Genomic DNA, 57,516 nt, shown 5'->3' with positions numbered 1-57,516 from the left:
AGTTGAAAATCCAGCCCAGCCATAAAACGAAATATATATTTGGTGTTTCAACACATTATCGGCATAAAACTTATGTTTTTGTTGACGATACTTTCTTTTGTTCGTAAATTAGCCGGGCAATCGTAATAAAAAAGAAAGAATATTCATTAATATCTTTCGATTTATGACAATCACATAAGGAGATGCAATGGAACGCAGGATCAAGTGTTTGAATGCTGCCGCCTTCGCCGCCGCCGTCGCCCTGGCGCCTTTGCCGGCAGCGGCCAACGACGCCGTGGTCGCCCTCGCCGGCAACGCCTTCGTCACCAGCGCGGCGCCGAACGCCGCCGAAGTCATCACCAGCAATGGACTCGGCAACTGGACCAGCGCCGGCACCGTCACCAGCACCTACTTCCGCGTGGCCGCATCGCCCAACTGTTCGCGCAGCTGCCCGGCGGCGGTGACGGTGTCGCTCAATGCGCGCCTGGCCGGCAGCACGCGCAGCACCGTCCGCGTCAGCATCAACGGCACGCCCTTCGACGTCACCTTGACGGGCAACGTTACCCGCAACTACCCGGTCGGCACCGTGATCGTCCCGGCCGGCTATGTGAAGGTGGACCTGCAGGGCGTGAGCAAGGATGGCGGCTATTTCGGCGACGTGTCCTCGATCGGCGTGTCGACCGAGGCGACGCTGAACTACGCGAACGATCCGGCCAACTACTACTGGTCGCGGCGCGGTCCTTCGGTGCACCTCGGCTTCACGGTGCCGGCCAGGACCGAGTACTTCTACAACGAGGTCACGGTGCCGCAGGGCCAGGACAAGATCGGCTCCTACTTCATGGCCAACGGCTTCACCGGCGGCTACTTCGGTATGCAGGTGAAGTCGCCGAGCGAGCGCTGGATGCTGTTCTCGGTCTGGGATGCCGACAACGGCGCCAGGACCACCCTGGTGAGCAAGGGCGGCGGCGTGGTCGACAACGGCTTCGGCGGCGAAGGCACGGGCGGCCAGTCCTACCTGCGCTTCAACTGGATCGCCGGGAATACCTACCGCTTCATCACCCGCGCCCAGCCCGACGGCGCCGGCGGCACCGATTACTCGGCCTGGTTCTTCGCGCCCGAAACCGGCGCCTGGAAGTACATCGCCACCTGGAAGCGGCCGGGAACCTCCGGCTACCTGACCGGCGTCTACTCCTTCCTCGAGAACTTCATCGACACCAACGGCTACATGGAGCGCTCGGCCGACTACGGCAACCAGTGGGCGCGCTCGAACACCGGCAGCTGGACCGAGATCACCACCGCCCGCTTCACCGGCGACGCCACCGCGGCCAACGCCCAGCGCATGGACTATGCCGGCGGCCGGCGCGGCAGCGGTTTCTACCTGCGTAACGGCGGCTTCTTCAGCAACTACGTGCCGATCAACCAGAGCTTCACCCGCCCGGCCACCGGCACCCCGCCCGCCGTCGACCTCAACGCCCTGCCGCTGCAGTGAGCGCAAACCACCAGGAGACCATCATGTTCAAACGATCGCCGCGTGCAGTCTTCCTCGCCGCCCTTCTCGTCCTTTCAGGCGCCGCCCAGGCCAACATCATCGAAGGCTTCGACGACATCGCCAGCCTGGCCGCCAGAGGCTTCATCCTGCGCAATGCCGGCGCGCCGGCCGGCAGCAACGGCTTCTTCCAGGGGAACAGCCGGGTGTTCGGCGCCCAGAGTGGTGCGCCCGGCGCCTACCTCGGCGCCAACTACCAGAGCGCCGCCGCCGGCGGCAGCATCGACGACTGGCTGATCAGCCCCGAGTTCTCGACCAGCGCCGGCGGCACCATCTCCTTCTATGTGCGGGCGGCGGCGGACCAGGGCTACGCGGACCTGTTCCAGTACGGCCTGAGCACGGGCGGCACCGGCGCCGCCGATTTCGTCCTCGGCAGCCTGGGCACCGCGCCGACCGGCGACTGGACCCGCGTCAGCCTGGACTTCGCCGGCACCGGCACGCCGGGCAGCGTCGGCCGCTTCGCGATCCGCTACACCGGCCCGGCGGACACGGCCAACTACATCGGCTTCGACACGCTCTCGCTGCCGCTGCCGGAACCGGCCAGCCTGGCGCTGCTGGGACTCGGGCTGGCCGGCCTCGGCGCCAGCCGCCACGGGATCAGGCGCTCGGCCCGCTGACGGCAGCGTCGCCGATGAAACGGCTGGGCGCCACGCCCAGCGCCCGCCGGAACATCGCCGAGAACGCGCTCTGGCTCTCGTAGCCCATGCGCGCCGCGACCTCGCCCAGCGGCAGGCCGCGGACCATCAGTTCGATCGCGCGTTCCAGTCGCAGCTGCTGGCGCCAGGCGCCGAAGCCCAGATTCATCTCGTCGCGGAACAGGCGCGCCAGCGTGCGGGCGCTGGCGCCCACCTGGCCGGCCCAGTCTTCCAGGGTCCGGTGCGAGGCCGGATCGGCGGCCAGCGCCTGGCACAAGGCCTGCAGGCGGCGGTCGCGCGGCATGCGCAGGCCGAGCGACAATGCCGGCGCCCTCCCCACTTCCACCAGCAGCAGCTCCGTCAGCAGGCGCCGCCGCCCGTCTCGCTGTTCGTCATCGCTGGGATCCGCCGCCAGCAGGGCTTCGAACAGCGCCCGCGTGAGCTCGGATATCTCGATCACCGCGCAGGAGTCTACGGCGCGCGGCGCCGCCTCCGGCGCCACGTAGATGGTGCGCAGCTCGACCTCGCCCAGCATGGTCACCTCGTGCTCGACGTCCGGCGGAATCCACACCGCGCGCAGCGGCGGCACGATCCACATCATCTCCTGCGCCTCCACCTGGATGCTGCCCCGGAAGGGATAGGCGATCTGCGCCCAGGCGTGGCGGTGCTTCGGTACCCGCAGCTTGGGCGCGGGCCGGCGCAGGTTGACCGTCACCGGCTCCGCGATGGAGGGGATGCGGCGCGGGTCGGGGTCGAAATCGAGGAATGTCAGCATGTCGACAATTCTTGTCAGTTTGCCGAAATCCTGTCAAGGCGCCGCTGCCTAGAATGGCGGCTTGTTCCAACAGGAGACCGTTCGATGAGCACTCACACTACCGTCCGCCGCATCACCGTGCCGCAGATCCGCGCCATGAAGGGACCGGGACGCATCGTGTCCCTGACCGCCTATACGTGCTTGATGGCGAAGCTGATGGACGACTGCGTCGACCTGATCGTGGTCGGCGATTCGACCGGGATGGTGGCCTACGGGATGGAATCGACCCTGCAGGTCGGTCTCGACATGATGATCGCCCACGGCAAGGCGGTGGTGCGCGGCGCCGCGCGCGCCTGCGTGGTGGTCGACCTGCCCTTCGCCACCTACCAGGAATCGCCGCGCCAGGCCTACCGGAATGCGGCCAGGGTGCTGGCCGAAACCGGCGCCCAGGCGGTCAAGATGGAGGGTGGGGAAGAGCTGCTGGAGACGGTGGATTTCCTGGTGCGGCGCGGGATCCCGGTAATGCCGCACATCGGCCTGCTGCCCCAGCACGTGCAGGCGATGGGTGGCTTTCGCTACCAGGCCCGCACGCCGGAGGAGATCGCCGCGCTGGTGCGGCTGGCGCGCGGCCTCGAACAGCGAGGCGCCTTCTGCCTGCTAATCGAAGGCACCAGCGAGGCGGCGGCGCGCGCCGTCACCGAGGCCGTGGCGATCCCGACCCTGGGCATCGGCGCCTCACCCAGCTGCGACGGCCAGGTGCTGGTCACCGAAGACATGCTGGGCCTGTTTTCCGACTACCGGCCGCGCTTCGTCAAGCAGTATGCCGCGCTGGCCGACAACATGCGCGAGGCCTTCGGAAGGTACCGCGACGAAGTCCGCGACGGTACTTTCCCGAGCCTCGATCACTGCTTCGCGGCGGCCGGCGCCGCGGGTCAGAAGAACTTGTAGGCGACCGACACCGAGAACTGGCGGCCGAACAGGTTCTGGCTGTGGTTATAGCCTTCCCAGCCGTTCGGATCGTAGTACGGGCGCTTGTCCAGCAGGTTCTTGACGTTCAGCCCCAGCTCCAGGTTCTTCACCGGCTTCCAGTTGAAGCCCAGGTTGACCGTGGTGTACGACGGCGCGCCGTCGCAGGAGCTCTCCGGCAGCGACACGCCGGCCGCGGTGCAGTTCTCCGGCGCGTTGTCGGTGTCGTAGGGACCGTAGGCCCATTTGGTGCGGCCGGTGAAGTTCACGAACAGGCTGGTCACGAAATTACGGTAGCTCCAGTCGGCGTTGACGGTCGCACGCAGGCGCGGCGAATCGTAGTAGCCGACGTAGTTGCCCGAGAAGCCGCTGCCGTCGTCGTAGTTATAGGTCTCGCGGCGGCGGATGGTTGCCGCCACGCCCGTGTTCAGCTTGCCCCAGGCGCCCAGCGAGAAGCGGGTGCGCGCATCGATGTCGAAGCCGTCCACCAGCGTGCGCCCGCGGTTCAGGTAGGAGTTGATCAGGCCGCCCAGGTTGCCGACCGAGTAGCTCGGCACGCCGCCGGCGCAGGCCGCGGCATTCGCCGCATTGGCGCACATGCTGCGCACCGCCGCCATGTTGGCGCGGTCGGCGTCGGTGAGATCGTTGCGGATCGCCTGGCTGGTGCCTTGCAGCGCCGGGCCGTACTGGTCGACCAGGTCGGTGAACAGCTGGTTGAAGTCCTGGCGCACGATCTCGTTGCGGCGGTTGACGATCCAGTAGTCGATCGAGATGCTGACGTCGCGGGCCGGCTGCAGCACCACACCCAAGGTGCCGATCTTGGCCTTCTCCGGCTGCAGGTTCGGATTCGGCGGGGTCAGGCCGCCCACCGTGGTCGAGCAGTTCGAGTTCAGCAGGGTCTTGCCGAGATCGACGTCGGTCGGCGTCACCGATTTCATCAGCAGGCGCGCCATCGCATTGGTCTCGTCGCAGCGCACGGTGTCGCGGATGCCGCCGACCTGGGCGAACACGCCGCCCTCGCCCGATTCCGCCAGGTTGGGCGCGCGGAAGCCTTCCGAATAAGTGCCGCGCACCAGCAGCTCGGGACGGGCGCGCCACTGCACGCCGATCTTCGGCGCCAGGTTGGCGGCAAAGTGCGGGTACTTGTCCAGGCGCGCCGCCGCGTTCAGTTCCAGCTTGTCGGTCAGCGGCACCACCACTTCGCCGAACACGGCGCCGATGGTACGCTTGCCGTCGAACCAGGAACCGCCCTGCTGGGTGATCAGGCCGTTGGCGGCATCCGGATTGCCCGGGGTCTCGAAGCTCTCGCGCATCAGGCTGGTGCCGACGGCGGCGCGCACCTCGCGCTCGCCGATCTTCGCGATCGTGCCCTCGATCTTGGCGTCCCAGGTAATCAAACGGGTCCAGGACTGGATGTCGAAGGTCGGGAAGGCTTCGCGCAGCAGGGCCGCATTGGCTTCGCTGATCTCGCCGAACTTGTAGGCCGGATTGTCGGCGATGTAGGGACGCTTGGTGACCGGATCGATGGTGGTCGGGCCGAACGCCTTCTCGAAGCCCTTGGTGTTGATGTTGGTGGTCTGGTACAGGGTCGAATGGCTGCCGGCGACGGCCAGCGCGGTCTCGAAGTCCCAGTCGCCGAACACGGTGCCGCGCAGGCCGGCCAGCGCGCGGTAGCTGTCGTCGATATTCGTCTGGCCGAAGTGGCCGGGCGCATCCTGCAGGATGTAGTTCAGGCCGGCGGCGCCGCCCATCTTGGCGGCCATGTCCGGATCCAGCCTGCCCTTCAGGTAGACGTTGTTCGGTCCCAGGTAGGGATTGACGAAGGTGTTCAGCGTGGTCCCGGTATTGCGCGCGAACCAGTTGCTGGTGCTGCCGCTGTTGAAGGTGCGCGGGCCGTTCTCGCCGCGCATGCGGATATGGGTGTAGGCGCCTTCGGCGAAGCCTTCGAGGCTGTCGCTGATGCGCAGGCGGCCGGCCAGGTAGCCGGTGGCGCGCTTGGAGGACGGGCCGGTGTCCAGCGCATACGGCAGGTTGTTCCAGATGCAGCGGGTGCCCGATGCTTCGACGATCGAGGACGGGCAGCCGTTCACCGCGCGCTGGGTGCGGGCATTGTTCTTCAAAGGGTCGAACACGAAGAAGGTACCGGGGTTCATCGTGCCCGGCTCGCTGCCGGTACCGATGCGGAAGTTCGGGATGAAGTTCGGGTTGTTGACGTAGAAGTACTCGGGGCGCTTGTCGTAGGTGTCGGCCAGGGCGATGCGGTCGCGCTGGTAGAGGTTCAGCGAGCCGTAGACGTTGTAGCCGTCGTTGCCCAGGTCGCCCCTGCCGAACAGGATGCTGCCCTGGCGCTCGCCATAGGACGAGACCCGCGACGAGGAATCGTTGCTGCCGCGGACTTCGAGGCCCTGGTAGTTCTTCTTGGTGATCACGTTGATCACGCCGGCCACCGCATCCGAACCGTACACCGCCGAAGCGCCGTCGGTCAGCACTTCCATGCGTTCGATCGCCGCGGCGGGAATCGCGTCGATGTTCACGAACATGGTCTGGAAGCCGGCCGGCGCACCGTAGAAGGACAGGCGGCGGCCGTTCAGCAGCACCAGCGTGCCCTGGGCGCCGAGGCCGCGCAGGTTGGCCTGCGAGCCGCCGTCGGAGCCGGTGAACATCGAGCGGAAGTCTTGCTGGGCCGGACGCGCGGCCGGCAGGTTGTCGAGCACCTGCAGCAGCGTGCGGGCGCCCATGTTCTCGATCTCCTTGGCGTCGATCACCTGCACCGGCGAGGCGGTTTCGGCGTTGATGCGCTTCAGGCTCGAACCGGTCACTTCGACCCGCGCCATCTTCGCTTCCTGGCGCGCGTCGTCGGACTTCGCCGGCTTGTCCGCCTTGACCGCCTGGTCTTCCGCCTGGCCGGCAGCGACGGCGCTCGACGCCAGTCCAGCGGCCGCCAGGGCGGCCAATAATGTCTTCAGTTTCATGTCTCTCCTCCTGTGTTGTTGATCTTGTGTGTCAGCTTGTGTGAAGCAGCAGCGCCGATCCGGCCGGCAGCGCGAGTTGGAGCCCGCCGTCGCGCGCCACCGGCGGCATGTTCCGGTAGCGCAGGGTCCAGCCAGCGCCCGGCGCCAGGGCGCCCTCGCCTTCGCCGAAGGCCAGCGCGTAGCGCGCCTCCAGGCCTGGCGCCCGCAGCGGCGCGGCGCGTACGCGGGCGCCCTTCGGCAATCCCGTGAGGCTGAGCAGCCGCGATTCGGTGGCACTCGTATTGATGGCGACGATGCGCACGCCATCTCCGTGCGCGGTCGCGTACACGCGCAGGCCCGGCAGCGGGTCGGCGCGTTCGAGTTCATAGAAGCGGCCGCCGGCCAGCAGCCGGGCGCACAGCAGGCCGTAGTACAGCGGGCGCGGCGCGAAGCCGGTCTCGAGGTCGCCGCCGATCGGCGAGTAGTTCGATGCCGCCGCCTCGATGCGCGCCAGGACGTCCTCGCCGCGCTTGTCGATCCCGCGGCCGCGGGTGTCGTGGCCTTCGAGCGAGCTCTCGATGCTGCGCCGCGGGCCGCCCTGGAAGCAGATCCCGGTGGCGCCGTTGAACGCCGCCGACAGCGTGAAGTCCAGTCCCCACAACGCCGAGGCGAAGGCGTTGCTGACGCCGTCGCGCCCGCCGCGGTAATAGGAATTGGTCTCGGTCAGCCAGAAACCCTGCGGGTGGCTGCGCGCCGCCTGGGCCAGCGCGGCGATCTCGCGGTCGACATCGCTGTCGTGCAGCAGGATGTCGGCCAGCGATCCGCGCTCGGCCGCCTCGCGGTAGTAATGGCGGCTGAGCAGCACGGACGCCGGCACCTCGTTCCCGAAGCGCTGCACCCAGTCGGTGTTGGCGCCGCTGTCCGGTCCCGCGATGCCTTCACGGCCGAGCGGCGCGGCCAAGCGGTCCCAGGCCGCCTTGTAATCCTCGTAGCGCTTGAAGTAGTTGTTCGCCTCATTGCCGACCTGGAGCGCCAGCAGGCGCGGGCCCAGCCGGCTGCGCACCATGCGGGCATGGCGCTCGACCAGGTCCACGCTGCCGGCCCGCATGTTCAGGCCGAACACGACTTTCCAGCCGGTAGCGTCGAGGAAGCCGGCCAACGCATCGATCGCGTCCGGGTTCACGTCGTAATAGGGCTGCACCCGTTCGCGGTCGCGGTACAGCGGGTGCAGCACCGGCAGCGGGCCGTCGAAGCCCGCCGGTTTCGCCAGGTCGCTGGTGTTCCCGCCCAGGCGCAGCACGCCGTGCGGATTCAGGCGCCGGAAGGCGTCGACCAGACCGGTGTTGGCGGCCGCGAAGAAGCGCGGGTCGCGCAGGTTGTCGGTCTCGTAGCTGAGCCCGACGATGGTCTGCGCAACCGTGTTGCCGGTGGCGCGCGCCGGGATGGCGATGCGCGCACCGGCCGCCGTGCCGGCGGCAGAAGCGGCGCTGGAAGCCAGCGGCAGCGCCATGGCGGCCATGCCCTGGATGAAGCTGCGTCGGTCGAGCATGGGATCAGTAGCGGTCGTCGAATGCGAAGATCGGCTTGCGGTCGCGCCAGGCGCCGCGCGTGAAGTCGGGGAAGTCCAGGGTCTGGAAACCCTGCGCCACCGACTGCTCGGACAGCGGCGTGATCGCGCTCCAGGTGACGGCGTCGTAGATATCGATCGGCATCGGCGCATCCGCCTTCAGCGCTTCGACGAAGGCGTGGATCACGAAGAAGTCCATGCCGCCATGGCCGGCGCCGGCCGCGCGTTCGCCATAGCGGCGCCACAGCGGATGGTCGTACTTGTCCTGCCAGGCCTGGAAGGCATCCCAGCTGTGCGGCTTGCTCACGCCTTCCACGTGCACGCCCTGGTTCAGGTCCATCCACAGGCCTTTGCTGCCCTGCACGCGGAAGCCCAGCGAATACGGGCGCGGCAGCGAGGTGTCGTGCTGCAGCAGGATCGTTTCGCCGTTCTCGGTGGAGAGCGTGGTGGTCACCACGTCGCCCAGGCTGAACTTGAGCTTCGTGTTCGGATGGCCGGGCGACTGGCGCTCGATGTAGTCATGCAGGCCGCGCGCCTTGGTGGCGAAGCTGTTGATGCGGGTGAAGCGGTTGCCGCGGTTGATGTTGGTGTACATCGCGCAGGGGCCGATCCCGTGGCTCGGATACAGGTCGCCGTTGCGGCGCACCGAGTGCAGGGTGCGCCAGCGCGCCTCGGACCAGCCCTTGTCGCCGAACTCGACCCCGCCGCCATAGACGTGGGCCGCATCGCCGCCGTTCAGCTTCACGGCGCGCAGGTCGTGCTGGTAGCCGCCCTGCAGGTGTTCGAGCTCGCCGAACACGCCGGCGCGCACCATCTGCAGCACCGCCATCACGTCGCGCCGGAAGCACACGTTCTCCAGCAGCATATAGGGGGTGCCGGTCTTGAGCTGGGTGTCCAGCACGTCCCAGTGGTCGCGCAGGGTGACGCCGGCCACCACTTCGCAGCCCACCGGCACCTTGGCGCGCATGGCGTCGATCGCCATCGGCGCATGCCATTCCCAGGGCGTGGCGATGATCACGCCGTCGATCTGCTTCGAATCCAGCAGGCGGCGGTAGGCGAACAGGTCGCCGTCTTCGCCATAGGTGCGCGGACGCGGCTTGCCGGCCTTCTCCACCTGGGCCAGGGCCTGGCCCAGCATCACGGGCTCGATGTCGCACAGGGCGGCGACCTCGACGTCGTCGCGGCGCAGCAGTTCGTGCAGCAGTACCTGGCCGCGCATGCCGGTACCGATCATGCCGAGGCGCAGGCGTTCGCGGGTGGCGCCGAAGACCGGGCCGGCCAGGCCGGCGGCCAGGGCGGCACCGCCGGCCTGGGCGGTCTTCAGCAGGAAATCGCGTCGATTCATCATTTTGTCTGTCTCCATTCTCAAAAGTTGTATTCGGCACTCACGCGGACCGAGCGCGGCGCGGTGCGGCTGGCCACCTGCAGGTAGCTGCGCGAGATGTCGCCACTGCCGTCCTCGCGGGTCTCGTTGTAGCGGGTGACGGTCTGGCGGTTGAGGACGTTGAACACGTCCAGCTTCAGGCTCAGGCCCCTGGCGAAGACCGGGTTCCAGGCCGCGTTCAGGTCGAGCTGCATCTGCCACGGCGTGCGTCCGCGGCTGCCGCGCGGCGACGGCTTGCCTTCGCAGAAGAAATAGGCGGCGCCGTAGTCGTCCTCGAAGTGCAGATCGGCCGGCAGTTCGCCGATGCAGTTGCGGGGCGAGCCCGAGATCAGGGCCAGGTTGCCGCCCAGGGTCACCTGCGGGGTCACCTGCACGAAGCCGTAGGCCTTGATCTGGTGGCGGTGGTCGCCCGGCAGGTAGCCGTAGGCGTTGTACATCAGCTCCTTGTGGTCGTCGCTGACGGTCAGGGCCACGTCGCCGCCGCCGATGGTGTCGGTCTGGCCTTCCATATTGCCCTTCAGGCTTGAGAGCGTATAAGTCAGCTTGCCGTACCAGCCGTCGGCGAACGGGTGCTCGACGAACATGGTCAGCGCCTTGTAGGTGCGCTTCGGCAGCGGGTTGCCCCACTCCGCCGCGCTGATGTCGACCCGGCGCAGGCCCTTGCCGTCGGCGAAGTCGATGTACAGGTCGTTGTCGCGGCCCGGGTTCATGATCGCGCACTGGAAGCCGCCCCAGTTGCTGGTATCGACGCCGTTGCGCGCGGCCCAGGCATCGATCGGACGCTGGTCGCAGGTGTCGTCGTTGGTGTCGTTCAGGCGGCGGTACAGGACGCTGGCGCCGGCCACCAGGCGGCGGCCGAAGGCGCGCTCGAAGCCCAGCGAGACCTCGTCCTGGGACAGCGGCTTGAGGCCGATCGCCGTCACCTCGCGCGCATCACGGCCCTTGCCGTAGGCATTGTTGGCCGAATACGGATCGCTGATCGCGTGCAGGCCGGTCGGCGCGCCGGTGACCGGGTCGACGCCGGTATAGGTGTAGTACTGGCTGGTGCGCAGCAGCGGCGCGGCCATGTTGCTGGACAGGTTGGACGGCACCGGCAGGTGGTAGCGGCCGGCGTTGGCGAACAAGCGCAGCGAGCTGTCGCCCATCACGTCCCAGGTGGCGCCGAAGCGCGGCGCGATCATGTTGCGCTGGGAGATGAAGGCTTCGCCGCTGGTCGTGTAGTTGGTGAACTGCTCGCGCCGCAGGCCGAGGTCGAGCAGCACGCGCTCGCTCACCTGCCAGTGGTCCTGCAGGTACTGGGCCGACTGCACGCTGGTCGGGCGCGCCAGGTTGGTGTCGAGGTCCTTGCTGACGTAATAGCCCTGCGGGCCGTAGCCGCCGCCCTGGTCGGTGGTCTCGAAGGCGCCGTTCAGCAGGCGGGTCGGGTTGGTGGTCTTGCGGTAGGTCCAGCGGTAGCCGCCGGCCAGCACCGTGCCGACCAGCGAATCGACCTTGATGCGGTCGATACCGCCGCGCAGCGCGTGGGCGCCGAGCTTGTACTCGAGGTCCAGGCGCAGGCCCTTCTGGCTGTCTTCCGAAGCCGGATCGGGCAGGCTGCCGGTCACCTTCTGCGGGTTGTTGTAGACCAGGCCCGGCACCTGGGTCGTGATGCTCGACGAGGTCTGGGCCAGGGTCGGATCGTAGCCGACCGGGATCCGCTGGTGGATCGAGCGGGTGTCGCCGTACAGCGCGGTCGCGGTCAGGTTGTCGCTCAGGTAGCCGGTGTACTTGAGGATGGCGGCATCGGCGCCCGGGGCGGAACCGCCGCCGCAGCAGTTGATGGTCTCCGGGTTGACCACGGTGACGGTGTTGCCGCGCCTGAAGCCGTTGTAGTCGAAACCGGAATATTGGCTGTTGCCGGTGGTGCGGTCAAACAGGCGGGTGAATTCGATGCGGTGATCGTCGCTGATGTTCCAGTCCAGCTTGGCCAGGTAGCGGTCGGTGACGGTGTGCGCGCTGCTCCAGCCGTTGGTCGCCTTGGCGGCGGCGCTGGAATCGGTGGAAGCGGCCACCGCCTCGCTGTTGCTGACGGTGCGCTCCAGGGCGACGAAGGCGAACAGCTTGTTGCGCAGGATCGGACCGCTGCCGTACACGCCGGTCACGCGGCTGCTGGTCGTGTTGTCGCGGTTCCAGTACAGCAGCTTGCCGTCGGTGTCCGGATGGGCGCCGGTGTTCGGCCAATAGATGTTTTCCGGCGCGCCGCGCAGGCGGCCCGGCAGGAATTGCAGCTTGCCGCCGAACTCGAACTTGTTGCCGCCGCTGCGGGTCGTCACGTTGATTACGCCGCCGGTCGAGCGTCCGAACTCGGCGCCGTAGCCGCCCGACAGCACCTGCATGTTGGCGATCGCGCCGAAGGGCAGCTCGGAGGCGCCCACCTGGGTCAGGATGTTCGTCACCGGGAAGCCGTTGACGTAGAAGGCGTTCTCGGACTGGCCGGAACCCGAGATCGAAGGCGCGTTGCCGTACTGGCTGTTGGTGCCGCGGTTCGCGCCCGGGGTCAGCTGCACCACCGAGGCGATGTCGTTCGCCACCGGCAGCGAGCGCAGTTCGCGCGCCGTGAACACCACACCGTTATTCGTATTCGAGACGTCGATCACCTGGCGCGCCGCGCTCACCACCACGGTCTGGGTGGCGCCGCCGCCGGCGCCGAAGCTCGCCTCCACGCCGGAGCCGACCAGCGCCTCGACCTCGCGGGTGGCTTCCACCGCGCCGCCGCGCAGCACCTTGACCGCATAGCGGCCCGGCGGCATCGAGGTCGCCACGTAGCGGCCGGACGCGTCCGGGGTCAGGCTGCGCTGGGCGCCGGTAGCCAGGTTCTCGATGACCACCGTGGCGCCGGCGGGCGTACGCACCTCGCCGAAGATGGTGGTGGTGGCGTTCGACTGGGCCCATGCCTGGCCGCTGCCGCCGGCGGCGAGCGCGATCAGGATGGCGGCGGCATGCCGGATGGCGTCGTTGCGCAGGGTAAGGCGCTTGGTTTTCATGCACATCTCCTTGGTGAAGGATGCAGGCTCCCCTCCCTGTTCGGGACAGGGGCCTGCGTTTCGTGTTGTGGAGTGAATCAGCGTGGAGTGACGGTGGCGCCTTCGCTGCCCGTCAGCTGGGCGTTGGCCCAGTTGGCGCACACCTGGGCCGGACTCTGGCCCTGCGCGCCGAGGGTCCGCAGGCTCAGCTCACGCAGGCCGCGGATGTCGATTTCGGGCTTGACCACGCCCGGGGCCTTGACCAGGCCGCTGTCGTAGAGCAGCTTGCTGCCGCTCCAGACCTGGAACTGCAGCCCGCCGGCGCTGCGGCAGCTGTCGTCGATGCCGAGGTCGGCGCGCAGTAGGTTCCAGTCGCCGCCCAGGGCGAGGTCGATGCGGCTGCTCGGGCCGACGCCCAGGCCCTTGCGGAAGCGCAGGCCGTTCATGCGCATCTCAGGCGCCTTGCTTGCCGGCCGGTCGCGCGCCACCGTTTTCGGCAGCGGCAGCTCGGACAGGTAGCGCTGAATTTCCGGACGCTCGGCCACGCGGTGTTCGAGCACGTGGAACTCGGACAGCGTGATCGGCGGCACGTCGGCCGGCAGCGCGGCGTCGTAGGCGCGGGCCGGAACCGCACCGCTGGCGGCGGTCACCATCGGATCCAGCGCGCTGGCGCCGTCGCCCTCCGGGTTCTGCACGCTCAGCACGCGGAAGCGCAGCAGGCGGCCGGCGCTGGCCGGGAAGGAAATCGTCTGCATGCCTTCGGCCAGCTTGAGGCGGCCGCGCGCCACCGGGCTGCCCCAGTCGCCGTTGGTGTCGCCGACATAGACTTCGTAGTCGCGCACCTGGCCGCTCTTCCAGTGCTTGTCGTTGCGCGGGGCGAGTTCGATGCCGTCGATCAGGCGCCGTTCGCCGAAGCCCAGCACCCATTCGTGCGGACCGCTGCGCACCGCCTGGCTGCGCACCGTGCGGAACCAGGTATCGGGCTTGCCGTCGAAGGCGCGCTCGATGTTCTGGCCCGGTTCCTCGGCCGGACGGTTGATCACCGTGATCGCATCGGCCGGAATCGCGCGGCCGGTGTCCGGCGCCGCCGGGAAGGCATCGTCGGTGCGGGCAGCCAGCACGCCGCGCACGTCCAGCACCAGCGGCTGGCGGATGTCCTGGGCGGCGGTTTTCACGTGCAGGGTGCCGTGGCGGTCGGCGGCGTCGAAATACCAGCCTTCGGCGCTGCTCTCCAGCACCGCCGCGCTCTGCAGGGCCGGCAGCGCGCGGCCGCCCGCCAGTACCGCGGCGGGAGCGTGTGCCGCCAGCATCCGCAGGCCATAGCCGCGGCGCGCTTCCTGGCCGGCATAGCTGCCGTCCACCGCGCCGGCTTCGAGCTGCAGGTCGGCGCCATTGGCATACATGCGGATGCGCTGGCGGCTGGATTCGCCGTCGCGGTAGCGGCGGGTGTTGCCGTCGTCTTCGTACAACACGAACTCCGATTCGCCCTGCGCCGCCGGGTAGACGTCGAAGGTGACGCGGTCCTTCGGCTTCTGGCCGTCGTACAGCGTTTCCGGATACATCGGCAGGATGGCGCCGGCGCGCACGAACACCGGCAGCTTGTCGAGGGTGACCTGGATGTCGAGGTCGCGTCCGGCGGCGCCGGCGGTGGCCTGGCGGCCGTCCCAGTAGTCGTACCAGGTGCCCTGCGGCAGGTGGATGCCCTTGCGCCAGCCGCCGCTGGCGGCCTGGCTGCGGTAGACCGGCGCCACCAGCATGTCGCGGCCCAGCAGGAACTGGTATTTATAGCGTTCGCTCAGGGCCGCCGGATCCTGCGGATAGTCCCACATCAGGCCGCGCACCAGCGGCGCGCCGCTGTCCTCGGCTTCGCGCGCCAGGGTGTACATGTAAGGGGTCAGGCGCAGCTTGAGCTTCAGGTAGCGGCGGTTGATGTCGCGGTAGGGTTCGTCGAACCACCATGGATGCTTGCGCTCGGCGGCCGACCAGCCGGACATGCCCATCAGCACCGGGGTAAAACTCTTCCACTGCAGGTCGCGGGTATAGGTTTCCGGGCTGCCGCCGAAGATCGCGTCGACGTCGCCGCTGGCATAGGCCTGGCCGGACAGGCCGGAACCGATCAGGGTCGGCACGTGCCAGCGGATGTAGTCCCAGCTCGCGCTCTGGTCGCCGGTCCAGGCGACGGCATAGCGCTGGGTGCCGGCCCAGCCCATCACGGTCCAGATGAAGGGGCGGCTGTCCGAGTTGTTCATGATGCCGTCGTAGGCGGCCTTGTTGGCGTCCAGCGAGAACTGGTAGCCCTTGCCGGTCCAGGCCACGTCCAGCTTCTGCACGCGGGTGCCGGCCTGGCCGACTTCCCAGGCGATCTTGTCGACGCCGTTCTCGGTCCACAGGCCGGTGCGGAAACCGTAGCCGGCCAGGCCGCGCACGGTCTCGGGCAAGGAGGTGTAGCCGCAGCCATAGCCGTCGTTCGGCAGGATCCAGCCGCCCGGCATGTCGTGCTCGCGGTAGCGCTTGGCCACGCTGCCGATCACGTCCGGGGTCTTGCCGGTCGGGCCGTCGCTCCAGCCCTGGGGCACGGTGCCCGGCTTCTTGACGTTGTCGCCGTCGTTGTAGCAGTCGGCATCGCCGTATTCCAGCGCCCAGCGCGGCAGCAGGCGCGCGCGACCGGTCCATTCCGTGTACAGGCCGAGCGCGCCGCGCAGGTCCTTGCCGACGAAGTAATAGGCGTCGAAGCGGCCCTCGGCGTGCTGCAGCACCGCCTGCTCCGGGTTGCGCAGGTCATAGCTGCCGTCGCTCCAGGTATTGCGCAGCATGCCCCAGCCTTTTGAGCTGAGCAGGAAGGGCGCGGGATTCGGGCGGTCGCCCTCTTCCCAGCCGCCCGAGTAGGACACCGCCAGTTCGCGGCCCTTGAATTCATAACGTCCGTTCTGCTGGCCGCCGCCGAAGAAGTGTTCGCCGGCGTCGCTGGACAGCACCTGCACCGCCTGCTTGGCGCCGATGTCGAGCGGCTGCAGTTCGCGCCACAGCGGCGTCTCGTCGCCGGCGCGGTAGAGCGTGAAGCGCAGCGGCTTGCGGTCGATCCGCAGCGCCAGCGCGGCGGTGCGGATCGTCATGTAAGAAGGCGTTTCCTCGACCGTGTGCGCGACCTCGGCGGCCGGGGTGCCGACCACGATCGGCGCGGCCTTGTCGCCGGGGCCGGCCAGGGCATCGCCCGGCCCCGCCCAGATACGCACGACGTCGGCGCGCGCCAGGCTCACTTGTATATGGGCGCCGGTATCGGTACGCAGGTCCCAGGAGCGGCCGTCGACGCCGGCCTTGACGCTGCGCAGCTGGCCCAGGGGGGCCGCCTGCGCCGGCACGGCAAGGGTGGCGCAGGCGGCGAGGACGCAGCCGGCGAGGAAACGAAAACGGAAGGGTGTCTTGTTCATCTGTGTCTCAAAATTACGTTTTGTTTCGCATAATGTAGAAACAAAAATAAATAAGGTCAACAAAAACCGCGAAAAACACGGAAAAACGCGGCAAAACCGCAGGAAAATGGCGCGCAAACCTTTCGTTTTGCCAAAATATCGTAATGTTGTTTTCGTTTAGTTGGTAATTTGCCACATTATTCGCTTCCGATTGGGGCTGGATGATGACTATTCCCCCGCATATTGACGCGGAACCGTGAATTATCTTTCGATATATCTTTCGTGTTTGACTTTTCGAAAATAACTATTTATGATTTTTCCACCGAATACTTTCGCATATACCCAATGACCACTCTTCTCGAACGCGATGCGACCACCTGGCAGGACATCGGCGGCTTATATACTGCCGAGGAAATCGCCCAGCAGCCGGCGGTCTGGCGCGCGCTGTCGGCCAGCCTGCGCGCCCACCGGGATCGCGTCGCCGCCTTCCTCGGCCAGCGCCTGGACGATCCGCGCCAGCGCGTCATCCTGACCGGGGCCGGCAGCTCGGCCTATGCGGGCCAGATCGTCGCCGACGAGTTGAATGCGCGCTGCGCCGCCCAGGTCCGCGCGATCGCCACCACCAGCCTGCTCACCCATCCGGAGCTCTACCTCGATCCGGGCGCACCGACCCTGCTGGTGTCCTTCGCCCGCAGCGGCGACAGCCCGGAAAGCCTGGCGGCGGTCGAGCTGGTGCGCGCCACCGTGGCCGATGCCCGCTTCCTGCATATCACCTGCAACGCCTCCGGCGCGCTGGCGGCGCGCGGCGCCAACGATGCCGCCGCCTGCGTGCTGCTGATGCCGGCCGCCAGCTGCGACCGCGGCTTCGCGATGACCAGCAGCTTCACCTCCATGCTGCTGGCCGCGCTGTGCGTGCTGAGCCGCGATGCCGATAGCGCGGCACGTCCGGAACAGCTGGCCGATGCCGCGGAACGCGCCCTGGCGCAATGGGCGCCGGCCGTCGCCGCGCTGGCCACGCATCCGGTCGAGCGTGTCGCCTACCTCGGCAGCGGCCCGCTCGAAGCGCTGGCGCGCGAGGCCGCCCTCAAGCTGCTGGAACTGACCGGCGGCCGCGTGCTGGGCATGGCCGATACCCCGCTGGGCTTCCGCCACGGCCCGAAGTCGGCGCTGAACGCGGCCTCGCTGGTGGTGCTGTTCTATAGCGGCAAGCCGCTGGCGCGCCGCTACGAAACCGACCTGCTGGACGAACTGCGCCGCGACGGCGTGGCGGCCCGCGTGCTGACGGTGGGCGTGGGCGGCGATTTCGGCGCCGGTGCGCCCGACTGGAGCGACGCCTGGCTGGCCCCGCTGTGGCTGCTGATGGCCCAGCAGTACGCCCTGCACCAGTCGGCCGCCCTCGGCCTGCGCCCCGACAATCCTTTCGCCAGCGGCACCGTCAACCGCGTCGTCCAGGGCGTCACCATCTATCCACATGAGCGGGAAAATGAGCATGACTGATCCCGCCGGCTTCCACGGCATCGACATCGGCGGCACCAAGATCGAGCTGGCGAGCTACGACGCCGGCCTGCGCGAAGTGCACCGCGAGCGCATCGCCACCCCGGGCGAAGACATCGCCGCCTTCACCGAGGCCGTGTGCGCCCTGGTGCGGCGCGCCGATGCCGCGCTCGGCGCCAATGCGCCGGTCGGCATCGGCCTGCCCGGCGTCACCGACGGCATCAGCGGCCGCCAGCTCAGCTCCAACGTGCCGGCCCTGAACGGCCGCGAAGTGCGGACCATGCTGCAGGGTGCGCTGGCGCGGCCTGTCGTCACCGGCAACGATTGCCAGTGCTTCGCCCTGTCCGAAGCCGACGGCGGCGCCGCCGACGGCCTGCCGAGCATGTTCGGCGTGATCCTCGGCACCGGCGCCGGCGCCGGCTATTGCGTGGGCGGGAGCTTGCTGCGCGGCCGCAACGGCATCGCCGGCGAATGGGGCCACTGGCCGCTGCCGGCCACCCTGGCCGCGCGCTACGGCCTCGACCTCATCCCCTGCCCCTGCGGCCGCACCGCCTGCCTGGAACGCTATGTGTCCGGCCCCGGCATGCAGCGCCTGCACCGCCACCTGGGCGGCGACGGCGCCGAGCCCTTCGCCATCGCCGCGCGCGCCAATGCCGGCGACGAGATCGCCCGGCGCACGCTCGACGTCCACCTCGACCTGCTGGCCCACGGCCTGGCCTGCGTCGTGCTCGGCCTCGACCCGCACGCGATCGTGCTGGGCGGCGGCCTGTCCAAGCTGCCGCACCTCTACCGCGACCTGCCGGAAGCGCTGCGCCGCCACCTGTTCGCCGGCGCCCACCCGCCGCCGGTCCTGCCGCCGCACTTCGGCGACGCCGGCGGCGTGCGCGGCGCCGCGCTCCTGATCCGCCAACAATTGAAGGACTTCGCGACACCATGAACCAGACCTCCCCCGTCCAGGACATCGTCAAGGCGCACCGGCGCGGCGACGCCGTCGGCCTGTACAGCGTCTGCTGCAGCCACCCGACGGTGCTGGGCGCCGCCATGCGCGTGGCCGCCGACTACGACACCCCGCTGCTGGTCGAAGCGACTTCGAACCAGGTCGACCAGTTCGGCGGCTACACCGGCATGACGCCGGCGATGTTCCGCGAGCACGTGCTGGCGCTGGCGCGCGAGCGCGACTTCCCGGCCGAGCGGCTGGTGCTGGGCGGCGACCACCTCGGCCCGAACGCCTGGCAGGAACTGGATGCCGCCACCGCGATGGCGCATGCCGACACCCTGGTGGCCGACTACGCCGCCGCCGGCTTCCACAAGATCCACCTCGACTGCAGCATGCGCTGCGCCGACGATCCCGAACGCCTGCCCGACGAGATCGTGGCGGAGCGCTCGGCGCGCCTGGCCCGCATCGCCGATGCCGCCGCGGCGGCGGCCGGCCATCCGCCGCCGGTGTACGTGATCGGCACCGAAGTGCCGATCCCCGGCGGCGAGGCCAGCCTGGTCGACGCCGGCGCCCCGACCACCCCCGAGGCGGCGCGCCGCACCCTGTCCGTGCATTGCCACGCCTTCCTCGACGCCGGCCTGCACAGCGCCTGGCGCCGCGTGATCGCGATGGTGGTGCAGCCGGGCGTCGACTTCGACCACAGCCAGGTGCAGCACTACGCGCCGGCGCCGGCGGCGGCGCTCTCCGGCTTCATCGCCGACCAGCCCGGCCTGGTGTTCGAAGCCCACTCGACCGACTACCAGCGCGAGATCGCGCTGCACCAGATGGTGCGCGACCACTTCGCGATCCTGAAGGTCGGCCCGGCCGCCACCTTCGCCATGCGCGAAGGCCTGCTGGCCCTGTGCAGCATCGAGGACGAACTGGTGCCGGCCACCGACAGTTCGCGCCTGATGCAGGTGCTGGACGAGGTCATGCTGGCCAAGCCCGCCCACTGGCGCAAGCACTATCACGGCAGCAGCGAGGAACAGCGCCTGCTGCGCCGCTATGCGCTCAGCGACCGCTGCCGCTACTACTGGGGCGAGCCGCCGGTCGCCGCCGCCGTCGAGCGCCTGTTCGCCAACCTGCGTGGGCGCGGGATTCCGCTGCCCCTGCTCAGCCAGTACCTGCCGGACCAGTACCTGGAGGTGCTGCAGGGCCGCCTGTCGACCGATCCGCTGGCGCTGGTGGAGCACCGGATCGGCCTCGTACTGGCCCAGTATGCGCGTGCCTGCAGCCGCAATATGGCGGCAGTCGGCAAGCCCGTCGCTATCTGTTAAGCTCGGCATTTTTCCAACGCCGACCAGCCGAGACCGACACCATGCGAAATACCAGCCAGCGCCGCGAAACGATCCTGCAAATGCTCTCCCGCCAGGGCTCGGTCCAGGTGACCGAACTGGTGGACCAGCTCGGGGTCTCGGCGGTGACCATCCGCCACGACCTGTCCGCCCTGGGCAGCCAGGGCCTGGTCACGCGCAGCCACGGCGGCGCCGTGCTGACGCGGGTGCCGCCGCCGGAGCAGACCATGCGCCAGAAGGACGCCCTGTACCACGAGCAGAAGGAGCGCATCGGCGCCTTCGCGGCCTCGCTGGTGCAGGCCGGCGACAACATCGTGATCGACTCCGGCAGCACCACCATCTTCCTGGCGCGTAACCTGCTCGACGCCAGCGGCGTCACGGTCGCCACCAATGGCCTGAACATCGCCTGGGAACTGGCCGACGCCCCCGGCGTCGACCTGATCCTGACCGGCGGCCTGCTGCGCAAGCAGTCGCTGTCCTTCCAGGGCAGCCAGGCCGAGGCCTGCCTGCAGGTCTACAACTTCGACAAGCTGTTCCTGGGCGTGGACGGCCTCGACCTGCAGTTCGGCGTCACCACCCATCATGAGGCCGAGGCGAGCCTGAACCGCATGATGGTCGAGCGCGCCAAGCGCATCATCGTCCTGACCGACAGTTCCAAGTTCGGCCGGGTCAGCCTGCACCGCATCGCGCAGCTGGACCGGGTCCATACCATCATCACCGATGCCGGCATCAGCCCCGAGTACCGCGAGGGGCTGCTCAAGCTGGGCATCGAATTACATATCGCGGAATAGAGAGTGCTCGACGGCAGAATCCTCACCCCCGACGGCTGGATCGCAGGCAGTATCCGATTCGGTGAACGTATAACCAGCATCAGCGAGGATTCGGCCGCCGCCGGCGGACCGTGGATCCTGCCCGGCTTCGTCGACCTGCACGTGCACGGCGCCGGCGGCGTCGACATCATGCAGGGCGGCGATGCCGGCGCCACGGTGGCGCGCCACCATGCGCGCCACGGCACCACTTCCCTGCTCGGCACCACCATGACGGCGCGCGAAGCCGCGATCCGCAAGGCCCTGGGCGGCCTGGCCGGCCCGATCGGCGAACGTCCGGCCGGCGCCGCCCGCATGCTGGGCGTGCACCTCGAAGGCCCCTTCATCAACCCGGCCCGCCTGGGCGCCCAGCCGCCCGACGTCATGACCGCCAGCCTGGAACTGGTGCGCGCCTTGCATGCGATCGCGCCGATCCGCGTGCTGACCCTGGCGCCGGAAATCGACGGCCACCTGGCGCTGATCCCGCAGCTGGCGGCGATGGGCATCCGGGTCCAGCTCGGCCACAGCGCCGGCAGCTACGAGGACGGGCTGGCCGCCCTGCAGGCCGGCGCCGCCGGCTTCACCCACCTGTTCAACGGCATGAGCGCCCTGCACCACCGCGAGCCGGGCATGGTGGGCGCGGCCCTCGCGCATGCCGAGTACGCGGAAGTCATCCCCGACCTGCAGCACGTCGGCCCCGGCGCCCTGCGCGCGGCGCTGCGCGCGATCCCGCGCCTGTACGGCGTGACCGACGCCACCTCCGCCACCGGCATGCCGGACGGCGAGTATGCGCTCGGCAGCCAGCGCGTGTTCAAGTGCCAGGGCTGCGTGCGGCTCGGCAGCGGCTCGCTGGCCGGCAGCGCCCTGACCATGGACCAGGCCCTGCGCAATTTCGTCGATATCGGCTTGACCCTGCATGACGCCAGCGACCGCCTGTCGCGCTTCCCGGCCGACTACCTGGGCGAGCACCAGCGCGGCCGCCTGGCGCCCGGCGCCTGGGCCGACATCGTCGTCCTCGACGCCGACCTGCAGCCGACCGCCGTCTTCGTCGAAGGCGAAGCCATCGATTTTTCTTAACGGAGCCATGATGTCCGCCATGCTTTCCGCCTCCCCCGCCCGTTCCACCGCCTACCTCCTGTGCATCGCCGGCATGGGCGGCCTGCTGTACGGGATCGACGTCGGCATCATCGCCGGCGCCCTGCCCTACCTGGAATCGACCGCCTCGCTGGCCTGGAAGCTCGGCGCCCAGGAACTGAGCTTCATCGTGGCCGCGGTGCTGCTCGGCTCCGTGCTGTCCTCGCTGTTCGCCGGCTTTCTCGCCGACCTGATCGGACGGCGCGCGGCGATGGCGCTGGCCGGCTTCCTGTTCGTCCTCAGCATCCCGATCATCGCGCTGGCGGACGGCTACGTGCCGCTGCTGCTGGGACGCCTGCTGCAGGGCGTGAGCGGCGGCCTGATCGGCGTGATCGTGCCGCTCTACCTGGCCGAATGCCTGCATGCGCGCCAGCGCGGACGCGGCGCCGCCCTGTTCCAGCTGCTGCTGACGGTGGGCCTGGTGGCCGCCGCCGTGATCGGGCTGGTACAGGCGCGCAGCGTGGAGACCGCCTCGCAGGCCGCGGCGGCCCTGCCCGAGCAGCTGCGCGCGGCGGCCGTAGTGGCGGCCAAGGACCACGCCTGGCGCGCCATCTTCTGGATGTGCCTGGCGCCCGGCCTCGTCTTCACCGCCGGCTGCCTGCTGCTGGCCGAGTCGCCGCGCTGGCTGGCGCGCCGCGGCCGCGACCGCGAAGCCCGCGCGGCCCTGCTGCGCACCCGCACGCCGGCCGAGGCCGAGCTCGAACTGGCCGAGATGCAGCGCATTCCGGCCGCCCGCAACGCCGCCGATCCGCTGCTGTCGCGCCGCTACGTCTTCCCCTTCCTGCTGGCCTGCCTGATCCTGGCCTGCACCCAGGMCACCGGCATCAATTCGGTGCTGGCCTATGTGGTCAACATCCTCGACCGCGCCGGCCTGCCCGGCGCCACCGCGAACGCCGCCGACGTCATGCTCAAGGTGATCAACGCCCTGATGACGATGCTGGCCGTGTTCCTGGTCGACCGCCTCGGCAGGAAGTCGCTACTGATGCTGGGCAGCGCCGGCATCGTGATCGCCTCGCTGGCGGCCGGCCTGCTGTTCCACGATACCGAGGCGCAGCAGCGCGAGGTCGGCACGGCGGTGGCGGCCATGATCAAGGACGACGGCCTGGCGCTGCGCCTGGATGCGGCCACCCTGCAGCGCCTCGACGCCGCGGCCGGCGCCGGCGCCGGGCCGCAGCTGCTCACGGTCGCCTATGCCTACGGCCCCTTCACCAATGTGCAGACCCTGCGCAGCGACGATCCCGCCCTGCCGCTGCTGCAGGCGCGCCGCGCCGATGCGGTGCAGCCGGACAGCGTGCTGGGCAAGGCCTTCCGCCGCCTGCACCTGAACCCCTTCCCGGATCCGGCCGCGGCGAGCGCCGCGCCGCTGACGATCGAAAGCGCGCGCCTGGGCGCCCTGCCGCCGCCGGAACGCGGCTGGCAGGTGGCGCTGGCGATCGCCGTATTCGTGGCCAGCTTCGCGGTCGGCCCCGGCGTCTGCGTGTGGCTGGCGCTGTCGGAACTGATGCCGACCCGGATCCGCTCGAACGGCATGAGCATCGCCCTCCTGATCAACCAGTTCGTGTCGACCGCCTTCGCCGCCCTGTTCCTGCCGATCGTCGGCCGCCACGGCTACTCCGCGGTGTTCTTCTTCGGCGCGGCCTGCTCGGTGGTGTACTTCCTGGCCGCGGCCTTCCTGCTGCCCGAGACGCGCGGCAAGACCCTCGAGGAGATCGAGGCGCATTTCGCGGGAGCCAAGGCCGGCTGAACTTGCACTGCGGGCCCCGGTAGATGACAATAGTAAATTGCAAAATTGCATCATCACCGGGGTCCTGAATCTTGAGCATCGAACCGTCGAGCGTCGTCGAAACGCCGAAGGCCGCCACGCCTGCCGCCACCACCCACCTTCCCTACCGCCCCGACATCGACGGCCTGCGCGCCGTCGCGGTGCTGTCGGTGGTCCTGTTCCACGCCTTCCCGACCTTGCTGCCGGGCGGCTTCATCGGCGTCGACGTGTTCTTCGTCATCTCCGGCTTCCTGATCTCCGGCATCCTGCTGCGCGAGCTGCAGCAGGACCGCTTCAGCATCGCCGGCTTCTATGTGCGCCGCGTCAAGCGGATCTTCCCCTCGCTGCTGGCGGTCATGTTCGCCTGCCTCGCTTTCGGCTGGTACGCGCTGTTCCCCGACGAGTATGCGCAGCTGGGCAAGCACGTGGGCGGCGGCGCCAGCTTCTCCGCCAACTTCTTCTACTGGGCCCAGGTCGGCTACTTCGACACCAGCGCCGACACCAAGCCCCTGCTGCACCTGTGGTCGCTGGGGATCGAGGAGCAGTTCTATATCGTCTGGCCGGCCGTGCTGCTGCTGGCCTGGCGCCGGCGCGCCAACCTGGTGCTCGTCACCGCCGCGCTGGCGCTGCTGTCCTTCGTGCTGAACGCGGCCGGCGTCACCCACCACGGCACCGCCACCTTCTATTCGCCCTTGAGCCGCGCCTGGGAACTGCTGGCCGGCGCGCTGCTGGCCTGCGCCGCCCACCGCAACACCGCCGCCGGTACGACGGACGGGAAGGCAAACGGCATGGCCCTGCTCGGCCTGGCCCTGCTGGCCTTCGGCGTGGCGCTCACCAAGCAGGAGCATTTTCCGGGCTGGCGGGCGCTGGTGCCGGTGGCGGCGGCAGTGCTGCTCATCGCCGCCGGTCCGCGCGCCTGGATCAACCGGGTCGTGCTGGGCAACCGGCTCGCCGTCGGGATCGGCCTGATCAGCTATCCCTTCTACCTGTGGCACTGGCCGCTGCTGTCCTTCGCCCAGATCGTCGAGGGCCACCTGCCGGCGCCGCGCATCCGCATCGCCGCCGTGCTGGCGGCGCTGGTGCTGGCCTGGCTGTCCTACCTGCTGCTGGAACGGCCCCTGCGCGGCCTGTCGGGCCGCCGGGCGCGCATGCCGGTGGCGCTGCTGTGCGCACTGATGGCGGCCACCGGCCTGGCCGGCGCTTACGTGTTCACCAGCGAGGGGCTGCCCAAGCGCGCGCCGATCCAGGACAACCTGGCCAACCAGAAGGCCCTTATCATCGTCGAGGACAAGGACAACGCCGCCGCCTGCAAGCAGCGCTACGGCTTCGCCTCCATGTACGAATACTGCCTGCTGGCCTGGCCGGACCGCGATCCGACCGTGGCCCTGCTCGGCGACAGCCACGCCTACCACGTGGTGGCCGGCCTCACGAATTACTACAAGGGCCGGGGCGAGAACCTGATGATGATGGGCACCCGCGTCCCCTACTGGAACCTGGCGGCCGGCGACGACCCGTACCAGAAGGCGACCCAGCCGATGCTGGAACTGGCGCTGAAGACGCCGTCGATCAAGACCGTGATCTTCGCGACCCACCTGCGGCTCGGCTTCGCTCCCGGCTCCAGGCCGGCGATCGATGCCGCGCGCGAGACCTACCGCCGCTTCCTGGCCGCCGGCAAGCGCGTGATCGTCATCGAAGACATCCCGGACCTGTCCTTCGACCCGCGCACCTGCATCAAGCGCGCCGGCGTGGCTTCGTCGGCCACCACCTCGCCGTGCGCGATTCCGCGCAGCGAATGGGACAGCCAGGTCGAGCAGCACGAGCAGATCCGCAAGGAGACGGCGCGCATGTTCCCGGAGGTCGAGTGGTTCCGCGCCTCGGACGCGCTGTGCGACGAGCGCCAATGCAGGGCCATGATCGACGGCCACCTGATGTACCGCGACATCGGCCATCTCAGCTACGAGGGCGACCTGTGGGTCGGCAGCTACTTCGCGCGCTGGGCGGAGCAACAGGATCGGCTGCCCAAAGCCGGCAAAACCCCATAGAATAGGTTGATTCACGGAATAAACCCATTTTCTGCCTTCCCACCCATGCACCCGGACACCCTCTTATTCGCCGCGCCCGCCAGCCTGATCCCGGCCATCGCGGCCGCCATCTTCGGCCTGCTGATCGGCAGCTTCCTGAACGTGGTCGTGCACCGCCTGCCGATCATGCGCCAGCGCGAGATCGACAACTACATCGCCGACAAGGAGGGCAAGCCGATGCCCTTCCCGGAGCGCTACAACCTGATGGTGCCGAGGTCGGCCTGCCCGCATTGCGGCCACCAGATCACGGCGCTGGAAAACGTCCCGATCGTCAGCTGGCTGGTCCTGCGCGGCAAGTGCAGCAATTGCAAGGCGCCGATCTCGGCCCGCTATCCGGTCGTCGAGGCGGTCAGCGGCATCCTGTCCGGGCTGCTGGTCTGGCATTTCGGCAGCGGCTGGGTGGGCCTGGCGGCGCTGGTCTTCACCTACCTGCTGATCTCGATGACCCTGATCGACGTCGACCACAAGGAACTGCCGGACGACCTCACCTATCCGCTGCTGTGGCTGGGCCTCCTGGTCAACCTGGACGGCAGCTTGGTGCCGCTGCGCGATGCGGTGCTCGGCGCCGTCGGCGGCTACCTCTTCCTGTGGGCCGTGGCGCGCGCCTATGAACTGGTGCGCGGGCATATCGGCATGGGCGAAGGCGACTTCAAGCTGCTGGCCGCCTTCGGCGCCTGGTTCGGCTGGAAGATGCTGCCGACGATCATCGTGCTGTCCTCCTTCGTCGGCGCCGCCGTCGGCCTGACCATGATCCTGATCGGCCGGAAGAAAAAGGGCGAGTACATCCCGTTCGGCCCCTATCTGGCGGGGGCTGGTATGATCGCGCTCTTCTACGGACCGGAACTGACGCGCCTGGCCATCGGGCTGGCGCAGCCTTGAATGGATAAACAGGATTCCACGCCCGCCCTGCGATTCGCCGTCGGCCTGACCGGCGGCATCGGCTGCGGCAAGACCACGGTCGCCGACCTGTTTGCGGCGCGCGGCGCCTCGGTCATCGACACCGACCAGATCGCCCATTCCCTCACCGCCCCGCACGGCGCGGCCATGCCGGCCCTGCTCGCCGAATTCGGCCCGGCGTTCGCCACGCCCGAGGGTGCGCTGGACCGCGCGAAGATGCGCGCGCTGGTGTTTTCCGATCCCGGCGCGCGGGCCCGCCTGGAAGCCATCCTGCACCCGAGGATACGCGAAGCGACCGCCGCCGCCGCCCTGCTGGCCAGCGGCCCCTACGTGATCTTCGCGGTGCCGCTGCTGATCGAGTCCGGCACCTGGCGCGAGCGGGTGGCGCGAATCCTGGCGATCGACTGCCCGGAAGAAGTCCAGGTGGCGCGCGTGATGGCGCGTAACGGCCTGGCGGAAGCCCAGGTGCGCGCCATCATGGCGGCCCAGGTCACGCGCGCCCAGCGCCGGCTTGCTGCCGACGACATCATCCTCAACGACGACGGCCTCGATGCCCTGGAACCGCAGGTGGAACGCCTGCACGCTTTTTATCTTGACGAAGCGGCAAGATTGGCGGCCGCACCGAACGATCGTTTGTAATTTTGCCCACGATGGTTCAGAATCACGTGGTCGCGCCAGCCTACGCCGAGAGGAATGCCACTTTGATCGTCTACGAATACCCATTCAACGAGCGGATTCGCACGTTGTTGCGGCTCGAGGACCTGTACGAGAAGTTCAAGTTCTTTGTGAACCAGGAGCATCCTCTGCAGCACCATGTCGCTCTCGCGACGATCTTCGACATGCTGGAAGTGGCCGGGCGCGCCGACCTCAAGTCCGACCTGCTGCAGGAACTGGAACGCCAGAAGCAAAGCCTGCTGAGCTACCGCAGCAATCCCGCGGTCGCCACCGAAATGCTCGATGCCGTGCTGGCCGAGCTGGACACGGTCAGCAATGCCCTCGTCAACGCACAGGGCAAGACCGGCCAGAACATCCGCGACAACGAGTGGCTGATGAGCATCCGCGGCCGCACCGTGATGCCGGGCGGCGCCTGCGAATTCGACCTGCCTTCCTACTACGCCTGGCAGCACCGCCCCGCCGCGCAGCGCCACGCCGACATCATGGGCTGGTTCGCGCCCCAGGCCCCGCTGTTCGACGCCCTGGCCCTGGTGCTGCGCCTGCTGCGCGATTCCGGCGGCCCGGTCAAGATGATCGCCGTGGCCGGCAGCTACCAGCAGATGCTGCAGGGGAAGGTCTACCAGATGCTGCGCCTATCGATCGACGACAGCCTGGGCGCGATTCCGGAAATCTCGGCCAATAAATACATGCTGTGGGTGCGCTTCACGAACCAGGGCGAGAACCTGAAACCCAGGGCGCTCGAAGACGATGTACCATTCGAACTCACCCTCTGCAACTTCTGAAATCTGTCATGACCGTCGTATCCTGTCCCACCTGCGGCAAGAAAGTCGAATGGAAGCCTGAAAACCAGTTCCGTCCATTCTGCTCCGACCGCTGCAAGCAAATCGACCTCGGCGCCTGGGCCGAGGAAAAATACACGATCCCGGGCGCCACGCCAGGCGATGCCCAGGACGATCCGCTGAGCGAGTAATGCCGCGCGCAAGCCGGGCCTCCGGCGCCAAAGTGAATCGGCTGCTATAGTCGTTCTTCACTTTTTTGTCAGGAGGCCCCGATGCAAAAACGTAAGCTGGGAAATCTCGAAGTCTCGGCACTCGGCCTGGGCTGCATGGGCATGACCCATGCCTACGGCCAGGCGCCGGACCGCCAGGCCATGATCGCCCTGCTGCGCACGGCGGTCGAGCGCGGCGTCAGCTTTTTCGATACGGCCGAAGTCTACGGCCCCTTCAACAACGAGGAACTGGTCGGCGAAGCGCTGGCGCCGCTGCGCGGGCAGGTCGTCATCGCCACCAAGTTCGGCTTCGCGCCCGATCCGAACGGCGGCACGCGCTGGTCCGGCCTGGACAGCCGCCCGGAACACATCCGCGAAGTGGCCGAAGCCTCGCTCAAGCGCCTCAAGGTCGACACGATCGACCTGCTCTACCAGCACCGCGTCGATCCGAACGTGCCGATCGAGGACGTGGCCGGCACCGTCGGCCAGCTGATCAAGGAAGGCAAAGTGAAGCACTTCGGCCTGTCCGAAGCCGGGCCGGACACCATCCGCCGCGCGCATGCGGTGCAGCCCGTGACCGCGCTGCAGAGCGAGTACTCGCTATGGACGCGCGAGCCCGAGCAGGAGATCCTGCCGCTGCTCGAGGAACTCGGCATCGGCTTCGTGCCTTTCAGCCCGCTCGGGCGCGGCTTCCTGACCGGGAAGATGGACGAGACCACCCAGTTCGACGGCAACGATTTTCGTAACAGCCTGCCGCGCTTCACGGCCGAGGCGCGCAAGGCCAACCAGGCCCTGGTCGAGCTGCTGGGCCAGGTCGCGCAGCAGAAAGGCGCGACGCCGGCCCAGGTGGCGCTGGCCTGGCTGCTGGCGCAGAAGCCCTGGATCGTCCCGATTCCGGGCACGACCAAATTGCACCGGCTGGACGAGAACCTCGGCGCCTTGGCACTCGAACTGACAGCGGAGGAACTCACCGGCATCACGCAGGCGGCCGCCAGCATCCCGATCGAAGGCGCGCGCTATCCGGAGAATCTGGCGCGCCAGGCCAAGGGCTGAGTTCAGCCGCGCGCCAGCTCGCGGATGACGCGGTCGTGCACGAAGGCGGGTTCGCTGCGCTCCAGGCCCAGGTCACGACATGGATCTCGCCGCGCAGGGCGTCCATCAGGAGCCGGGCTTTACTGGCCGCCCGCACAGGTAGCAGGCCACCGCGAAGTGGTTCAGCGCCAGGCATACAGCGCCGCCTTGACCTCGGCCGCGCATTGCGGCGTGCGGATGGTCGCGCAGCCCTTGGCTCCCGCCGCGTTCACTACTCGGCGCTGAATGCCCCCAGTTACCGCTATTTCTTCTTGATGTACTTGTCTACCAGATTGTCCGTCTTCGCCTTGGCCTTGCGATCGGCTTCTGCCTGCTCAGCCGGACTGGCGGCTGCCGCGGTACAGCGCGCCGCAGCACGCCGGAACTGCTTGCCGCATTCGGCCGCGCGGCGCTTGGCTTCATCCCAGCCTTGGGTCTCTCCATAGAAGCGGATAGCGTCCGGCCAAGCGTCTTCGGCCTTGCCGAAAAAGGCCAAGCCGGACTCGATGACCTTTTTCGCTGCCGGCGTCCCGTTCGTGGCCCTGAGTCCAGCGCTGCGTACCGTGTACAGCTTCCAGGCGCGGTCCTGCTCGGAACGGAAATTGGCTTCGAGGACTTGGCCGGGATCGGTGACGCGCCGGTTTTGCACCACCGGCTGCTGTCCGAGAACGGTATACAGCGCAAACAGCGGGACCGCGTGCGCGGCCGTCGGCTCGGACGTCGCGCGCTTCGCCGCCGCCAGCGAGGCGGGATCATCCGGCGCGCCAAGCGCGCGAAAGGCGAGCTCATAATTGGCCAGGATGGCGGCCGTGCGCTTTTCCTTACGCGCGGCCACCAGCGGTGCAACGATCGGATCGGCGTCGCCCTGCGCGGCGGGAGCAGCCTCGACGGCACGAGCGAGGGCGTCGATACGCTCGGTGATGTCTGGGTGGTCGCTTCGCAGCTTACCCATGGTTTGCTCGAGCTGGAAGCCCCAGCCCTGCAGGGTTGCGCCGATCGTGCCCTGTACTTCTCCAGTGGCCTGGGCGACCCGCAACTGGACCGCATCCGGCGTCTTGCCGCCGCCCGCAGATTTCTGCGCCTTCACCATCGCATCGGCGCGTATCGCCGCAAGTAATTTTTCCTGTCGTTGTGCCTCGCGTTTCTGGGTGCTCTCTTCCCAGCTGGCGATGCGTTCGAGAAAGGCCTTCAGTCCGTGCTCGTAGGAATAATGCAGCTTCAGTGACAGGTTCAAGCCAAAGCTGTCGGCCGCGCTTTCCTGCGATCGACTATACACAGTGGTGGCCAAGCCCTTTCCGAGGGAATAAGCCGCCATCAGGCTGTCGAGCTGGTTCCAACCGGTGACCTGGTCGGTCTTCTTCGCCAACGAGACGCCAATCCCGACAGTTCCCGCAGCCATGTCGGCACCCTCGATAGCGCCTTCGAGCTGATGGTAGTGCAGGTAGACGTGTCCGAACTCGTGACTGAGCAATGCAACGAGCTCGTCCTCGCTTTCGACCGAAGTCAGCCAGGGAAGCGAAACATAGATGTTGCCGGCGGCGGTGGCATAAGCCTCGAGCGCTTCGTTGGCTACGATGTACACCCCGCCTGGCCATGCCGGCACTCCAGCCTGGCTCTTGATACGTGCGTACAAGGTGTTCAGGTAGCGCTGCAGCTCCGGTGCGTGGACCAGGCCGAAGCCACGGGCGCGCTGGTTCAGCACATCCTGGGCAGCATCGGGCCAAGTGCGGGCCTGGGGCGGTTCCAGGGGGCCGAGTGGATTCGGCGGCGCGCTCGCCGCAGGCCCGACGAACGGAAGCGCAGGCATGCCGCTTGGTACCGCGGAGCACCCCGCCAGCAGGACCGTGCCTAGCGCCGCGGCAAGCAGGCGAGTACGCGGCACCCCGTATATCCGTTCAGTTTGGCTTGCCGCAGACATCATCGCTCGCCCCCGGGGTAGATGCGGTTTGGCCGCGTGGGGCGAGCGTGGCCAGTGCTCCGCAGTTGGCGGTGCTGCTGCGGCTCACGCGCACCTTGGCGCTGCGGATCCAGTAGGGCTGCCCGCCGATGTCGACTTTCAGGAAGCCGCCCTGACGCGCCTGTACCTGCAAAGGCAGCCCCGCCTCGGCCACCTTGATCTGGTGCGGCTGCAGGGAGGCGTCGGGTGCCTGATACAGGTCGATGCTTGTGCTGCTTTCGGGGCTGGGGGCGACGATCATCTGCTGGGCCAGTGCGGCGCCGCCGAAAAGTGCGAGACAGGTAAGGAGCGTGAGCTTGCCGATGTTCATATGCGTCCTCTCAAGTGGTGGGTTGTGGTCCAGTAGGCCGGGCTTCGTGCTCGGTTTTGGCTGCGCGTTCGGCGGCCTCCTTGCCAAAAACGTACCAGCGCAGGCGTTCGAGGTAATCAACCGCTTCGGCGAACAAGGTCATGCCGATCAGCTCGACGACCGGAAGCATGCCGGCCCGGAATACTTTTTGGAGCAATGCGATGAACAAGGCCGCGCTGACGAACTGCAGGGTCAGGCGTCCGGCCCAAGCCAGAGTCCCGATCAGCGCCAGTCCGGTCCGGCCGCGCCGGGTTGCCTCGTCGGTCCAGTTACGGAGCCAGTCCGTGGACGCCCAGCGACGCGCACCCGCCCTCCTGCGCATTTCCATTCGTAAGCTCGCAAACACCCATGACCACAACCAGCGCATGGCCAACACAGCTAGCACCGTCAGCAAGCCCGGCCAGAAAAGGATAGCCATGCCTTCGGGGTTCCATTCGAGATTGAGCTTGTAGCGCGGGCCAAAGCTGAGAAGGTTGTCGAGTGCCATGGCGTGATAGTGCACGCCAGGCACCAGGCCGTGCACCGGAGACCTGGCGAAATCGTTGTGACCAGGGATATTTGCACCGACCATGACATACCGGCCTTTCAACATGGCTGCGAGCTGGGCTTCGGGCATGGCACCAACCTGCTCCATCGACAGCGTACGGTGATAGGGGCACAGTGGCGGTGGCGGTTCGGCGAACTGGAAGAATAGGCCTGGGGTAAGGTTGCGTATCATCGAGCGGCCCGGCACACAGCCGCGATCGCGTGCGGCTAGAGGCGCGCCAGGCATCGCATCCTGGCCCCAGACCAGCGCCATCGGCACCGATTCCTCGCCGAGCGTAATTCGCCCTGCGTCCAGTGCCATCGCCATCGCCGCGCTGCGGTAGGCCGGCTGGTCAGGCGCCACGCCCGGACCTGACACCCAGCCTGTCTTTTCCAGGTGCCTGGTCATTGGGTAGGTCCAGGCATAGCCGTCCAGAGGGTCGGGGGTATAGTCCGCTCCAACCAGGGTAAAGCAAGAGCCGAGTCCCTCGCGCGCCGTCAATTTTCCGGTGGCCGCATCCGGCAACGCCGCCAAGAACACCGGAATATGGAAGGTGTCGCGCAGCGTGCACAGGGCCTTCTTCAGAGTCGGCAGACTTGGGTCGTCGCGCTCCTGACTGAAGGTAATGTCGAGGAAGATCGCCTTGGGACGCGCACCAGGCTGCCCAACCAGACGCAGCAGCCAATCGGCATGTTCCTGGTAGCTGATCGGCCAGGCGCTCTCGTACGCTCGCAGGAATTGTTCATCGTAAAGCAACACCATGACCTGGTCGCGCGCGCCAACGGGATAGCCGATCTGGGCCGTCACGGCGGCCTGTCCGGCTCCCATGAAGCGGGTCAGCACCATTCCCCTGGCGTTGAGCTTGTCGCCCAGGTAGAGCATGCCGAAGGAGACCAGCACCAGGATGGCCAAGGCCCAGGCAAAGGTCGCCACAGGATAACGCAGCGGCCGGCGCGTCTTGTCGCTGAGCCGGAGCGCGTCGGCCAAGGCGGCACGCAAGGCGAAATATGAGGATCGATGTCCCATACAAAGATGTTATCAAAATATATTAATTTAATAACAAGTGTACAGGCATTCTTTTTAAATTAGTAGTTTTTATTGATGAGAAAAAGTAGGTTACTTCAGTTGCAGCTTATTCGCGGTTGCTGTCCTTAGATACTGTTCCTGAGAGCACGTTTCACTTCACGAAATAACCGGACACCTTCCAGCCACCATCCCGCTCCCGCATCGGCACGACGGTCTCGACCGCGTTCGCCCGATGTTCGAACTGCGTCTGGTACTGGATCAGCACATACTCGCCGGCCGGCGCACCCGGCAGCGAGGTCTTGAATTCCGATGACAGCAACTTGCGCGACTTGGCCGCGCCGAAGGGCTGCCTTGCCTGCCTGAGCGCGTCCGCCCAGGCGGACCTGGAGACGGCGGCCTGGAACGAGGCCGAGGCCTGGTCCCAGGTCGCGGCGCCATCGTCGGCGTCGGCGAGCGCCAGCCAGCGGTCGGCAGCGTCGACCGCGCTTTTGACGGCGTCCGCTTGCTGGGCATGGACCGTGGGAACTGCCAGTGCGGCAGCGAGAACGAAAAGCAGGGCACGCCGTTGCATGTCAACTCCGGATGGTCGAGAAGATGACAGCGTGCTCCAGCTGAGCTGTGATGTCAAGCAGACAATAAATGGCCAGGCCGGCTCAAGCCGGATAGCGCACCTTGTCCAGCCACGCCAGCAAGGGAATGGTGGCCGGCAGCAGCGGACTGACGGAGTAGCCGCCCTGCCATGCGAAGGCCTGTCCTTCCAGGCTTTGCGGCTCGCCCGTCCACTCGCGGCTGATGTAGAAGTACAGCCGCACGTGGGCGTGCTCGTAGACGTGTTCGACGCAGCACCAGGGTTCGGCGCTGACAATGTGTACGCCCAGCTCTTCGACGAATTCGCGCTGGAGGGCGTGGAAGATGTCCTCGCCCTGCTCGACTTTCCCGCCCGGGAATTCCCAGTAGCCGGCGTAGGGTTTGCCTTCCGGGCGCTGGCCGAGCAGCACGTCGCCGTTCTCGCGCATCAGGATGCCGACGGCGACGTCGATCGGTTTCTTGCCTGCCTCAGCCATCGACCTGCCCCAGCTTGCCCGCGTAATCCTTGGCGAACTGCCAGGCCACCCGTCCCGAACGCGAGCCGCGTCCCAGCGCCCAGCGCAGGGCGTCGGCGCGCGCCGCCTCGATCTGCGCGGGCGCGCAGCCGAAGCTTTGCAGCCAGTGGCCGACGATGTCCAGGTAGTCGTCCTGCTTGAAGGGATAGAAGGACAGCCACAGCCCGAAGCGCTCGGACAGCGAGATCTTTTCCTCGACCGTCTCGCCGGGATGCAGGTCGCCGTCGTCGCCGTGGCTGTAGCCGGCGTTGTCCGACATTTTTTCCGGCATCAGGTGACGGCGGTTCGAGGTCGCGTAGATCAGCACATTGTCCGACTGCGCCGTGATGCTGCCGTCCAGCGCCACCTTCAGCGCCTTGTAGCCGGCTTCGCCCTCTTCGAAACTGAGGTCGTCGCAGAAGATCACGAAGCGCTCCGGACGGCCGGCCACGAGGTCGACGATGTCCGGCAGGTCGGCCAGGTCCGTCTTGTCGACTTCGATCAGGCGCAGGCCCTGGCCGGCAAAGCCGTTCAGGCAGGCCTTGATCAGCGACGATTTACCGGTGCCGCGTGCGCCGGTCAGCAGCACGTTGTTGGCCGGGCGCCGCGCGACGAACTGGCGGGTATTCTGTTCGATCTGCTCCTTCTGGCGGCCGACATGCTGCAGGTCGTCCAACCGGATGTTCGAGGCGTGCAGCACCGGCTGCAGGTACTTCTGGCCGTTGGGGCCGGCGCCGGGCCGCTTGCGCCAGCGGAAGGCGAAGCTGCGCCCCCACTCCGGCTCGCGCGGCACGGCCGGGGGCAGCATCGCCTCGAGCCTGGCCAGCAGGTTCTCGGCGCGATGCAGAAACTGGTCGAGCTGGTTCATGAAGAGCGAAATTCAGGAGCGATAGTCGGCGTTGATCGAGACGTAGTCGTGCGACAGGTCGCAGGTCCAGACCGTGGCATTGGCATCGCCGCGGCCCAGTTCGACGCGCACCAGGATCTCGGCCTTCTTCATCACGCGCTGGCCGTCTTCTTCCTTGTACTCGGGGTTGCGGCCGCCGGCCTTCGCCACCAGCACGTCGTCCAGGTAGAGATCGAGCTTGGTGGTGTCCAGGTCGTCGACGCCGGCATAGCCGATCGCGGCCAGGATGCGGCCCAGGTTCGGGTCCGAGGCGAAGAAGGCGGTCTTCACCAGCGGCGAGTGGGCGATGGAATAAGCGATCTTGCGGCACTCTTCCATGTCGCGGCCCTGCTCCACCGAAATGGTCATGAACTTGGTCGCGCCTTCGCCGTCGCGGATGATCTGCTGGGCCAGGTGGGTCGAGATGCCGGTGACGGCATCGCGCAGGGCGATATAGTCCGGGCTGTCGGTCGAATCGATGCGAAGCGAGCCGGTACCCGTCGCCATCAGGATGAAGGAGTCGTTGGTCGAGGTGTCGCCGTCGATGGTGATGCAGTTGAAGGAGCGGTCGGCGGCGTAGCGCACCAGTTCGTCCAGCACGGGCTGGGCGACCTTGGCGTCGAATGCCAGATAGCCCAGCATGGTCGCCATGTTCGGCTTGATCATGCCGGCGCCCTTGCTGATGCCGGTGAGCGTGACGGTGTGGCCGCCGATGGTCGTGGTGACCGAGGCCGCCTTCGGCTGGGTGTCGGTGGTCATGATGGCTTCGGCCGCGTTGAACCAGTTGTCCTGCTTCAGGTTCGAAACGGCAGCCGGCAGCGCGGCGACGATCTTCTGCACCGGCAGCTGTTCCAGGATCACGCCGGTCGAGAACGGCAGCACCTGCTGGGCGTCGATGCCGAGCAGGCGCGCCACTTCGTCGCAGGTCGCGCGGGCAGCAGCCAGGCCGGTCTCGCCGGTGCCGGCGTTGGCGTTGCCGGTGTTGACCACCAGCGCGCGGATCGGCTTGCCGCCATCGGCGACGGCCGCCAGGTTGGCCTTGCTCACCTGGACCGGCGCGGCGCAGAAGCGGTTCTTGGTGAACACGCCGGAGACGGTGGCGCCCTCGGCGAGCTTCATCAGCAGCACGTCCTTGCGGTTCGGCTTCTTGATGCCGGCTTCGGCAAAGCCGATGTCGATGCCATTGACGGGTTTCAGCTCACTGGCGACGGGCAGGGGAGAATTGACGGCCATGGTGTTCTCTACTCTCAAAGAAGGAAAGATTGACTAATCCGTTATTGTACCGCCAGCCGCCGCCGGGCAGCGCCGCGCCTTGATGAATGACTCTCCTGGTTAATGACTTTTTAAGACGAGTCGTTAATAATTGGAAACATAACAACGATCCGGCCCTCCCGTGAAAACTGTCCTCTCGTCTTCCCTGCTGGCGGCAGCGCTGCTGGCCGTCCCCGCGCTCGCCGCGGACCGTCCGCCCATCGCCAAGCCCGCTGCCAGGCCCGCCCCGGGACCGGTCGCGGACGCCCTGCAGTCCGCCCTGGGCGAGCTGCAGCTGGCCCAGGATCCGCGCCTGCCCCTCCCCGCCCAGCTGGACGGCATCGCGAGCGTGCGCTACACCCCGCAGACCGCCGCCAAGCTGCGCGCGGTGTTCGGCAACGAGCAGCCCTTCACGGTCGAACGGCAGCAGGCCAAGGCAGGCCGCCTGGCTTACCGGTTCGCCCTGCAGCCGCTGCACTACACGGGCCAGGACGATTCGCGCGTCGACTGGGACGCGGCCCTGCTCGACCTCGACATGGACAAGGCCGGCAAGACCGTCGGCTTCAAGGGCCATTGGAATACCCTGGCCGCCGAGGACGCCAACCTGCGCCTGAGCGCGGAAGGCATCACCGTGTCCGGACAGCAGTCCCGCAGCCGCGACAAGCTCTGGTTCGGCAACGGCCAGGTGCGCATCGCCAGCGTGCGCGGCATGGCCAAGCCCGGCGCTTCGGTCGTGACCATGGACGACGTGCGCGTGGGCTGGCGCAGCGTGGAGCACCCGAAGTCGATCGACATGCTGTTCCAGCAGCGGATCGGCGCCATTTCCGCAGCCGGCGAAAAGGTCGAGGACATACGCTTCGACATGCGCTTCGTAAACATCGACCGGGCCTCGATGGCGGCGCTGCAGGAGGCCGGCGAGCGCCGCCGCGAGCAGCTGAAGACGATGACGCCCGAGCAGCAGCTGGCGGCCATGAAGCCGCTGTTCCTCGACTTCGGCAAGGCCGCCATCGCACGCGGCTCGGCCCTCGAGATCGACGAGATCAGCGCCCGCTTCCACGGCAACAAGGCCAGCATCCGCGGCCGCGTCGGCCTGCTCGGCGCGGTCGAGGCCGACCTGCAGGACATGAACACGCTGCTGAAGAAGATCGTGGCGCGCTTCGAGGTGCGGGTGCCGGTCGCGATGGTGCGCGACATCGCCGGCATCGTCGCCGCGCGCCAGGCGGCGCAGCAGGGCACGCCGCCCAACGCGGCCAGCGCCGCCCAGTTCGGCCAGACCATGACCGACGTCATCGTCGGCAAGCTGGTCGGCGGCGGTTTTGCGCGCGTCGAGAACGATGTGCTGGTCTCGACCCTCGAGGTCAGGAACGGCAAGCTCACCGCCAACGGCAAGGAAATCGGCCTGCCGAAGCTGACGCCGGCCGGCACGGCCCCGGTTTCCACGCAGCGCTCTGATCTGCCGCCGACCGCGCTGCGGGGACGCCGCATCGCGGACAGCTGCACGCTGCCCGATTTTCCGGACGAAGTCCTCAGCCAGGACAAGCCGCTCAACGCGGATTTCGCCTGGCGCGTCGACGAGCAGGGCAGGATGGAAAACGTCCGCGTGACCACGCCCAGCGGCTATCCCGGCTGGGACCAGTCGATGATCGAGGCCCTGGGCCAGTGTCGCTACATCCCTGCCCTGCAGGACGGCAAGCCGATCGGAATGCGGATCGACTGGAGCGTGGTGCGCACCGCGGGCGGACCGCGCTCCCCCGCCCCGTGGCCTTGAGTAAGATCTCCTACATCACACGGAGACTTCCATGACCGAAACCCAACGCAGCACATTGAGTTCCTGTTTTTCGCTGGCGATCATCCTGTGCGCCCTGTTCGTGACCCAGCGCTTCGTGCTGCCGCTGCTGTGGGCCGCGATCCTGTGCATCGCCACCTGGCCACTGTACCGGCGCGCGCTGCGCCTCACCGGCAATCGCGAGATCCTGTCCGCGGCCCTGGTCACGCTGATCGCCGCCCTGGTCTTCATCACGCCGCTGGCGCTGGGCGTGACCCAGGCCGCGCACCAGGCGCCGGCGCTGGCCCAGCTGGTGGCCAGGACCAATACCGAAGGCCTGGCGGCGCCCGAATGGCTGCTGCGGATCCCGATGGCCGGCGACGCCATCTACAACTGGTGGCAGGCCACCCTGGGCCAGCCACACGGCCTGGCGCACCTGCTGGAGGACGGCTCGGTCGGCCGCATGCAGTCGGCCAGCGAAGTGCTCAAGCGGGTCGGCAGCGGCGTCCTGCACCGCCTGATCGACGTCGCCTTCGCCTTCCTCTGCCTGTTCTTCTTCTACAAGGACGGCCATGCGCTGCAGAGCCAGACCCATGCCATCGGCGCCCACCTGATCGGCGCCCAGCGCTGGGCCCTGTATTCGCTAAAGGTGCCGACCGCGGTGCGCGCCACCGTCAACGGCCTGGTGCTGGTCGGCCTGGCCGAGGGCGTCCTGCTGGGCATCGGTTACCAGTTCGCCGGCGTGCCGTCGGCGGTGCTGTGGGCGGCCGCCACCTGCGTGCTGGCCATCATCCCCTTCGGTGCGCCGCTGGCCTTCGGCGCCGTCGCCGCCCTGCTGCTCTACCAGGGCAACGCGAGCGCCGCCGCCGCCATCGTCGCCCTCGGCGTGGTGGTGCTGTTCGTGGCCGACCACTTCGTGCGCCCGACCATCATCGGCAATGCCACCAAGCTGCCCTTCCTCGCGGTCCTGCTGGGCATCCTCGGCGGAGTCGAGACCCTCGGCCTGATCGGCCTGTTCGTCGGCCCGGTGGTGATGACCCTGTTCGTCACGCTATGGCATGAAGAGAAGCGCTTCCGGCATGCGGGGACGCGGGATGCGGCGCGCTAGGCGCGGCGGCATGCAGCCCCTCCGCCGCCAGCGCCCGTCCGACCGCCACGCGCCCGGCGGCCCGCGCCATGAATTCCGCCGTCCGCGGAAAAGCCTCCAGCGCGATGCCGATCCGCGGACCCAGGCGCAGCACCGAGAACAGGTAGGCGTCGGCCACGCCGAAGTCCTTGCCCATCAGCCAGGAGCGGCCGTCCGCGAGCATGGCTTCGATGTGGAGCAGCGCGCGCCGGTCGCAGCGCACCGCGGCCTTGTAGTCCTCGGGCGTATGGGGATGGAACAGCGGCGCGAAGGCCTTGTGCAGCTCCGTCGCGATGAAGTTCAGGATGCTCATCAGCCGGTAGCGTTCGAGGCTGCCTGCGGGCGGCGCCAGGCGCGCCGAGGGGGCCAGGTCGGCGATGTATTGCAGCACCGCGGCGCATTCGGTCAGCAGGACGCCGTCGTCCAGCAGGAGCGACGGCACCTGGCCCATCGGGTTGATCGCCAGGTAGTTCGAGCCGTCGGCGGCGACGGTCTTGCGCATCAGGTCCACGCGCACGCATTTGCAGGACAGGCCGGCCTCGCGCATGGCGATGTGGGCGGCAAGCGAGCATGCGCCCGGGCTGTAGTACAGGTTCATGTTCATTCTCCTCGTCGATGCGAGGCATTCTTCCAGCTTCGGGCGCCATGAAAAAGACAGCCGCGGGCACGACATTCATGAACGGAATTCACGGATTACCGATGTCCGAAGCCGACGCGCGGATTTTCGTGGCGGTCGCCCAGGCCGGCAGCTTCGTGGCGGCGGCAACGCTGTATGGCATGACGCCGTCGAGCGTCAGCAAGGCGATCGGCAGGCTCGAAGCCGGACTCGGCGTGCGCCTCCTGCATCGCACCACCCGCAAGCTGCAGCTCACCGACGAGGGCGCGGCCTTCGCGCTGCTGGCCGAGGCGGCCGAAGAGGCGGCGGCCGGCTCGCGTTCGGTCGCCGGGGTCCTGCGGGTCGGCATGCCGCCCCTGTTCGGCACCCACCTGGTCGGTCCCCGGCTGCCGGCCCTGCTGCTGCGCCACCCGGACCTGAAGGTCGAGATGAAAACCCTGCTGCGGCCCGCCGATTTCCTCGATGCGAACCTGGACTGCGCGATCGCGGTCGGCGAGCTGCCCGATTCCAGCCTGGCGGCGCGGCCGCTCGGCTACGGACGCTTCGTCACCGTGGCCTCGCCCGCCTATCTGCATGCCGCGGGGAGGCCCGCCGGTATCGAGGACCTGCGCAGCCATCGCCGGATCGGCTTCACGCGCGCGGATGGCCGCGAAGCGCCATGGATGTTCGCGGATGGCGGCGGCGGGGTCCGGGAATGGGAAGTCCAGGGACAGCTGCGCACCGACGAGATGCATCACCTGGCCGCCTGCGCCGCCGGGGGACTCGGCATCGCGCAGATACCGCTGTTCGCGATTGCCGGCGAACTGGCCGACGGCCGGCTGGTGCGCCTGCTCGAGTCCTTCGAGGCGCCCGGCAAGCTGGCTTCGGTGGTCTACCCTGCCGCCCGCGCACTGCCGCGCCGGGTGCGCGTCTTCATCGATTACATGCTCGAGCTGGGCAGCTCGTCCGCGGACTTGCCGGGCATCGTCCCCGCGAGCCGCAGCATGAGCTGAGCCGTTTCGCCGTCGATCGCTCGTTTCAGGGCATCGCGGCCGAAAGGCGCCGCCAGGAAGACGCTGTTGTTGTTGTCCGACGAGACGCACAGCTGGAGCTTGAACGGCGCTCCCGCGTGATCGAACAGGACCTTCGCGGTCCGCGTCGTCCGGGCGGGATGCCAGACGGGCTCGCCGAAGAAATAGGTGCGCCAGCTGCCGCTGTGCGCGGGCTCGGCCACGAGCGCGCATTCGCGGGTGAGAAAGTCGTGCAGCTCATCGACGGTGACGAGGGGGCGATGTGTCATGGGATTCTTGGCAACTTGGTGACAGTTCCATATCATCGCATGCTTGACCCTCACGCCACGTCAGGCTCCAGGATGGGGTCACGCTGAAGAAAGGAGAGGTTCGCATGCTGAAAGTGGGAGAACTCGCCGCGCTTGCCGGGCTGACGGTACGCACGCTGCACCATTACGACAGCATCGGGCTGCTCCAGCCTTCCGCGCGTTCCGATGCCGGCTACCGGCTCTATGACCGCGACGACGTGGCACGCCTGCACCAGATCCAGGCCCTGCGTTCCTTCGGCATGAGCCTGGCCGACATCGGCCTTTACCTGGACAGTCCGGCGGGTTCGCCGCTGGCGGTGATCGACCGGCAGCTGGCCACGCTCGACCGGCAGATGCTGGAAGCGGCGCGCATGCGCGAGCAGTTGCAGCGCCTGCGCACCGAACTCGCAAGCGGCGGCCAGCCGGACCTGTCCACCTGGCTGGACTCACTGGAGCAGATGAGCATGTACGAAAAATACTTTACGCAGGACGAACTGGCCCGCCTTCCGATGTACCACGACGAGGCCGTCAAGGCGCAATTCAAGCGCTTGACCGAAGAAGCGGAGGAGCTGATCCGCACGCAGGTGGCGCCGGATTCCGACACCGCCAGGGACTTCGGGCGGCGCTGGCTGGACGCCTTCGGGCGCGGCACCGGCGGCGACGCCGAACTGGCGGCGCGCGTCAACCTGATGGCCGAGCGCGAAAAAGGCTCGGTCAACATGCCGGAGCACCTCATGCGCTACGTGATGGCGGTGATCGGCGAGCTGAAATACGCGATCTGGTCGCGCTACCTGGCCGCGGACGTGATCGCGCGCATGCGCGAGCACTGGGCCCGCCGCGGCCACGAATGGGCGCCCCTGATCGGCCAGGTGCGCGAACAGATGCGCCGCGACCCGGACGCCGTGCAGCCGACCTCACGGGCGCTGGGGCGCCAGTGGATGGAACTGTTCCACGACATGGTCGGTACCGATCCGGAGGCGGTGGCGGGGTTCCGCCGTGCGACCGAGGTGGAACCGATGCTGCGCAAGGGCTCGGGGATCAGTGACGAGGCGGTGGCCTGGTTGCGCAAGGGCTTGACGGCCGGATGATAAAAAAGGCGCCCTGCTGGGCGCCTTTCGTTTTTCCGCAATCCTTCGATTACGCCAGCTTGCCGTGGCAAGCCTTGAACTTCTTGCCGCTGCCGCAAGGGCAAGGATCGTTGCGGCCGACCTTCATGCCCATGTAGGTGGTGGCCGGATCGTCGCTCACCGCGGTGGTGCCGGCGGTGGCCGCCTGCGGCGCCATCAGTTCTTCCGGCGCGGCGGTCGGGTCGAAGTCGGCGTGCTGGTAGTTCACGTTCTCCAGGTGCGCCGCGGCCGCCTGCATCGCCGCCTCGGCCGCCTCGACTTCCTCGCGGGTCTGGATGCGGACCGTCATGACGGTGCGGATCACTTCGTTCTTGATCTGGTCCAGCATGGCGCCGAACAGCTCGAAGGCTTCGCGCTTGTATTCCTGCTTCGGGTTCTTCTGGGCGTAGCCGCGCAGGTGGATACCCTGGCGCAGGTGGTCCAGCGCCGCCAGGTGCTCGCGCCAGTGGGTGTCGATATTCTGCAGCATGACGTTGCGCTCGAAGCCGCCGAAGGCTTCCTTGCCGACGATCTCCACCTTGCTGTTGTACGACTCGTCGGCGGCGGCCAACACGCGCTCGAGGATGTCGTCGTCGTTCAGGTTCGGCTCGTCTTCCAGCATCTGCGCCAGCGGCACCTGCAGCGCCCACTCGTCGTTCAGCACGCGGGTCAGCGACGGGATGTCCCACTGCTCCTCGACCGACTCGGCCGGCACGTAGGTGCGCACCACGTCGGTGAACACGCCCACGCGCAGGCTGGTGATCAGTTCCGACATGTCGGCCGACTCCAGCAGTTCGTTACGCTGGGTGTAGATCACCTTGCGCTGGTCGTTGGCGACGTCGTCGTATTCGAGCAGCTGCTTGCGGATGTCGAAGTTGCGGGCCTCGACCTTGCGCTGGGCCGACTCGATCGAGCGGGTCACGATGCCGGCCTCGATCGGTTCGCCTTCCGGCATCTTGAGGCGGTCCATGATCGCGCGCACGCGGTCGCCGGCGAAGATGCGCAGGAGCGGATCGTCCAGCGACAGGTAGAAGCGCGAGGAGCCCGGGTCGCCCTGGCGGCCCGAACGGCCGCGCAGCTGGTTGTCGACGCGGCGGGATTCGTGGCGCTCGGTACCGATGATGTGCAGGCCGCCCTGCGCCACCACGTGGTCGTGCAGCGACTGCCATTCGTCGCGTAGCTTCTGCGACTGTTCGGCTTTCTGTTCCGGCGATAGCGACTCGTCGGCCTCGATGAACTGGATCTGCTTCTCGACGTTACCGCCGAGGACGATGTCGGTACCGCGGCCCGCCATGTTGGTGGCGATGGTGATCATCTGCGGACGGCCGGCCTGGGCGACGATTTCCGCTTCGCGGGCGTGCTGTTTCGCGTTCAGCACGTTGTGCGGCAGCTTGGCCTGGGTCAGGATCCCGGACAGCAGTTCCGAGTTCTCGATCGAGGTGGTGCCGACCAGCACCGGCTGGCCGCGCTCGTAGCAGTCGCGGATGTCGACGACCATCGCGTTGTACTTTTCCTCGGCCGATTTATACACCTGATCCTGGCGGTCCTTGCGCTGGGACGGCTTGTTCGGCGGGACGACCACGGTCTCGAGGCCGTAGATTTCCTGGAATTCGTAGGCTTCCGTGTCGGCGGTACCGGTCATGCCGGACAGCTTGGTGTACATGCGGAAGTAGTTCTGGAAGGTGATCGAGGCCAGGGTCTGGTTCTCGTTCTGGATGCGCACGCCTTCCTTGGCTTCGACGGCCTGGTGCAGGCCGTCGGACCAGCGGCGGCCCGTCATCAGGCGGCCGGTGAATTCGTCGACGATCACCACTTCGTTGTTCTGCACCACGTAGTGCTGGTCCTTGTGGTACAGGACGTGCGCGCGCAGGGCGGCGTACAGGTGGTGGATCAGGGTGATGTTGGCGGCGTCGTACAGCGAGGCGCCTTCCGGCAGCAGGCCCATCTTGGTCAGGATGGCTTCGGCCTTCTCGTGGCCGGCCTCGGTCAGCAGCACGGTGTGCGCCTTCTCGTCCTTGGTGTAGTCGCCCGGGACTTCGACCTTGCCCTTGCCGTCCGGGGTCTCCTCGCCGATCTGCAGGGTCAGCATCGGCGGGACTTCATTGATCTTGTGGTACAGGTCGGTGTGGTTCTCGGCCTGGCCGGAAATGATCAGCGGGGTGCGGGCCTCGTCGATCAGGATCGAGTCCACCTCGTCGACCACGGCGAAGTTCAGGCCGCGCTGCACGCGTTCGCGCGCATCGTAGACCATGTTGTCGCGCAGGTAGTCGAAGCCGTATTCGTTGTTGGTGCCGTAGGTGATGTCGGAACCGTAGGCCTTCTGCTTGCTGTCGTGGTCCATCTGCGACAGGTTGATGCCGGTGGTCAGGCCGAGCCAGCCGTACAGGCGGCCCATCTGCTCGGCATCGCGCTGCGCCAGGTAATCGTTGACGGTCACCACGTGCACGCCCTTGCCAGACAGCGCATTCAGGTAGACCGGCAGGGTTGCCATCAGGGTTTTACCTTCGCCGGTGCCCATCTCGGCGATCTTGCCATAGTGCAGGACCATGCCGCCGATCAACTGCACGTCGAAGTGGCGCATCTTCATTACACGCTTGGCGGCTTCGCGGCAGACGGCAAACGCTTCCGGCAGGATGTCGTCGAGCGAAGCGCCGCCGGCGATCCGCTCCTTGAATTCGGGGGTCTTGGCCTGGAGTTCGGCATCCGACAGCTTTTCCATCTGCGGCTCGAGCGCGTTGATATCGCGCACGGTTTTTTGGTATTGCTTGAGCAGTCGCTGGTTACGGCTGCCGAAAATCTTGGTCAGGAATGACATGCTGTGTTCTTAAAAAGTAGCCGCGAAAAAGCCATGGATGATATCAAAATAATATCCGCCGACGACCGCCTATGGCAAAAAGCCACCGATTTTATCATGCGATCCGGCCACACTTGGGGGTGAACGGACGCATCACAAGTGCAGGCGGACAAAGAATGTTATCAAATTGCACTTGAAAGCACATTTACCGTACGTTTCTTTATGAGCACGGCCTGGCTGTGGTATGTTCCGGCCATGCAGTCACCCAAGCCTCCCTATCATATCTACGGCACCAAGGTTCGCCGCACGTCGATCGAGGCGACCGACTTCCTGCGCCGTAACGACCGGCTCGCCGCCCTGCTGCCGACCGCCACCCGCATGGCCAGCCTGCAAAAAGAGGTGCGCCTGATCCTGCCGCCGATGTATGCCAATTGCGAAGCGCTGGCGGTCCAGGAAGGCGTGCTGACCCTGGCCGTGCCCTCCTCGGCCGTGGCCGCCAAGCTCAAGCAGCAAGCGCCCAAGCTGCAGGCGGCGCTGCAGAAGAAAGGCTGGCAGGTGGACTCGGTGCGAATCAAGATCCAGGTGGGCCGGGCGCTGCCGGCTGAACCGGAGGGTTTGAAGCCGTCCTCGCTGGAACTGCCGCCGACGGCGGTGCAGGCCTTCGAGGAACTGGGGGATGCCTTGCCGGAGTCGCCGCAGAATGCGCAGTTGATTGCGGCGATCAGGCGGCTGGCGGAGAAGAGGAAGAACAAGTAATTCCACCGTCACTCCCGCGAAGGCGGGAATCCAAGTTTGCCAGTGTATTGGTAGCTTGTGACGATGGTGAAACGCTCCGAACTTGGGTCCCCGCCTGCGCGGGGACGACGTTGTTCAGGGCGCGGGATGACCTTGTTCAGGGCCTCAGGTTAAAGCCCACTCCCGCTCCATCTGCGCCCCATACGACACCGGCGCCCGTTCCTGCTGGTCGAAGGTGACGATCTCGTAGGCTTCCGGATGCGCCAGCAGTTCGCGCAGCAGCAGGTTGTTCAGGCCGTGGCCCGATTTGTGCGCTTCGTAGCTGGCCAGCAGCGGGTGGCCGACCAGGTAGAGGTCGCCGATCGCGTCGAGGATCTTGTGGCGCACGAACTCGTCTTCGTAGCGCAGGCCGTCGGCGTTCAGGATCCGGTACTCGTCCATCACGATCGCGTTTTCCAGCGAGCCGCCGCGGGCCAGGCCCATGCCGCGCAGGCTTTCGACGTCCTGCATGAAGCCGAAGGTGCGGGCGCGCGCCACGTCGTGCACGTAGGAGACCTTGCCGAAGTCGACCTCGGCGCGCTGCATGGTGCCGTCGACTGCCGGGTGGTTGAATTCGATGAAGAAGTCGAGCCGGAAGCCGTCGTAGGGCGTCAGGCGGGCCCACTTCTCGTTGCTGCCGCTGCCCTGGCGCACTTCGACCGGCTCCAGCACGCGGATGAATTTCTTGGCCGAGGCCTGCTCCTGCACGCCGGCCTGCTGCAGCAGGAAGACGAAGGACGAAGCCGAGCCGTCCATGATCGGGATCTCTTCGGCGGTGACGTCGACGTACAGGTTGTCGATGCCGAGGCCGGCGCAGGCCGACATCAGGTGCTCGACGGTCGAGACGCGCGCATTGTCCTTGCTGAGGACCGAGGCCATGCGGGTGTCGCCGACGATTTCCGCATTCGACGGGAACTCGACCACGGGGTCGAGATCCACGCGGCGGAACACGATGCCGGTGTCGACGGCGGCCGGGCGCAGGGTCAGCTCGACCTTGGTGCCCGAGTGCAGGCCGACGCCTGTCGTGCGCACCAGCTGTTTGACTGTTCTTTGTTTGAGCATCGTTCGATTATATAGGAGGCCCTGTATCTCCGCCGGAGCCTCCCTCGGCCGGTGGCGGGAACACCACGTTTTCAGGGATGTTCCCCCTCCGCGTGGGTGGATTCGTGGCGAATCAGGTACAGGCCGCTGCCGATGATGATTGCCGCACCGATCAGGGTGTATTGATCGGGCAAGGTTTGCCATAAAACCCAGTCGATCCCGATGCCGCAGGCCAGGGCCGCGTATTCGAAGGGCGCGACCACCGAGGCTTCGCCATGGCTGAAGGCTTCGGTAATCGCCAGCTGGGCCAGGAAGCCGCTGAGCGCCAGGCCGCCCAGCAGCGGCAGGTGGCGCACATCGACCGGCGTCCAGGAAGGCGCGGCCAGCGCGGTGGCGCCGAGGGCCATCAGCAGCATCAGCCAGAACACCATCTGCTCGCTGCTGTCGCTGCGCGCCAGCACCCGGCCGGTCACCGCCGACACCGCGTAGAACACGGCCGCCAGCAGGATCGCCAATCCGCCCAGCGTGAGGAAACCTTCGCCGCTGGGGCGCAGGACCACCAGCACGCCGGCCATGCCGACCGCGATCGCCAGCCAGCGCGCAGCGTTCACGCGCTCCTTCAGCACGAACACGGACAGCGCCGTGATCAGGATCGGGCCGATGAAGAAGATCGTATAGGCCTCCGCCAGCGACAGTCCCCTCACCCCGTAGGCGAACAGGGCCAGCATGAAGATGCCGATCAGCGCGCGCAGCAGGTGCAGCGGCCAGCGGACCTGCAGCAGGGTGCGGAAGCGGCCGCGCCATGCCACCCAGGCGCACACCAAGGGCAGCGACGACAGGGAGCGCAGGGACGCCACCTGCATCGCCGGGAATTCGGCGGACAGCAGCTTCATGATCGTGTCCATGACCGAGAACATCAGCACCGCCGCCAGCATCGCGCGGATGCTGCGCAGGTTGCCGCTCCATCTGCTGCCTTGCGCCGCGGTGCTCGGGTTCACAGATGCTTCTCCATGAAGACCGACAGCGGGTCGGGCTGGTAGTCGCCGAAGGGGCCGCAGCGCACGAAGCCGAAGCGTTCGTACAGGGCGATGGCGTCCGGCTGGTGGATGCCGGTCTCCAGCTTCAGCACGCGCAGGCCGGACATGGCGGCGAACATCGCGATGTGCTCCATCAGCTTGCGGCCGGTGCCGAGGCCGCGCTTCGCTTCGTCGACGAACATGCGCTTGATCTCGCCGTAGCCTTCGTTTTCGCCTTCTCTTTCGGCATCGCGCCGGACCAGGGCCGCGCAGCCGCTAGCCGCGCCGTCGACGCCGCGCGCGACCAGGAACAGGACGTCGCCGCGCATCAGCGAGGCGATGTCCATCAGGTGGTTGCTCTCGGACGGGTAGAGGGAGGCGCAGTAGGCGTCGAGGCGCGCCAGCATGTCGCGCACTTCGGGCTGGTCGGGGGATTCGGTATTGATGATCATGGTGATAAAAAACGGCGCCGCAGCGCCGTTCGTCAGCGTAGCGGGATGATTAGCCGATCTGTTCCAGCAGCTTCTCGGCCGACGAGACTGCGAAGCCGCCACCGTTCTCGAGGTTCAGCTGCTTGACCACGCCGTCCTCGACCAGCATCGAGTAGCGCTGGCTGCGCACGCCCAGGCCCTTGGCCGTCAGGTCGAACTCCAGGCCCAGCGCCTTGGTGAAGGTGCCGCTGCCGTCGGCCATCATGCGGACGATGCCGGTGGCTTTCTGGTCGCGGCCCCAGGCGCCCATCACGAAGGCGTCGTTGACCGACACGCACCAGATCTCGTCCACGCCCTTGGCTTTCAGCTGCTCGGACAGCTGGATGTAGCCCGGCAGGTGCTGGGCCGAGCAGGTCGGGGTATAGGCGCCCGGCAGGCCGAAGATGGCGATGGTCTTGCCCTTCACGAGGTCCGCGACGTTGAAGGTATTCGGGCCGAGCGAGCAGCCTTCGGTTTCGATTTCGATGAATTCCGACAGGGTCGCTTCCGGCAGGCGGTCGCCGATCTGGATGGTCATATCAGGTACTCCATGTTGTGATTATCAGAACCCGCAAGTATGCCTGATCTGGCGAAATTCGGGGTCAGAGCACTTTTTTCCAACCATTCGGGGTCAGAGCACTTTTCTGAACAATGTCCTGCAGGTCAGTTTTATCGCGCGTCCTTAACAGGCTTCGTCTGATGGCGGAACGATCGGTCACCGGAAACCGGCCGCGTTATGGGCGGCAAAGCAATTGCCTATAAAAGTGCTCTGACCCCGAATTTATTGGGAAATGTGCTCTGACCCCGAATTTTGGGCAAAACAAAAGGCCAGTACCGCTTGGTCGGTACTGGCCCTTGCATCATGGAGTTTTGGCTTGCTTAGTCGGCTTGCTTGCGCAGGAAGGCCGGGATGTCGTAGGTTTCGACACCGTTGTTCTGCATCGCGCGGACCTGCTCGGAGGCCTGCTCGCGGCGCCACACGGCCGGCTGCTTCATGCCTTCCATGTGGCCGGCGCCGGCGATCGAGCCCATGCCCATGCCGCCCGTGGCCATGGTCGGTGCGCCGGACATGACCGGGGCGCCGTAGGTGCCGGTACGCAGGACCTGCTGCGGCTGCACCAGCGAGATGCTGGCCTTGTTCTTGCCCAGGCCGGTCGCGACCACGGTCACGCGCAGTTCGTCGCCCATCGCGTCGTCGTAGGCGATACCCTGGGCGATGGCGGCATCCGGAGCGGCGAAGGCGCGCACCGCGGCCATCACTTCCTTGATTTCCTTACCCTTCAGGTTGCGCGATGCGGTGACGTTTACCAGCACGCCCTTGGCGCCCGACAGGTCGATACCGTCCAGCAGCGGCGAAGCCACGGCCTGTTCGGCGGCGATGCGCGCACGGTCCACGCCCGAAGCGGTCGCGGTGCCCATCATGGCCTTGCCCTGCTCGCTCATGATGGTCTTGACGTCGTTGAAGTCGACGTTGATGTGGCCCGGCACGTTGATGATCTCGGCGATACCGGCGACGGCGTTGTTCAGCACGTCGTCGGCATGCTTCATCCAGTCCAGCATGCAGTCGTCTTCGTAGATGTCTTCCAGCTTCTCGTTCAGGATCACGATCAGCGAGTCGACGTGCTTGGTCAGTTCTTCCAGGCCGGCTTCGGCCACGTCCATGCACTTCTGGCCTTCGTAGGAGAAGGGCTTGGAGACCACGGCGACGGTCAGGGCGCCCAGGTTCTTGGCCACTTCAGCGACGATCGGGGCGGCGCCGGTGCCGGTGCCGCCGCCCATGCCGGCAGCGATGAAGACCATGTGCGCGCCGCGCAGTGCGTCTTCGATGCGCGCGCGCGACTGCTCGGCCAGCTGGCGGCCGACTTCCGGACGCATGCCTGCGCCCAGGCCGGAATCGCCGATCTGGATGATGTTGTGCGCGCCCGAAGCGGCCAGCGCCTGCGCGTCGGTGTTTGCGGCGATGAACTCCACACCGGAAACACCCTTGTTGATCATGTGCTGCACCGCATTACCACCCGCGCCGCCAACACCGACAACCTTGATGACGGTGCCCAGTGATGCGTTATCGACCATATCAAACTCCATGATGAACTCCTAATCTCTCAAAGGTGCTGTTTCCAAGCTCGAGCCCTCACAGAAAGGCTGTCAAAACTCGAGATTGGAAACGCGCGTCTATTTTAAAAATAATTTACGAACGTTACCAAGTAAAACCGTTACCAACTGTTTCGAAACCCTTCAGAAGTTCCCTAAAAACCACTCCTTCATGCGCTGCCATACCGCTTTTACCGATCCGTCCTGACGCGTGACGATGTGCCCGCGCAGATACTGCTTCTTCGCCTCCAGCAAAAGACCGAGGACCGTGGCATAGCGCGGGCTGCGCACCACGTCGGCCAGCTGGCCGCGATACTCCGGCGTGCCGAGGCGCGCCGGCTTCAGGAAGATGTCTTCGGCCATCTCGATCATGCCCGGCATGATCGAGGAGCCGCCGGTCAGCACGATGCCCGACGACAGCACGCCTTCGTAGCCGGACTCGCGCACCACCTGGTGCACCATCGCGAACAGCTCCTCGACGCGCGGCTCGATCACGGCGGCCAGCGCCTGGCGCGACAGCGAACGCGGACCGCGGTCGCCCAGGCCCGGCACTTCCAGGGTCTCGCCCGGATCGGCCAGCACCTGCTTGGCCACGCCGTAGCGGATCTTGATCTCCTCCGCTTCGCCGGTCGGGGTGCGCAGGGCCATCGCGATGTCGCTGGTGATCTGGTCGCCGGCGATCGGGATCACGGCCGTGTGGCGGATCGCGCCGTCGCTGAAGACGGCGATGTCGGTGGTGCCGCCGCCGATGTCGATCAGGACCACGCCGAGTTCCTTCTCGTCGTTGGTCAGCACGGAATCGGCGGACGCCATCGGCTGCAGGATCAGGTCGGAGACCTCGAGCCCGCAACGGCGCACGCACTTTACAATATTCTGTACCGCGGACACCGCACCTGTAACAATGTGCACGCGCACTTCCAGGCGGATGCCGCTCATGCCGATCGGCTCGCGCACGTCTTCCTGGTTATCGACGATGAATTCCTGCGGCACCGTATGCAGCAGCTGCTGGTCGGTCGGGATGTTGACCGCCTTCGCCGTCTCGATCACGCGCGCCACGTCGGTCGCGGTGACTTCCTTGTCCTTGATCGCCACCATGCCGCTCGAGTTGAACGAACGGATATGGCTGCCGGCGATGCCCGCATACACGTTGCGGATCTTGCAGTCGGCCATCAGCTCGGCTTCTTCGAGGGCGCGCTGGATCGATTCGACGGTCGCTTCGATGTTGACGACAACGCCCTTCTTCAAACCTTTCGACTCGTGCTGGCCGAGTCCAATTACTTCATGGCGCCCATCGGCCATCACCTCGGCCACCACCGCCACCACCTTCGAGGTGCCGATGTCGAGGCCGACGATCAGGTTCTTCGCGTCTTTTGTCATGTTTGCTGTCGCCTGCTTGATTAAGTTTGCTTTGTTGTTTTGTTGCTTGCTTTTTTCTTTGCCGCCTTGACCGGCTTGGTGGCATCAAGCGGCACGCTCAATGCCGCCGACGACAGCGCCAGCCCGTTCGGATAGCGCATGTCGATCGTGTCGATGCGTCCCTCCTGCAGGCGCGCGGTCAACTGCGGGTAGATGCTCACCAGGCGCTGCACACGGGCCTTCATGCCGTCCTTGCCCAGCTCGCGGCCGAGTTCCACGCTCATGCCGTTGTCCAGCCGGACCGTCCAGGCGTAGCGCTTCGACAGGCTGAGCGAAGCCGGCACCAGGCGGATCGGCGCGAACAGGCCGCGCAGTTCGGCAAAGCGGGCCAGCACTTCCTTCTCGCTGCCGGGAGGACCATCGAAAGCAGGCAGCTCGTGGTCCTCGTCGGCTTCGGCCAGGTTGGCGGTGAAGACGTCGCCCTTGACGGAAAGCAGGCGTCCGTCCTCGCCCCAGGTGCCGAGCGCTTCGTGCTCCTCGACCTGGACGATCAGCTGGTTCGGCCACTCGCGGCGCACGCTGGCCTTGCGGACCCAGGGCACGGCCTCGAAGGTGGCGCGCACCTGCTCCAGGTCGGAAGTGAAGAAATTCCCCCTGATCTTGCCGAGCACGCCGTTGCGCACCGTGAGTTCGTTCACGTGCTGCAGGTCCAGGCCGTACATGCTCTCGACGCGCACCGCACGCAGGGTGAACATCGGGCGTTGCGACAGCCACCAGACGCCCGACGCGATACAGGCGAGCGCCACCAGCGCGGTGATCGCGCCGGAGGTTGCGTTCAGGGCTCGCGCGTCATGCCACATCGTCTTACGCCTTTTCCTTGCCGATCGCGGCCCGACCGATCGCGGCCCGGCCGATCGCGGCCCGACCGATCTTCAGCGACGCCGAGCGCAGGATCTCGACGCACAGGTCCTCATAGCTGGTGCCCTCCGCGCGCGCCGCCATCGGCACCAGCGAGTGCGAGGTCATGCCCGGCGAGGTGTTCACTTCCAGCAGGAAGAACTGCTGGTCGGACTCGCGCAGCAGCACGTCGATGCGGCTCCAGCCTTCGCAGCCGAGGGCGCGGTAGGCCTTCTCGACCTCGCGCTGGATCGCGGCGCTCAGGTCCGCGTCCAGCGGCGCCGGGCAGTAGTACTTGGTGTCGTCCGTGAAGTACTTGTTCTGGTAGTCGTAATTGCCTTCCGGGGCGACGATCTCGATGATCGGCAGCGCGCGGGCGCCGGGACCGCTGCCCAGCAGCGGCACCGAGAATTCGCGGCCTTCGATGAACTGCTCGGCCAGCACGCGCGCATCGTACTTGCGGGACAGCTCGACGGCCGCCTGCAGCTCTTCCCGGCGGGTCACCTTGGTGATGCCGATGCTCGAGCCTTCCAGCGGCGCCTTGACGATCAGCGGCAGGCCGAGGTCGGCCACCACCTTGTCCAGGTCCGTGTTGTCGTCGATGACGGCGTATTTCGGCGTCGAGACGCCGTTCGCCAGCCAGACGATCTTGGTGGTGATCTTGTCCATGCCGACGCTCGAGGCCATCACGCCGCTGCCGGTATAGGGGATGCCGAGCTGCTCGAGGGCGCCCTGCAGGCTGCCGTCCTCGCCGTAGCGGCCGTGCAGCGCGATGAAGACGCGGTCGAATTTTTCGGCGGCCAGTTCGGCCAGCGAGCGCTCGGCCGGATCGAAGGCATGGGCGTCCACGCCCTTCGATTGCAGGGCCTGCAGCACGCCGGTGCCGGACAGGATCGAGATCTCGCGCTCGGCCGAGCGGCCGCCGAACAGGACGGCGACCTTGCCGAGTTCGGCGATTTCAGATGGAGTGAGAAGAGATGCGCTCACGATTGAACCTTTTGAAGCTGATTTTGTTGCTGAATGAGTTGATGCGGAACGCCGCCGATCGAGCCGGCGCCCATGGTCAGCACGACGTCGCCGTCGCGCGCGACCTTCAGGATCGTCGCCGGCATGTCGGCGATCGATTCCACGAAAATCGGTTCGATCTGGCTGCCGGCGCGCAGCGCGCGCGACAGCGCACGGCCATCGGCCGCCACGATCGGGGTTTCGCCGGCCGCGTACACCTCGGCCAGCAGCAGCACGTCCGGCGCCGCCAGGACCTTGACGAAGTCCTCGAACAGGTCGCGGGTGCGGGTATAGCGGTGCGGCTGGAAGGCCAGCAGCAGGCGCCGGCCCGGATAGGCCGCACGCGCCGCCGCCAGGGTCACCTGGGCTTCGACCGGGTGGTGGCCGTAGTCGTCCACCAGGGTGAAGCTGCCGCCGGATTCCAGCGGGATCTCGCCATAGCGGGTGAAGCGGCGGCCGACGCCGCGGAAGTCCGCCAGGCCCTTGGCCGTGGCTTCGTCCGGGACGCCGATCTCGCGCGCGATCGCGATCGCCGAGCAGGCGTTCAGCACATTGTGCATGCCGGGCTGATTCAGCACGAAGGTGGTGTCCGGATAGCCTTCCTGGCGCACCGTGAAACGCATGCGGGTGCCGTCGGCGTGGGCGTCCAGCGCGCGCACCTCCGCATCTTCCGAGAAGCCGTAGGTCGTCACCGGCTTGGTCACCTGCGGCAGGATGGCGCGCACGTTGGCGTCGTCGATGCACATCATCGCGCGGCCGTAGAACGGCAGGCGGTGGGTGAAGTTCACGAACGCGGCCTTCAGCTTCTCGAAGTCGTGCTCGTAGGTGTCCATGTGGTCGGCGTCGATGTTGGTGATCACCTCGATCATCGGCGACAGGTTCAGGAAGGAGGCGTCGGACTCGTCGGCCTCGGCCACGATGTAGTCGCCGGTGCCCAGCTTGGCGTTGGCGCCGGCGCTGTTCAGGCGGCCGCCGATCACGAAGGTCGGGTCCATGCCGCCTTCGGCCAGCACCGAGGCGACCAGGCTGGTGGTGGTGGTCTTGCCGTGGGTACCGGCGATCGCGATGCCGCGCTTCAGGCGCATCAGTTCGCCCAGCATGATGGCGCGCGGCACCACGGGGACCTTGGCGGCGCGTGCGGCCACCACTTCCGGGTTCGCTTCGTTGACGGCGGTCGAGGTGACCACGGCGTCGGCGCCGCGCACGTGCTCTTGCGCGTGGCCGATGTGGACCGTCGCGCCCAGCTCAAGCAGGCGCTGGCTGGCGGCGTTCGAGGCCAGGTCCGAGCCGGACACCTTGTAGCCGAGGTTCAGCAGCACTTCGGCGATGCCGCTCATGCCGCTGCCGCCGATGCCGACGAAGTGAATGTGTTTGATCTTGTGTTTCATTTGCTGCCTTTGCTCAGTTCTTCCAGCACCTGCGCGATCGCCGCATTGGCGTCGCGCCGGCCGACTGCCTGCGCCGCTTCCGCCATCTTCAGGCAGTCGTCGCGGGAGGTCGTTTGCAGCAGCTTCGCCAGCTGCTGCGGGTTCAGTTCGCCCTGCGGCAAGTGGATCGCCGCCTTCTGTCCCGCCATCCAGATCGCGTTGTCGCGCTGGTGGCTGGTGGTGCTGGCGATGAAAGGCACCAGCACGCTGGCGACGCCGGCGGCGGTCAGTTCCGACACCGTGATCGCGCCGGCGCGGCAGATCACCAGGTCGGCATTCGCGTACTCGGCCGCCATGTCGTCGATGAAGTCGACCACGTTGGCCTGCACGCCCGCGCCTGCATAGGCCGCGCGCAGGGCCTCGATGTTCTTCTTGCCCGACTGGTGGGTCACCACGGGACGCAGACCTTCCGGGATCAGGGCCAGGGCCGCCGGCACGCTGTCGTTCAGGACTTTCGCGCCCAGGCTGCCGCCCACCACCAGGATGTTCAGCGGGCCGCTGCGATTGGCGAAGCGGTGGCCCGGCGACGGCATCTCCAGGATTTCCTTGCGCACCGGGTTGCCGGTGACGACCGCCTTGCCGGCCGCCTTACCGAAGTCGGCCGGGAAGCCGAACAGCACGCGCTGGGCCATCGGGGCCAGGGTCTTGTTCGACAGCAGCAGCGCGGCGTCGGCATTCACCAGCGCCAGCGGCACGCCGCGCGAACGCGCCATCATCCCGCCCGGCACGGTCACGTAGCCGCCCATGCCCAGCACCACGTCCGGCTTGCGGGCGGCGATGAACCGGCGGCAGGCGGCGAACGCGCCCAGCATCTTGAAGGCGCCCGAGATGGTGTGGCCCAGGCCCTTGCCGCGCAGGCCGGCGAAGTCGATGCTGTCCATCGGGATGCCGTGCTTCGGCACGATGTCCTTCTCCATGCCGTGGGCGGTGCCCAGCCAGCTTACTTCCCAGCCGCGCTCGCGCATCGACTGGGCGATCGCGATGCCGGGGAAGATGTGGCCGCCGGTGCCGGCCGCCATGATCATCAGGCGCTTGGTCATTTGATCGCTCCCTGGCGGCCGCCGCGCATGCGGACGCGGTTTTCGTAATCGATGCGCAGCAGGATCGCCAGGCCGACGCAGTTGAACATCAGGCCCGAACCGCCGTAGCTCATCAGCGGCAGGGTCAGGCCCTTGGTCGGCAGCAGGCCGAGGTTCACGCCCATGTTGATGAAGACCTGCACGCCCAGCCAGATGCCGATGCCCTTCGCGGCCAGGCCGGCGAAATGCTGCTCCAGCGCGATCGCCTGGCGGCCGATGTCGAAGGCGCGCTTGACCAGCCAGTAGAACAGGCCGACCACGACCAGCACGCCGGCCAGGCCGAGTTCCTCGCCGATCACGGCCATGATGAAGTCGGTATGCGCTTCCGGCAGGTAGTGCAGCTTCTCGACGCTGCCGCCCAGTCCGACGCCGAACAGCTCGCCGCGGCCGAAGGCGATCAGCGAGTGCGTCAGCTGGTAGGCCTTGTCGAGCGCATTGCCCTCTTCCCACGGATTCATGTAGGCGAACATGCGGGCGCGGCGGAAGGGCGAGAGCGCGATGATGGTCGAGAACACCAGCACCAGCACGGCGCCGATGCCGCCGAACCAGATCATGTTGAAGCCGCCCAGGAACAGGATGCCCATCGAGATGCAGACGATCACGCCGAAGGCGCCGAGGTCGGGCTCGAGCAGGAGCAGCACGCCGACCAGCGCCATCGCGGCGGCCATCGGCATGAAGCCCTTGGTCAGCTTGTGCATGTACTGCTGCTTGCGCACCGTGAAGTCGGCGGCATACAGCACCGCCACCACCTTCATGATCTCGGACGGCTGGCCGATACGCAAAGGCAGCCAGCGGCGCGCGCCGTTCACCGAGACGCCGACGCCCGGCACCAGCACGATGGCCAGCATGATCAGGGTGACGACGAACATCAGCGGCGCAAAGCGCTGCCATACCGCCACCGGGATGCGGAAGGCGAACAGGCCGAACAGCAGCGAGACCGCGATGAACATCGCCTGGCGCAGCAGGAAGTAGTTGTTCTTGCCGCCCAGGTAGGCGAACTTGGGCGAATCCGGCAGCGCGATCGACGCCGAATACACCATCACCATCCCGAACAGCATCAAGAGAACCACGACCCAGACCAGCGGCTGGTCGTATTCCATCATGCGCGACGGCCGCGCACGCGCGGCGATCGCCGCATCGTCCGAGGAAGCGCCAAACTTGAAGGGAAGCTGGAAAGCCATCAGATGTCCTGCCCCTTCTCGAGCGCGA

At 67.2% G+C, this 57,516-nt stretch carries 48 protein-coding genes (1 of these 48 only partly in view); 20 read left to right on the top strand and 28 right to left on the bottom strand.

Translation table 11 applies throughout. The features are described 5' to 3' along the window. Nucleotides 1-187 precede the first annotated feature (187 nt). On the top strand, nucleotides 188-1,468 hold the full coding sequence (locus AC1DOQ_RS01050; protein WP_477359290.1) for a DUF3472 domain-containing protein: 1,281 nt from the start codon (nucleotides 188-190) through the stop codon (nucleotides 1,466-1,468). A 23-nt stretch (nucleotides 1,469-1,491) separates the two neighbouring features. Further along, a complete protein-coding gene (locus tag AC1DOQ_RS01045; RefSeq protein WP_477359287.1) occupies nucleotides 1,492-2,142 on the top strand; it encodes a choice-of-anchor J domain-containing protein in 651 nt (216 codons plus the stop codon). Here the strand turns inward: AC1DOQ_RS01045 and AC1DOQ_RS01040 are convergent. Beyond that, on the bottom strand, nucleotides 2,123-2,935 hold the full coding sequence (locus AC1DOQ_RS01040) for an AraC family transcriptional regulator (RefSeq protein WP_477359284.1): 813 nt from the start codon (nucleotides 2,933-2,935) through the stop codon (nucleotides 2,123-2,125). The two genes, AC1DOQ_RS01045 and AC1DOQ_RS01040, sit on opposite strands and share 20 nt — an antisense overlap. An 84-nt stretch (nucleotides 2,936-3,019) precedes the next feature. Here AC1DOQ_RS01040 and panB point away from each other — a divergent pair, with 84 nt between their 5' ends. After that, complete coding sequence (panB, locus tag AC1DOQ_RS01035) at nucleotides 3,020-3,862, top strand: 3-methyl-2-oxobutanoate hydroxymethyltransferase (protein WP_477359281.1); 843 nt, start codon at nucleotides 3,020-3,022, stop codon at nucleotides 3,860-3,862. Here the strand turns inward: panB and AC1DOQ_RS01030 are convergent. The 5 genes from AC1DOQ_RS01030 to AC1DOQ_RS01010 form a co-directional block, all read right to left on the bottom strand. Continuing rightward, complete coding sequence (locus tag AC1DOQ_RS01030) at nucleotides 3,847-6,852, bottom strand: TonB-dependent receptor plug domain-containing protein (protein ID WP_477359279.1); 3,006 nt, start codon at nucleotides 6,850-6,852, stop codon at nucleotides 3,847-3,849. The two genes, panB and AC1DOQ_RS01030, sit on opposite strands and share 16 nt — an antisense overlap. Before the next feature lie 31 nt (nucleotides 6,853-6,883). Further along, a complete protein-coding gene (locus tag AC1DOQ_RS01025) occupies nucleotides 6,884-8,380 on the bottom strand; it encodes a hypothetical protein (RefSeq protein WP_477359276.1) in 1,497 nt (498 codons plus the stop codon). A gap of 4 nt (nucleotides 8,381-8,384) precedes the next feature. Further along, nucleotides 8,385-9,746, bottom strand: coding sequence for a Gfo/Idh/MocA family protein (locus AC1DOQ_RS01020; RefSeq protein WP_477359273.1), 1,362 nt, complete (start codon nucleotides 9,744-9,746; stop codon nucleotides 8,385-8,387). A 17-nt stretch (nucleotides 9,747-9,763) separates the two neighbouring features. Further along, nucleotides 9,764-12,805, bottom strand: a complete 3,042-nt coding sequence (locus tag AC1DOQ_RS01015) for a TonB-dependent receptor (RefSeq protein WP_477359270.1) — start codon at nucleotides 12,803-12,805, stop codon at nucleotides 9,764-9,766. Between the two features lie 77 nt (nucleotides 12,806-12,882). Beyond that, a complete protein-coding gene (locus tag AC1DOQ_RS01010) occupies nucleotides 12,883-16,212 on the bottom strand; it encodes a TIM-barrel domain-containing protein (RefSeq protein WP_477359267.1) in 3,330 nt (1,109 codons plus the stop codon). Between the two features lie 324 nt (nucleotides 16,213-16,536). Between AC1DOQ_RS01010 and AC1DOQ_RS01005 the strand changes: the two genes are divergently transcribed. The 12 genes from AC1DOQ_RS01005 to AC1DOQ_RS00950 all read left to right on the top strand — a co-directional run bounded on the left by AC1DOQ_RS01005 (nucleotide 16,537) and on the right by AC1DOQ_RS00950 (nucleotide 29,352). Next, nucleotides 16,537-17,688 carry an SIS domain-containing protein gene (locus AC1DOQ_RS01005; RefSeq protein WP_477359264.1) on the top strand — a complete coding sequence of 384 codons (1,152 nt, stop codon included), beginning with the start codon at nucleotides 16,537-16,539 and terminating at the stop codon, nucleotides 17,686-17,688. Further along, nucleotides 17,681-18,622: an ROK family protein gene (locus tag AC1DOQ_RS01000; RefSeq protein ID WP_477359261.1), complete on the top strand. Its 942-nt coding sequence runs from the start codon at nucleotides 17,681-17,683 to the stop codon at nucleotides 18,620-18,622. Before AC1DOQ_RS01005 ends, AC1DOQ_RS01000 begins: the two co-directional genes overlap by 8 nt. Further along, the gene (locus tag AC1DOQ_RS00995; RefSeq protein WP_477359258.1) at nucleotides 18,619-19,938 is read left to right on the top strand and encodes a D-tagatose-bisphosphate aldolase, class II, non-catalytic subunit; all 1,320 of its coding nucleotides are present in this window, start codon (nucleotides 18,619-18,621) and stop codon (nucleotides 19,936-19,938) included. The genes AC1DOQ_RS01000 and AC1DOQ_RS00995 overlap by 4 nt, the downstream gene beginning before the upstream one ends. Before the next feature lie 41 nt (nucleotides 19,939-19,979). Continuing rightward, nucleotides 19,980-20,747: a transcriptional repressor AgaR gene (gene agaR, locus AC1DOQ_RS00990; protein WP_477359255.1), complete on the top strand. Its 768-nt coding sequence runs from the start codon at nucleotides 19,980-19,982 to the stop codon at nucleotides 20,745-20,747. A 3-nt stretch (nucleotides 20,748-20,750) separates the two neighbouring features. Then, entirely contained in the window at nucleotides 20,751-21,839 is a 1,089-nt protein-coding gene (locus AC1DOQ_RS00985; RefSeq protein WP_477359252.1) for an N-acetylglucosamine-6-phosphate deacetylase, read from the top strand. Nucleotides 21,840-21,858: 19 nt separating this feature from the next. Next, nucleotides 21,859-23,640, top strand: a complete 1,782-nt coding sequence (locus AC1DOQ_RS00980) for an MFS transporter (protein WP_477359249.1) — start codon at nucleotides 21,859-21,861, stop codon at nucleotides 23,638-23,640. Nucleotides 23,641-23,711: 71 nt separating this feature from the next. Next, nucleotides 23,712-25,700, top strand: coding sequence for an acyltransferase family protein (locus AC1DOQ_RS00975; protein ID WP_477359247.1), 1,989 nt, complete (start codon nucleotides 23,712-23,714; stop codon nucleotides 25,698-25,700). Between the two features lie 45 nt (nucleotides 25,701-25,745). Beyond that, entirely contained in the window at nucleotides 25,746-26,618 is an 873-nt protein-coding gene (locus AC1DOQ_RS00970; protein ID WP_477359244.1) for a prepilin peptidase, read from the top strand. Then, on the top strand, nucleotides 26,619-27,275 hold the full coding sequence (coaE, locus tag AC1DOQ_RS00965; protein ID WP_477359241.1) for a dephospho-CoA kinase: 657 nt from the start codon (nucleotides 26,619-26,621) through the stop codon (nucleotides 27,273-27,275). A 62-nt stretch (nucleotides 27,276-27,337) separates the two neighbouring features. After that, nucleotides 27,338-28,093, top strand: a complete 756-nt coding sequence (gene zapD / locus AC1DOQ_RS00960; RefSeq protein ID WP_477359238.1) for a cell division protein ZapD — start codon at nucleotides 27,338-27,340, stop codon at nucleotides 28,091-28,093. Nucleotides 28,094-28,101: 8 nt separating this feature from the next. Further along, complete coding sequence (yacG, locus tag AC1DOQ_RS00955; RefSeq protein ID WP_477359235.1) at nucleotides 28,102-28,281, top strand: DNA gyrase inhibitor YacG; 180 nt, start codon at nucleotides 28,102-28,104, stop codon at nucleotides 28,279-28,281. Between the two features lie 81 nt (nucleotides 28,282-28,362). Beyond that, complete coding sequence (locus AC1DOQ_RS00950) at nucleotides 28,363-29,352, top strand: aldo/keto reductase (RefSeq protein ID WP_477359232.1); 990 nt, start codon at nucleotides 28,363-28,365, stop codon at nucleotides 29,350-29,352. A 280-nt stretch (nucleotides 29,353-29,632) separates the two neighbouring features. Here the strand turns inward: AC1DOQ_RS00950 and AC1DOQ_RS00945 are convergent, their stop codons facing one another. The 7 genes from AC1DOQ_RS00945 to argJ all read right to left on the bottom strand — a co-directional run bounded on the left by AC1DOQ_RS00945 (nucleotide 29,633) and on the right by argJ (nucleotide 36,429). Continuing rightward, nucleotides 29,633-31,177 (bottom strand): M48 family metallopeptidase, encoded by a 1,545-nt coding sequence (locus AC1DOQ_RS00945; protein ID WP_477359229.1) that lies wholly within the window; start codon nucleotides 31,175-31,177, stop codon nucleotides 29,633-29,635. Between the two features lie 88 nt (nucleotides 31,178-31,265). Beyond that, on the bottom strand, nucleotides 31,266-31,637 hold the full coding sequence (locus AC1DOQ_RS00940; RefSeq protein WP_477359226.1) for a hypothetical protein: 372 nt from the start codon (nucleotides 31,635-31,637) through the stop codon (nucleotides 31,266-31,268). Between the two features lie 10 nt (nucleotides 31,638-31,647). Next, on the bottom strand, nucleotides 31,648-33,189 hold the full coding sequence (locus AC1DOQ_RS00935; protein ID WP_477359223.1) for a CHASE2 domain-containing protein: 1,542 nt from the start codon (nucleotides 33,187-33,189) through the stop codon (nucleotides 31,648-31,650). Between the two features lie 190 nt (nucleotides 33,190-33,379). Next, complete coding sequence (locus AC1DOQ_RS00930; RefSeq protein WP_477359220.1) at nucleotides 33,380-33,799, bottom strand: DUF4019 domain-containing protein; 420 nt, start codon at nucleotides 33,797-33,799, stop codon at nucleotides 33,380-33,382. A gap of 82 nt (nucleotides 33,800-33,881) precedes the next feature. Continuing rightward, entirely contained in the window at nucleotides 33,882-34,292 is a 411-nt protein-coding gene (locus tag AC1DOQ_RS00925; protein WP_477359217.1) for an NUDIX domain-containing protein, read from the bottom strand. Beyond that, a complete protein-coding gene (locus AC1DOQ_RS00920; RefSeq protein WP_477359214.1) occupies nucleotides 34,285-35,178 on the bottom strand; it encodes an ATP-binding protein in 894 nt (297 codons plus the stop codon). The genes AC1DOQ_RS00925 and AC1DOQ_RS00920 overlap by 8 nt, the downstream gene beginning before the upstream one ends. Nucleotides 35,179-35,190: 12 nt before the next feature. Beyond that, nucleotides 35,191-36,429, bottom strand: coding sequence for a bifunctional glutamate N-acetyltransferase/amino-acid acetyltransferase ArgJ (argJ, locus tag AC1DOQ_RS00915; RefSeq protein ID WP_477359211.1), 1,239 nt, complete (start codon nucleotides 36,427-36,429; stop codon nucleotides 35,191-35,193). A gap of 160 nt (nucleotides 36,430-36,589) precedes the next feature. Between argJ and AC1DOQ_RS00910 the strand changes: the two genes are divergently transcribed. Beyond that, a complete protein-coding gene (locus AC1DOQ_RS00910; RefSeq protein ID WP_477359207.1) occupies nucleotides 36,590-38,215 on the top strand; it encodes a DUF945 family protein in 1,626 nt (541 codons plus the stop codon). Between the two features lie 31 nt (nucleotides 38,216-38,246). After that, nucleotides 38,247-39,320 carry an AI-2E family transporter gene (locus AC1DOQ_RS00905; RefSeq protein WP_477359204.1) on the top strand — a complete coding sequence of 358 codons (1,074 nt, stop codon included), beginning with the start codon at nucleotides 38,247-38,249 and terminating at the stop codon, nucleotides 39,318-39,320. Here the strand turns inward: AC1DOQ_RS00905 and gstA are convergent. Then, nucleotides 39,259-39,936 (bottom strand): glutathione transferase GstA, encoded by a 678-nt coding sequence (gene gstA, locus AC1DOQ_RS00900; RefSeq protein ID WP_477359201.1) that lies wholly within the window; start codon nucleotides 39,934-39,936, stop codon nucleotides 39,259-39,261. The two genes, AC1DOQ_RS00905 and gstA, sit on opposite strands and share 62 nt — an antisense overlap. A 101-nt stretch (nucleotides 39,937-40,037) precedes the next feature. Between gstA and AC1DOQ_RS00895 the strand changes: the two genes are divergently transcribed. After that, entirely contained in the window at nucleotides 40,038-40,946 is a 909-nt protein-coding gene (locus tag AC1DOQ_RS00895) for a LysR family transcriptional regulator (protein ID WP_477359198.1), read from the top strand. Here AC1DOQ_RS00895 and AC1DOQ_RS00890 read toward each other — a convergent pair. Then, the gene (locus AC1DOQ_RS00890) at nucleotides 40,874-41,233 is read right to left on the bottom strand and encodes a hypothetical protein (RefSeq protein WP_477359195.1); all 360 of its coding nucleotides are present in this window, start codon (nucleotides 41,231-41,233) and stop codon (nucleotides 40,874-40,876) included. The genes AC1DOQ_RS00895 and AC1DOQ_RS00890 overlap by 73 nt on opposite strands. A gap of 104 nt (nucleotides 41,234-41,337) precedes the next feature. Here AC1DOQ_RS00890 and AC1DOQ_RS00885 point away from each other — a divergent pair, with 104 nt between their 5' ends. Further along, nucleotides 41,338-42,339, top strand: a complete 1,002-nt coding sequence (locus tag AC1DOQ_RS00885) for a MerR family transcriptional regulator (protein WP_477359192.1) — start codon at nucleotides 41,338-41,340, stop codon at nucleotides 42,337-42,339. 49 nt (nucleotides 42,340-42,388) lie between these two features. Here AC1DOQ_RS00885 and secA read toward each other — a convergent pair whose 3' ends face one another. After that, nucleotides 42,389-45,172, bottom strand: a complete 2,784-nt coding sequence (gene secA, locus AC1DOQ_RS00880) for a preprotein translocase subunit SecA (RefSeq protein WP_477359189.1) — start codon at nucleotides 45,170-45,172, stop codon at nucleotides 42,389-42,391. 234 nt (nucleotides 45,173-45,406) lie between these two features. On the opposite strand from secA, the gene AC1DOQ_RS00875 reads away from it, so the two are divergent. Continuing rightward, nucleotides 45,407-45,907, top strand: a complete 501-nt coding sequence (locus AC1DOQ_RS00875) for a DciA family protein (protein WP_477359186.1) — start codon at nucleotides 45,407-45,409, stop codon at nucleotides 45,905-45,907. Nucleotides 45,908-46,051: 144 nt separating this feature from the next. Here the strand turns inward: AC1DOQ_RS00875 and lpxC are convergent, their stop codons facing one another. The 12 genes from lpxC to murD all read right to left on the bottom strand — a co-directional run. Further along, on the bottom strand, nucleotides 46,052-46,987 hold the full coding sequence (gene lpxC, locus AC1DOQ_RS00870; RefSeq protein ID WP_477359183.1) for a UDP-3-O-acyl-N-acetylglucosamine deacetylase: 936 nt from the start codon (nucleotides 46,985-46,987) through the stop codon (nucleotides 46,052-46,054). 71 nt (nucleotides 46,988-47,058) lie between these two features. Beyond that, nucleotides 47,059-47,901, bottom strand: coding sequence for a DMT family transporter (locus tag AC1DOQ_RS00865; RefSeq protein ID WP_477359820.1), 843 nt, complete (start codon nucleotides 47,899-47,901; stop codon nucleotides 47,059-47,061). 59 nt (nucleotides 47,902-47,960) lie between these two features. Beyond that, the gene (locus AC1DOQ_RS00860) at nucleotides 47,961-48,434 is read right to left on the bottom strand and encodes a GNAT family N-acetyltransferase (protein WP_477359180.1); all 474 of its coding nucleotides are present in this window, start codon (nucleotides 48,432-48,434) and stop codon (nucleotides 47,961-47,963) included. Between the two features lie 49 nt (nucleotides 48,435-48,483). After that, nucleotides 48,484-48,990, bottom strand: a complete 507-nt coding sequence (locus AC1DOQ_RS00855) for a redoxin family protein (RefSeq protein ID WP_477359177.1) — start codon at nucleotides 48,988-48,990, stop codon at nucleotides 48,484-48,486. 341 nt (nucleotides 48,991-49,331) lie between these two features. After that, on the bottom strand, nucleotides 49,332-50,537 hold the full coding sequence (gene ftsZ / locus AC1DOQ_RS00850; protein WP_477359174.1) for a cell division protein FtsZ: 1,206 nt from the start codon (nucleotides 50,535-50,537) through the stop codon (nucleotides 49,332-49,334). Nucleotides 50,538-50,687: 150 nt separating this feature from the next. Further along, nucleotides 50,688-51,920, bottom strand: coding sequence for a cell division protein FtsA (gene ftsA / locus AC1DOQ_RS00845; protein ID WP_052233471.1), 1,233 nt, complete (start codon nucleotides 51,918-51,920; stop codon nucleotides 50,688-50,690). A 20-nt stretch (nucleotides 51,921-51,940) separates the two neighbouring features. Then, entirely contained in the window at nucleotides 51,941-52,759 is an 819-nt protein-coding gene (locus AC1DOQ_RS00840; protein ID WP_477359171.1) for a cell division protein FtsQ/DivIB, read from the bottom strand. A 4-nt stretch (nucleotides 52,760-52,763) separates the two neighbouring features. After that, entirely contained in the window at nucleotides 52,764-53,783 is a 1,020-nt protein-coding gene (locus AC1DOQ_RS00835; RefSeq protein ID WP_477359168.1) for a D-alanine--D-alanine ligase, read from the bottom strand. Further along, entirely contained in the window at nucleotides 53,780-55,189 is a 1,410-nt protein-coding gene (murC, locus tag AC1DOQ_RS00830) for a UDP-N-acetylmuramate--L-alanine ligase (RefSeq protein ID WP_477359165.1), read from the bottom strand. Before murC ends, AC1DOQ_RS00835 begins: the two co-directional genes overlap by 4 nt. Beyond that, complete coding sequence (gene murG, locus AC1DOQ_RS00825) at nucleotides 55,186-56,268, bottom strand: undecaprenyldiphospho-muramoylpentapeptide beta-N-acetylglucosaminyltransferase (protein WP_477359162.1); 1,083 nt, start codon at nucleotides 56,266-56,268, stop codon at nucleotides 55,186-55,188. Before murG ends, murC begins: the two co-directional genes overlap by 4 nt. Continuing rightward, nucleotides 56,265-57,488: a putative lipid II flippase FtsW gene (ftsW, locus tag AC1DOQ_RS00820; protein ID WP_477359159.1), complete on the bottom strand. Its 1,224-nt coding sequence runs from the start codon at nucleotides 57,486-57,488 to the stop codon at nucleotides 56,265-56,267. Before ftsW ends, murG begins: the two co-directional genes overlap by 4 nt. After that, nucleotides 57,488-57,516, bottom strand: partial view of a UDP-N-acetylmuramoyl-L-alanine--D-glutamate ligase gene (murD, locus tag AC1DOQ_RS00815; protein WP_477359156.1) — the 3' end only. The gene runs 1,468 nt beyond the window's last position; 29 of the gene's 1,497 nt are visible here — the last part of the coding sequence; its start codon lies off the right edge, out of view; its stop codon occupies nucleotides 57,488-57,490. The genes ftsW and murD overlap by 1 nt, the downstream gene beginning before the upstream one ends.

The sequence above is a fragment of the Massilia sp. 01N417 genome (genome assembly GCF_056399645.1).
This window is presented reverse-complemented; position numbering and strand designations above follow the sequence as displayed.

Coding starts and splice junctions, on each gene's coding strand:
- AC1DOQ_RS01050 (WP_477359290.1), top strand. CDS start 188: ATGGAACGCAGGATCAAGTGTTTGAATGCTGCCGCCTTCGCCGCCGCC.
- AC1DOQ_RS01045 (WP_477359287.1), top strand. CDS start 1,492: ATGTTCAAACGATCGCCGCGTGCAGTCTTCCTCGCCGCCCTTCTCGTC.
- AC1DOQ_RS01040 (WP_477359284.1), bottom strand. CDS start 2,935: ATGCTGACATTCCTCGATTTCGACCCCGACCCGCGCCGCATCCCCTCC.
- panB (WP_477359281.1), top strand. CDS start 3,020: ATGAGCACTCACACTACCGTCCGCCGCATCACCGTGCCGCAGATCCGC.
- AC1DOQ_RS01030 (WP_477359279.1), bottom strand. CDS start 6,852: ATGAAACTGAAGACATTATTGGCCGCCCTGGCGGCCGCTGGACTGGCG.
- AC1DOQ_RS01025 (WP_477359276.1), bottom strand. CDS start 8,380: ATGCTCGACCGACGCAGCTTCATCCAGGGCATGGCCGCCATGGCGCTG.
- AC1DOQ_RS01020 (WP_477359273.1), bottom strand. CDS start 9,746: ATGATGAATCGACGCGATTTCCTGCTGAAGACCGCCCAGGCCGGCGGT.
- AC1DOQ_RS01015 (WP_477359270.1), bottom strand. CDS start 12,805: ATGAAAACCAAGCGCCTTACCCTGCGCAACGACGCCATCCGGCATGCC.
- AC1DOQ_RS01010 (WP_477359267.1), bottom strand. CDS start 16,212: ATGAACAAGACACCCTTCCGTTTTCGTTTCCTCGCCGGCTGCGTCCTC.
- AC1DOQ_RS01005 (WP_477359264.1), top strand. CDS start 16,537: ATGACCACTCTTCTCGAACGCGATGCGACCACCTGGCAGGACATCGGC.
- AC1DOQ_RS01000 (WP_477359261.1), top strand. CDS start 17,681: ATGACTGATCCCGCCGGCTTCCACGGCATCGACATCGGCGGCACCAAG.
- AC1DOQ_RS00995 (WP_477359258.1), top strand. CDS start 18,619: ATGAACCAGACCTCCCCCGTCCAGGACATCGTCAAGGCGCACCGGCGC.
- agaR (WP_477359255.1), top strand. CDS start 19,980: ATGCGAAATACCAGCCAGCGCCGCGAAACGATCCTGCAAATGCTCTCC.
- AC1DOQ_RS00970 (WP_477359244.1), top strand. CDS start 25,746: ATGCACCCGGACACCCTCTTATTCGCCGCGCCCGCCAGCCTGATCCCG.
- coaE (WP_477359241.1), top strand. CDS start 26,619: ATGGATAAACAGGATTCCACGCCCGCCCTGCGATTCGCCGTCGGCCTG.
- yacG (WP_477359235.1), top strand. CDS start 28,102: ATGACCGTCGTATCCTGTCCCACCTGCGGCAAGAAAGTCGAATGGAAG.
- AC1DOQ_RS00950 (WP_477359232.1), top strand. CDS start 28,363: ATGCAAAAACGTAAGCTGGGAAATCTCGAAGTCTCGGCACTCGGCCTG.
- AC1DOQ_RS00945 (WP_477359229.1), bottom strand. CDS start 31,177: ATGCCTGCGCTTCCGTTCGTCGGGCCTGCGGCGAGCGCGCCGCCGAAT.
- AC1DOQ_RS00940 (WP_477359226.1), bottom strand. CDS start 31,637: ATGAACATCGGCAAGCTCACGCTCCTTACCTGTCTCGCACTTTTCGGC.
- AC1DOQ_RS00930 (WP_477359220.1), bottom strand. CDS start 33,799: ATGCAACGGCGTGCCCTGCTTTTCGTTCTCGCTGCCGCACTGGCAGTT.
- AC1DOQ_RS00925 (WP_477359217.1), bottom strand. CDS start 34,292: ATGGCTGAGGCAGGCAAGAAACCGATCGACGTCGCCGTCGGCATCCTG.
- AC1DOQ_RS00920 (WP_477359214.1), bottom strand. CDS start 35,178: ATGAACCAGCTCGACCAGTTTCTGCATCGCGCCGAGAACCTGCTGGCC.
- argJ (WP_477359211.1), bottom strand. CDS start 36,429: ATGGCCGTCAATTCTCCCCTGCCCGTCGCCAGTGAGCTGAAACCCGTC.
- AC1DOQ_RS00905 (WP_477359204.1), top strand. CDS start 38,247: ATGACCGAAACCCAACGCAGCACATTGAGTTCCTGTTTTTCGCTGGCG.
- gstA (WP_477359201.1), bottom strand. CDS start 39,936: ATGAACCTGTACTACAGCCCGGGCGCATGCTCGCTTGCCGCCCACATC.
- AC1DOQ_RS00895 (WP_477359198.1), top strand. CDS start 40,038: ATGTCCGAAGCCGACGCGCGGATTTTCGTGGCGGTCGCCCAGGCCGGC.
- AC1DOQ_RS00890 (WP_477359195.1), bottom strand. CDS start 41,233: ATGACACATCGCCCCCTCGTCACCGTCGATGAGCTGCACGACTTTCTC.
- AC1DOQ_RS00885 (WP_477359192.1), top strand. CDS start 41,338: ATGCTGAAAGTGGGAGAACTCGCCGCGCTTGCCGGGCTGACGGTACGC.
- secA (WP_477359189.1), bottom strand. CDS start 45,172: ATGTCATTCCTGACCAAGATTTTCGGCAGCCGTAACCAGCGACTGCTC.
- AC1DOQ_RS00875 (WP_477359186.1), top strand. CDS start 45,407: ATGCAGTCACCCAAGCCTCCCTATCATATCTACGGCACCAAGGTTCGC.
- lpxC (WP_477359183.1), bottom strand. CDS start 46,987: ATGCTCAAACAAAGAACAGTCAAACAGCTGGTGCGCACGACAGGCGTC.
- AC1DOQ_RS00865 (WP_477359820.1), bottom strand. CDS start 47,901: ATGCTGGCGGCGGTGCTGATGTTCTCGGTCATGGACACGATCATGAAG.
- AC1DOQ_RS00860 (WP_477359180.1), bottom strand. CDS start 48,434: ATGATCATCAATACCGAATCCCCCGACCAGCCCGAAGTGCGCGACATG.
- AC1DOQ_RS00855 (WP_477359177.1), bottom strand. CDS start 48,990: ATGACCATCCAGATCGGCGACCGCCTGCCGGAAGCGACCCTGTCGGAA.
- ftsZ (WP_477359174.1), bottom strand. CDS start 50,537: ATGGAGTTTGATATGGTCGATAACGCATCACTGGGCACCGTCATCAAG.
- ftsA (WP_052233471.1), bottom strand. CDS start 51,920: ATGACAAAAGACGCGAAGAACCTGATCGTCGGCCTCGACATCGGCACC.
- AC1DOQ_RS00840 (WP_477359171.1), bottom strand. CDS start 52,759: ATGTGGCATGACGCGCGAGCCCTGAACGCAACCTCCGGCGCGATCACC.
- murC (WP_477359165.1), bottom strand. CDS start 55,189: ATGAAACACAAGATCAAACACATTCACTTCGTCGGCATCGGCGGCAGC.
- murG (WP_477359162.1), bottom strand. CDS start 56,268: ATGACCAAGCGCCTGATGATCATGGCGGCCGGCACCGGCGGCCACATC.
- ftsW (WP_477359159.1), bottom strand. CDS start 57,488: ATGGCTTTCCAGCTTCCCTTCAAGTTTGGCGCTTCCTCGGACGATGCG.